Annotated in this window: 48 protein-coding genes and 4 tRNA genes (1 of these 52 cut by a window edge); 26 read left to right on the top strand and 26 right to left on the bottom strand. The window is 70.6% G+C overall.

Annotated features, from left to right (window positions below; all coding sequences use genetic code 11):
- From rpsJ to ACWDVG_RS07085, 3 genes are all read right to left on the bottom strand, one after another.
- Positions 1 to 21: the 5' end (the start) of a 30S ribosomal protein S10 gene (rpsJ, locus tag ACWDVG_RS07075; RefSeq protein ID WP_003948644.1), read on the bottom strand. 288 nt of this gene lie to the left of the window's left edge; the window shows 21 of its 309 coding nt (coding positions 1–21); its start codon is at positions 19 to 21; the stop codon falls past the left edge of the window.
- 440 nt (positions 22 to 461) lie between these two features.
- Positions 462 to 1,703 (bottom strand): RNA polymerase sigma factor, encoded by a 1,242-nt coding sequence (locus ACWDVG_RS07080; RefSeq protein WP_451696932.1) that lies wholly within the window; start codon positions 1,701 to 1,703, stop codon positions 462 to 464.
- The gene (locus ACWDVG_RS07085; RefSeq protein WP_451696934.1) at positions 1,700 to 2,062 is read right to left on the bottom strand and encodes a YciI family protein; all 363 of its coding nucleotides are present in this window, start codon (positions 2,060 to 2,062) and stop codon (positions 1,700 to 1,702) included. The genes ACWDVG_RS07080 and ACWDVG_RS07085 overlap by 4 nt, the downstream gene beginning before the upstream one ends.
- 187 nt (positions 2,063 to 2,249) lie before the next feature.
- Here ACWDVG_RS07085 and ACWDVG_RS07090 point away from each other — a divergent pair, with 187 nt between their 5' ends.
- Positions 2,250 to 4,241, top strand: a complete 1,992-nt coding sequence (locus ACWDVG_RS07090) for a PIG-L family deacetylase (protein WP_451696936.1) — start codon at positions 2,250 to 2,252, stop codon at positions 4,239 to 4,241.
- Positions 4,242 to 4,347: 106 nt separating this feature from the next.
- On the opposite strand, the gene tuf is transcribed toward ACWDVG_RS07090, so the two are convergent.
- From tuf to ACWDVG_RS07115, 5 genes are all read right to left on the bottom strand, one after another.
- Positions 4,348 to 5,541 (bottom strand): elongation factor Tu, encoded by a 1,194-nt coding sequence (tuf, locus tag ACWDVG_RS07095; protein WP_388687963.1) that lies wholly within the window; start codon positions 5,539 to 5,541, stop codon positions 4,348 to 4,350.
- A 149-nt stretch (positions 5,542 to 5,690) separates the two neighbouring features.
- Complete coding sequence (gene fusA / locus ACWDVG_RS07100; protein WP_451696938.1) at positions 5,691 to 7,817, bottom strand: elongation factor G; 2,127 nt, start codon at positions 7,815 to 7,817, stop codon at positions 5,691 to 5,693.
- A 39-nt stretch (positions 7,818 to 7,856) separates the two neighbouring features.
- Positions 7,857 to 8,327 carry a 30S ribosomal protein S7 gene (gene rpsG / locus ACWDVG_RS07105; protein WP_309056232.1) on the bottom strand — a complete coding sequence of 157 codons (471 nt, stop codon included), beginning with the start codon at positions 8,325 to 8,327 and terminating at the stop codon, positions 7,857 to 7,859.
- A gap of 2 nt (positions 8,328 to 8,329) precedes the next feature.
- On the bottom strand, positions 8,330 to 8,701 hold the full coding sequence (gene rpsL, locus ACWDVG_RS07110; protein WP_003948652.1) for a 30S ribosomal protein S12: 372 nt from the start codon (positions 8,699 to 8,701) through the stop codon (positions 8,330 to 8,332).
- A 395-nt stretch (positions 8,702 to 9,096) separates the two neighbouring features.
- Positions 9,097 to 9,546, bottom strand: coding sequence for a helix-turn-helix domain-containing protein (locus tag ACWDVG_RS07115; protein WP_451696940.1), 450 nt, complete (start codon positions 9,544 to 9,546; stop codon positions 9,097 to 9,099).
- 155 nt (positions 9,547 to 9,701) lie between these two features.
- Between ACWDVG_RS07115 and ACWDVG_RS07120 the strand changes: the two genes are divergently transcribed.
- Genes ACWDVG_RS07120 through ACWDVG_RS07130 form a run of 3 tightly spaced genes read left to right on the top strand, consistent with a single transcriptional unit; the run spans position 9,702 to position 11,120 of the window.
- Positions 9,702 to 10,172, top strand: a complete 471-nt coding sequence (locus ACWDVG_RS07120; RefSeq protein ID WP_451696942.1) for a WhiB family transcriptional regulator — start codon at positions 9,702 to 9,704, stop codon at positions 10,170 to 10,172.
- Complete coding sequence (locus ACWDVG_RS07125) at positions 10,165 to 10,911, top strand: hypothetical protein (protein WP_451696944.1); 747 nt, start codon at positions 10,165 to 10,167, stop codon at positions 10,909 to 10,911. The genes ACWDVG_RS07120 and ACWDVG_RS07125 overlap by 8 nt, the downstream gene beginning before the upstream one ends.
- A complete protein-coding gene (locus ACWDVG_RS07130) occupies positions 10,905 to 11,120 on the top strand; it encodes a hypothetical protein (RefSeq protein WP_451696946.1) in 216 nt (71 codons plus the stop codon). The genes ACWDVG_RS07125 and ACWDVG_RS07130 overlap by 7 nt, the downstream gene beginning before the upstream one ends.
- Positions 11,121 to 11,202: 82 nt before the next feature.
- On the opposite strand, the gene ACWDVG_RS07135 is transcribed toward ACWDVG_RS07130, so the two are convergent.
- Positions 11,203 to 12,063, bottom strand: coding sequence for a hypothetical protein (locus ACWDVG_RS07135; RefSeq protein WP_451696948.1), 861 nt, complete (start codon positions 12,061 to 12,063; stop codon positions 11,203 to 11,205).
- 325 nt (positions 12,064 to 12,388) lie between these two features.
- Between ACWDVG_RS07135 and ACWDVG_RS07140 the strand changes: the two genes are divergently transcribed.
- The 4 genes from ACWDVG_RS07140 to ACWDVG_RS07155 all read left to right on the top strand — a co-directional run bounded on the left by ACWDVG_RS07140 (position 12,389) and on the right by ACWDVG_RS07155 (position 14,468).
- The gene (locus ACWDVG_RS07140) at positions 12,389 to 12,796 is read left to right on the top strand and encodes a hypothetical protein (protein ID WP_451696949.1); all 408 of its coding nucleotides are present in this window, start codon (positions 12,389 to 12,391) and stop codon (positions 12,794 to 12,796) included.
- Positions 12,797 to 13,043: 247 nt separating this feature from the next.
- On the top strand, positions 13,044 to 13,649 hold the full coding sequence (locus ACWDVG_RS07145; protein ID WP_451696951.1) for a phage tail tube protein: 606 nt from the start codon (positions 13,044 to 13,046) through the stop codon (positions 13,647 to 13,649).
- Between the two features lie 112 nt (positions 13,650 to 13,761).
- Positions 13,762 to 14,052 carry a hypothetical protein gene (locus tag ACWDVG_RS07150; protein WP_451696953.1) on the top strand — a complete coding sequence of 97 codons (291 nt, stop codon included), beginning with the start codon at positions 13,762 to 13,764 and terminating at the stop codon, positions 14,050 to 14,052.
- A 113-nt stretch (positions 14,053 to 14,165) separates the two neighbouring features.
- Positions 14,166 to 14,468 (top strand): hypothetical protein, encoded by a 303-nt coding sequence (locus ACWDVG_RS07155; RefSeq protein ID WP_451696954.1) that lies wholly within the window; start codon positions 14,166 to 14,168, stop codon positions 14,466 to 14,468.
- Between the two features lie 60 nt (positions 14,469 to 14,528).
- On the opposite strand, the gene ACWDVG_RS07160 is transcribed toward ACWDVG_RS07155, so the two are convergent.
- Positions 14,529 to 15,368 carry a hypothetical protein gene (locus tag ACWDVG_RS07160; RefSeq protein ID WP_451696956.1) on the bottom strand — a complete coding sequence of 280 codons (840 nt, stop codon included), beginning with the start codon at positions 15,366 to 15,368 and terminating at the stop codon, positions 14,529 to 14,531.
- 305 nt (positions 15,369 to 15,673) lie between these two features.
- Here ACWDVG_RS07160 and ACWDVG_RS07165 point away from each other — a divergent pair, with 305 nt between their 5' ends.
- From ACWDVG_RS07165 to ACWDVG_RS07230, 14 genes are all read left to right on the top strand, one after another.
- A complete protein-coding gene (locus ACWDVG_RS07165) occupies positions 15,674 to 15,868 on the top strand; it encodes a hypothetical protein (RefSeq protein ID WP_451696958.1) in 195 nt (64 codons plus the stop codon).
- 110 nt (positions 15,869 to 15,978) lie between these two features.
- Complete coding sequence (locus ACWDVG_RS07170; RefSeq protein WP_451696959.1) at positions 15,979 to 16,650, top strand: hypothetical protein; 672 nt, start codon at positions 15,979 to 15,981, stop codon at positions 16,648 to 16,650.
- A gap of 57 nt (positions 16,651 to 16,707) precedes the next feature.
- The gene (locus tag ACWDVG_RS07175) at positions 16,708 to 17,910 is read left to right on the top strand and encodes a phage tail protein (protein ID WP_451696960.1); all 1,203 of its coding nucleotides are present in this window, start codon (positions 16,708 to 16,710) and stop codon (positions 17,908 to 17,910) included.
- Between the two features lie 11 nt (positions 17,911 to 17,921).
- The gene (locus tag ACWDVG_RS07180) at positions 17,922 to 19,154 is read left to right on the top strand and encodes a tape-measure protein (protein WP_451696962.1); all 1,233 of its coding nucleotides are present in this window, start codon (positions 17,922 to 17,924) and stop codon (positions 19,152 to 19,154) included.
- Positions 19,155 to 19,252: 98 nt separating this feature from the next.
- The gene (locus ACWDVG_RS07185) at positions 19,253 to 20,176 is read left to right on the top strand and encodes a phage distal tail protein (RefSeq protein WP_451696964.1); all 924 of its coding nucleotides are present in this window, start codon (positions 19,253 to 19,255) and stop codon (positions 20,174 to 20,176) included.
- A 66-nt stretch (positions 20,177 to 20,242) separates the two neighbouring features.
- Complete coding sequence (locus tag ACWDVG_RS07190) at positions 20,243 to 21,445, top strand: hypothetical protein (RefSeq protein WP_451696966.1); 1,203 nt, start codon at positions 20,243 to 20,245, stop codon at positions 21,443 to 21,445.
- A 97-nt stretch (positions 21,446 to 21,542) separates the two neighbouring features.
- Positions 21,543 to 22,730 carry a hypothetical protein gene (locus ACWDVG_RS07195; RefSeq protein WP_451696968.1) on the top strand — a complete coding sequence of 396 codons (1,188 nt, stop codon included), beginning with the start codon at positions 21,543 to 21,545 and terminating at the stop codon, positions 22,728 to 22,730.
- Between the two features lie 31 nt (positions 22,731 to 22,761).
- On the top strand, positions 22,762 to 23,895 hold the full coding sequence (locus ACWDVG_RS07200; protein WP_451696970.1) for a hypothetical protein: 1,134 nt from the start codon (positions 22,762 to 22,764) through the stop codon (positions 23,893 to 23,895).
- Positions 23,896 to 23,905: 10 nt separating this feature from the next.
- Positions 23,906 to 25,051 carry a hypothetical protein gene (locus tag ACWDVG_RS07205; protein ID WP_451696971.1) on the top strand — a complete coding sequence of 382 codons (1,146 nt, stop codon included), beginning with the start codon at positions 23,906 to 23,908 and terminating at the stop codon, positions 25,049 to 25,051.
- Positions 25,051 to 25,629, top strand: coding sequence for a hypothetical protein (locus tag ACWDVG_RS07210; protein ID WP_451696973.1), 579 nt, complete (start codon positions 25,051 to 25,053; stop codon positions 25,627 to 25,629). The genes ACWDVG_RS07205 and ACWDVG_RS07210 overlap by 1 nt, the downstream gene beginning before the upstream one ends.
- A gap of 31 nt (positions 25,630 to 25,660) precedes the next feature.
- Positions 25,661 to 26,077, top strand: coding sequence for an ATP-binding protein (locus tag ACWDVG_RS07215; RefSeq protein ID WP_451696975.1), 417 nt, complete (start codon positions 25,661 to 25,663; stop codon positions 26,075 to 26,077).
- 83 nt (positions 26,078 to 26,160) lie between these two features.
- Positions 26,161 to 27,075 (top strand): peptidoglycan-binding protein, encoded by a 915-nt coding sequence (locus ACWDVG_RS07220; RefSeq protein ID WP_451696977.1) that lies wholly within the window; start codon positions 26,161 to 26,163, stop codon positions 27,073 to 27,075.
- 68 nt (positions 27,076 to 27,143) lie between these two features.
- A complete protein-coding gene (locus ACWDVG_RS07225) occupies positions 27,144 to 27,380 on the top strand; it encodes a hypothetical protein (protein WP_451696978.1) in 237 nt (78 codons plus the stop codon).
- Positions 27,367 to 27,630: a hypothetical protein gene (locus tag ACWDVG_RS07230; RefSeq protein WP_451696979.1), complete on the top strand. Its 264-nt coding sequence runs from the start codon at positions 27,367 to 27,369 to the stop codon at positions 27,628 to 27,630. The genes ACWDVG_RS07225 and ACWDVG_RS07230 overlap by 14 nt, the downstream gene beginning before the upstream one ends.
- A gap of 89 nt (positions 27,631 to 27,719) precedes the next feature.
- Here ACWDVG_RS07230 and ACWDVG_RS07235 read toward each other — a convergent pair whose 3' ends face one another.
- The 9 genes from ACWDVG_RS07235 to ACWDVG_RS07275 all read right to left on the bottom strand — a co-directional run bounded on the left by ACWDVG_RS07235 (position 27,720) and on the right by ACWDVG_RS07275 (position 39,969).
- Positions 27,720 to 31,619: a DNA-directed RNA polymerase subunit beta' gene (locus ACWDVG_RS07235; protein ID WP_451696981.1), complete on the bottom strand. Its 3,900-nt coding sequence runs from the start codon at positions 31,617 to 31,619 to the stop codon at positions 27,720 to 27,722.
- Between the two features lie 99 nt (positions 31,620 to 31,718).
- Positions 31,719 to 35,201: a DNA-directed RNA polymerase subunit beta gene (rpoB, locus tag ACWDVG_RS07240; protein WP_451696982.1), complete on the bottom strand. Its 3,483-nt coding sequence runs from the start codon at positions 35,199 to 35,201 to the stop codon at positions 31,719 to 31,721.
- Positions 35,202 to 35,747: 546 nt separating this feature from the next.
- Positions 35,748 to 36,134 carry a 50S ribosomal protein L7/L12 gene (rplL, locus tag ACWDVG_RS07245; protein ID WP_150230718.1) on the bottom strand — a complete coding sequence of 129 codons (387 nt, stop codon included), beginning with the start codon at positions 36,132 to 36,134 and terminating at the stop codon, positions 35,748 to 35,750.
- A gap of 111 nt (positions 36,135 to 36,245) precedes the next feature.
- Positions 36,246 to 36,776, bottom strand: a complete 531-nt coding sequence (gene rplJ, locus ACWDVG_RS07250) for a 50S ribosomal protein L10 (RefSeq protein ID WP_030757401.1) — start codon at positions 36,774 to 36,776, stop codon at positions 36,246 to 36,248.
- A 367-nt stretch (positions 36,777 to 37,143) separates the two neighbouring features.
- A complete protein-coding gene (gene rplA, locus ACWDVG_RS07255; RefSeq protein WP_451696985.1) occupies positions 37,144 to 37,872 on the bottom strand; it encodes a 50S ribosomal protein L1 in 729 nt (242 codons plus the stop codon).
- Positions 37,873 to 37,951: 79 nt separating this feature from the next.
- Complete coding sequence (gene rplK, locus ACWDVG_RS07260) at positions 37,952 to 38,386, bottom strand: 50S ribosomal protein L11 (protein ID WP_030318720.1); 435 nt, start codon at positions 38,384 to 38,386, stop codon at positions 37,952 to 37,954.
- A 159-nt stretch (positions 38,387 to 38,545) separates the two neighbouring features.
- Positions 38,546 to 39,460, bottom strand: a complete 915-nt coding sequence (gene nusG, locus ACWDVG_RS07265) for a transcription termination/antitermination protein NusG (RefSeq protein ID WP_451696987.1) — start codon at positions 39,458 to 39,460, stop codon at positions 38,546 to 38,548.
- A gap of 44 nt (positions 39,461 to 39,504) precedes the next feature.
- On the bottom strand, positions 39,505 to 39,792 hold the full coding sequence (gene secE / locus ACWDVG_RS07270; protein ID WP_451696989.1) for a preprotein translocase subunit SecE: 288 nt from the start codon (positions 39,790 to 39,792) through the stop codon (positions 39,505 to 39,507).
- Between the two features lie 104 nt (positions 39,793 to 39,896).
- Positions 39,897 to 39,969 (bottom strand) — tRNA-Trp (locus ACWDVG_RS07275).
- Positions 39,970 to 40,174: 205 nt separating this feature from the next.
- Here ACWDVG_RS07275 and ACWDVG_RS07280 point away from each other — a divergent pair.
- Both ACWDVG_RS07280 and ACWDVG_RS07285 read left to right on the top strand, forming a co-directional pair.
- Positions 40,175 to 41,401, top strand: coding sequence for a pyridoxal phosphate-dependent aminotransferase (locus ACWDVG_RS07280; protein WP_451696991.1), 1,227 nt, complete (start codon positions 40,175 to 40,177; stop codon positions 41,399 to 41,401).
- Positions 41,402 to 41,519: 118 nt separating this feature from the next.
- A complete protein-coding gene (locus ACWDVG_RS07285; protein WP_451696992.1) occupies positions 41,520 to 42,551 on the top strand; it encodes an adenosine deaminase in 1,032 nt (343 codons plus the stop codon).
- A gap of 104 nt (positions 42,552 to 42,655) precedes the next feature.
- Here ACWDVG_RS07285 and ACWDVG_RS07290 read toward each other — a convergent pair whose 3' ends face one another.
- The 6 genes from ACWDVG_RS07290 to ACWDVG_RS07315 form a co-directional block, all read right to left on the bottom strand.
- A complete protein-coding gene (locus ACWDVG_RS07290; RefSeq protein ID WP_451696993.1) occupies positions 42,656 to 43,714 on the bottom strand; it encodes a UDP-N-acetylmuramate dehydrogenase in 1,059 nt (352 codons plus the stop codon).
- A 58-nt stretch (positions 43,715 to 43,772) separates the two neighbouring features.
- Positions 43,773 to 44,201, bottom strand: a complete 429-nt coding sequence (locus ACWDVG_RS07295) for a MaoC family dehydratase (RefSeq protein WP_451696995.1) — start codon at positions 44,199 to 44,201, stop codon at positions 43,773 to 43,775.
- 2 nt (positions 44,202 to 44,203) lie between these two features.
- On the bottom strand, positions 44,204 to 44,656 hold the full coding sequence (locus tag ACWDVG_RS07300; protein WP_451696997.1) for an FAS1-like dehydratase domain-containing protein: 453 nt from the start codon (positions 44,654 to 44,656) through the stop codon (positions 44,204 to 44,206).
- A gap of 84 nt (positions 44,657 to 44,740) precedes the next feature.
- Complete coding sequence (rpmG, locus tag ACWDVG_RS07305; protein ID WP_003956487.1) at positions 44,741 to 44,905, bottom strand: 50S ribosomal protein L33; 165 nt, start codon at positions 44,903 to 44,905, stop codon at positions 44,741 to 44,743.
- Between the two features lie 89 nt (positions 44,906 to 44,994).
- Positions 44,995 to 45,067, bottom strand: a tRNA-Met gene (locus ACWDVG_RS07310).
- 41 nt (positions 45,068 to 45,108) lie between these two features.
- Positions 45,109 to 45,181: transfer RNA gene (locus tag ACWDVG_RS07315), tRNA-Thr, on the bottom strand.
- A 206-nt stretch (positions 45,182 to 45,387) separates the two neighbouring features.
- Between ACWDVG_RS07315 and ACWDVG_RS07320 the strand changes: the two genes are divergently transcribed.
- Positions 45,388 to 46,659 (top strand): amidohydrolase family protein, encoded by a 1,272-nt coding sequence (locus tag ACWDVG_RS07320; RefSeq protein ID WP_451696998.1) that lies wholly within the window; start codon positions 45,388 to 45,390, stop codon positions 46,657 to 46,659.
- 2 nt (positions 46,660 to 46,661) lie between these two features.
- Positions 46,662 to 47,318 carry an SDR family oxidoreductase gene (locus ACWDVG_RS07325; protein ID WP_451697000.1) on the top strand — a complete coding sequence of 219 codons (657 nt, stop codon included), beginning with the start codon at positions 46,662 to 46,664 and terminating at the stop codon, positions 47,316 to 47,318.
- 70 nt (positions 47,319 to 47,388) lie between these two features.
- On the opposite strand, the gene ACWDVG_RS07330 is transcribed toward ACWDVG_RS07325, so the two are convergent.
- Positions 47,389 to 47,470 (bottom strand) — tRNA-Tyr (locus tag ACWDVG_RS07330).
- Positions 47,471 to 47,702 lie beyond the last annotated feature (232 nt).

Here is a 47,702-nt window from a genome sequence, read left to right on the forward strand (position 1 = left end):
GCGGATCTTCTGTCCCGCCATGGCTACTCAGTAGTCCTTTGTCTCGTCAACGCTCTGGAACCCGGGGGATCTGTAGACCCCTCCTCCGACCCACGCGGTCGGGCGTGTCGCACTCCCTCTACGAAGAAATCCCTAGGGATCTCCCAACCAAGGGGGTACGGGCCCTGAAAACCCGCGAAGCCGGGGGCGGAACACCCACCGGGTGCCTGGTCGGCACCCCGCTGACACTTCCCGGAAGATTCCCGTACGTCCGCTCCTGAGAAGGGGCGACGAGTACTGTGGGACTCGCTTCCGGTCCTCCCGGCGGGAGGCGCGCAGCATCGATACTCAACCGAGCAACCCCGACAGTCTGCCATACGGGGCCATGCCGCCGCCAATCGGGATCGAAGACTGTACCCCACGTCACGTACGCCTACACGCGAGGGCGCGCGGCGGCCGCTGCGCGCAGGCAGGCCCGGCCCTCAGGACAGCCGGCGGGCCCGGGACGTCAGGTGGCGGCGTTCCGGGGCGCTCGGGGTGCGGCGGGCCGCTTCGCGGTAGGCGGTGGCCGCCGCCGCGGTGTCGCCGAGGAGTTCCAGCAGGTGGGCGCGGGTCGCGAGCAGACGGTGGTGGTGGGCGAGGCGCCGGTCCTCCGCCAGGGCGTCGAGCAGCGCGAGACCGGCGGCCGGGCCGTGGACCATCGCGACGGCGACCGCGCGGTTGAGCGTGACCATCGGGCCCGGGGCCGCGTGCTCCAGGAGGTCGTACAGGGCGAGGATCTGCGGCCAGTCCGTGGTCTCCGTGGACGCGGCCTCGTCGTGGACGGCCGCGATCGCCGCCTGCAGCTGGTAGGGCCCGACCCGGCCCTTCGGCAGGGTGGCGCTGATCAGCGCGACGCCCTCGGCCACGAGCCGGTGGTCCCAGGCGCTCCGGTCCTGTTCCGCGAGCGGGACGAGGTCGCCGTGCGGGCCCGTCCGGGCGGGGCGGCGGGCGTCGGTGAGGAGCATCAGGGCGAGCAGGCCCGCGGTCTCCTCGTCGTCGGGCACGAGCCGGTGCAGCAGCCGGGCGAGCCGGATCGCCTCCGTGGACAGCGCAGGCGCCGTCAGCGCCTCGCCGCCGCTGGCGGTGTACCCCTCGTTGAAGATCAGGTACAGCACGTGCCGCACCTCGACGAGCCGGGCCGCCCGCTCCTCCCCCCGCGGCGGGGCGAGCTTCCAGCCGCCCTCGCGGATCGTCTGCTTGGCCCGGCTGATCCGCTGCGCCATCGTCGACTCGGGTACGAGGAACGCGGCGGCGATCTGCGCGGTGGTGAGGCCGCCGACGGCCCGCAGGGTGAGCGCGATCCGGCTCGGCGGGGTCAACTCGGGGCGGCAGCACAGGAAGAGCAGGGCGAGCGAGTCGTCCCGGTCGCTCCCGGGGACGTCGTCCGCGGCGCGCGCGAGCAGCTCCGCGTCGGGGGTGGCGAGCGCCACGGCCTCCTCGCGGCGGCGGCGCGCGGCCTCGCTGCGGACGAGGTCGACGTACCTGCGGGTGGCGACCGTGAGGAGCCAGGCGCGCGGGGAGTCGGGGATCCCGTCCTCGGGCCACTGCCGGGCGGCGGAGATCAGGGTCTCCTGGAGGGCGTCCTCGCAGAGGTCGAAGCTGCCGTGGCGGCGGACGAGCACCCCGAGGACCTGCGGCGCGTGCGCGCGCAGCAGGTCCTCGATCTCGCCGGTCCCGGTCACACGTCCGCCGCGGACTCGTGCAGGACCGGCCAGAGCTCGACCGGGTCGACGTCGGCGAAGGGCATGTCGGCGGCGATCTGCTGGGCGCGCTCCGGGCTGTCGCAGTCGAGCAGGTAGAAGCTGGCGAGGTACTCCTTGGTCTCCAGGTAGGGGCCGTCCGTGACGGCGGGCGCCCCGCCCTCGCGCCGTACCAGCTGGGCGGCGGCCGCGTCGGCGAGGCCGTAGGCGCCGATCAGCTCGCCGCTCTCCCGGTACTTCCGGTTGAAGGCCTCCTGCCGGGCTATCGCCTCGGGCCAGGCCTCGGCCGGGAAGGAGTCCCACTTGGCCTGGTTGCCGTAGATCATCGCGACGTACTTCATCTCGGGTGTCCTCCCCGTTCCGCCCGCCCCTGTGGCGCGCTTTCACCCTGGGGTCGGATCAAGGATCGCGTCCTCGACATCGCGGCGCCGGATTTCCAAGATTTTTTCACGGGGGTCGGCGACTCCCGCACAACCCCTGCGCCCCGCGATCCGTCTTGCTCAGGACCGATCAGTGAAGGGCAAACCCGTGCACATTCCTCCCCGTCGGCGGACGGTTCTGGCCACCGCCCTCGCGGCCACGGCCGCGGCCGCGGCGAGCGCCACCGGGTGCTCCGTGCCCGCGCCGCGCAGGACCGCGCCGACCGCCGACCCGGCGCCGGGGAAGCCGATCGCCGCCGACCGCCCGCGCCGCGCGCTCCTGATGCAGGTCGCGGCGCATCCGGACGACGACCTGTACTTCATGAACCCGGACTCGCAGCGGCTCCTGGACGCGGGCGTGCCGCTGGTCTCGGTGTACGTGACGGCCGGCGAGCACACGGGCCGGAACCGGGTCGCCGGGATGCCCGAGGCCCCGCCGGACCGGGCCGCCTACTCCTCGGCCCGCCACCAGGGGCTGCGCCAGTCGTACGCGGAGGCCCTCGGTCTCCCCCGGTTCACGCCGTGGCGGCGCGAGGTGCTCGACCTCGCGGGCGGCCGCCGGGCGGAGGTGGACACGCTGGCGCACGGCGCCCGCCGGGTCGAGCTGGTCTTCCTGAACCTGCCGATGCACACCACCCGCCGCTTCATGGCGCTGCCCGCGCTCTGGGAGGACCGCGCGCTGGAGCTGCGCACGCACCTGTCGGCCGGTTCGCCGGTGACCCGGGCCGGGACGTACGACTACGACGGTCTGGTCGGCGCGCTCGTGGAGCTGCTGCGGCGCCACCGGCCGACGGTGGTGCACACCCTGGACCCCGATCCGGACGTGCAGCTGAGCGACGAGGCGACCCGGAGGCGGGACAGCGAGCAGCCGGGGTACGCGGACCACGGGGACCACACGGCGGTGGCCTGCTTCACCTGGGCGGCGCTGTCCCGCTGGGTGGCGGACGCCGTACGCGACGGGGAGCCGATACCCGCGTTCGCGGCGACCGCCTTCCGCGGCTACTACAACCGGCACTGGCCGAAGAACCTGCCGCCGCGGGTCCTCGCGGAGAAGGCGGCCCGGCTCGTCGCGTACGGCGGGGACCCGTCGTGGCGGTGCGGGAACCCCTCGGGCTGCGGGGACTACGGGGTGGGCGGCGACCGGCCGCTGACGAACCGGAAGGGCTGGGTGCGCTCGACGCACCACCGCTGGCCGTCGGCCGGTCCCGCGCTCGCGGCGGAACCGGACGGCCGGCTCGCGGCGTACGGGGTGCTCGGGCTGCGGGCGGTCCGCTGGCGCGAGGGAGCGCCGGGCGTCTGGGGCGGGCCGGAGGACCTGGGTGGCGGCCCTCTTGCGCCCGCGCTCGGTTCGGCGGTCCTGGCGGACGGCCGGGTCCTGTTGTTCGGGGTGCGGTTCGCGGCCCTGGAGGGGCACGGCGGGCCGAACCGCCGGGAGCTGGTGGTCCTGGAGCAGCGCTCCCCCGGAGGAACGTTCCTGCCGTGGCGCGGGCTCGGGAACCCGGAGCGCGGGGACGACCGGGGCCAGCGGCTCGGCGCCCCGGTGGCGGTCGCGGCCCCGGACGGCCGGGTCCACCTCTTCGTGCGGAACGCCGACAAGGGCGTCTCGACCCGGGTGCGGGCGGCGGACGGGTCCTGGGGGCGGTGGCGGGCGCTGCCCGGCGACGCCGAGGTGCAGGACGGGGCGGCGGTGTCGCTGGACGCGGCGGGCCGGGTGCACCTGTACGCGGCGGGGCGGGAGTCCGTGTGCCACTGGGTCGACGGCGAGGCGCAGACGGGGGCGCTGCCGCTGTCCGGGGCGACGGTGGCGAGCGCGGCCGGCGAGCTGTACCACCGGGCCCCGGCGGCGGCCGCGCTCCTCGGGCCGTCGGGGGACGCGGGGCTCGACGGGTACGGGCCGGTGGCCGCGGCCCGGTCGGCGGCCCTCGGGACGGTGCTGCTCGGCACGGACGAGTCGGGGCGGGTGGCGCTCAGGGCCGGCGGCCGGCTCCGTACCCATCGGCGGGCGGCGGTGTCGACGGCGCTGCACCTGGCCCCGGACGGGCGCGGGGTGACGGTGGTGGGCCTCGGTCCGGACGGCCGGCCGTGGAGCTGGCGCCCGTAGGACCGGTCCGGGAACGCCCGGGAACGCGAGAAGGCCCCGCACCTTTCGGTGCGGGGCCTTCCCTCACTGCTCAGCGGCTCCTGCGAGCCACCAGGTCAGTTCAAGATCAGGCGTTGATCTTGACGACCTGGCCGGCACCGACGGTCCGGCCACCCTCACGGATGGCGAACTTGAGGCCCTCCTCCATGGCGACGGGCTGGATCAGCTCGACGGACATGGAGGTGTTGTCGCCCGGCATGACCATCTCGGTGCCCTCGGGGAGGGTCACGACGCCGGTCACGTCCGTGGTACGGAAGTAGAACTGCGGGCGGTAGTTGTTGAAGAACGGGGTGTGACGGCCACCCTCGTCCTTCGACAGGATGTAGGCCTGGGCCTCGAAGCTGGTGTGCGGCGTAACCGAACCCGGCTTGATGATGACCTGGCCGCGCTCGACGTCCTCGCGCTTGATGCCACGGAGGAGCAGACCGACGTTCTCACCGGCCTGGCCCTCGTCGAGCAGCTTGCGGAACATCTCGATGCCGGTGACCGTGGTGGTGGTCTTCTCGGTCTTGATGCCGATGATGTCGACGGTCTCGTTGACCTTGAGGACACCACGCTCGATACGACCGGTGACGACGGTGCCACGACCGGTGATCGTGAAGACGTCCTCGATCGGCATCAGGAACGGCTTGTCGACGTCACGCTCGGGCTGCGGGATGGACTCGTCGACGGCCTTCATCAGACCGAGGAGCTTGTCCGCCCACTCCTTGTCGCCCTCGAGGGCCTTGAGCGCCGAGACGCGGACGACCGGCAGGTCGTCGCCCGGGAACTCGTACTCGGAGAGGAGCTCACGGACCTCGAGCTCGACGAGCTCCAGGATCTCCTCGTCGTCCACCATGTCGGCCTTGTTCAGGGCGACGACGATGTACGGAACGCCGACCTGGCGGGCCAGGAGCACGTGCTCCTTGGTCTGCGGCATCGGGCCGTCGGTGGCGGCGACCACGAGGATGGCGCCGTCCATCTGCGCCGCACCCGTGATCATGTTCTTGATGTAGTCCGCGTGACCGGGGCAGTCAACGTGGGCGTAGTGACGGGACTCCGTCTGGTACTCGACGTGCGCGATGGAGATCGTGATACCGCGCTGGCGCTCCTCAGGAGCCTTGTCGATCTGGTCGAAGGCCGAGGCCTCGTTCAGGTCCGGGTACGCGTCGTGCAGCACCTTGGTAATGGCGGCCGTGAGGGTCGTCTTACCGTGGTCGATGTGACCGATGGTGCCGATGTTGACGTGCGGCTTAGTCCGCTCGAACTTCGCCTTCGCCACTGGGGTCCTCCTGTGGAGTGGTTCTGTACGCCTTACTCATCGGCGCCAGGTGATCTTTGCTGGGATACCGTCCGCCGGGGGCTCTCGCTTCGGGTTCGAAGATCGAGCCCCGGCGTACGGGTCAAGCCTAAAGCGTGAACTCGGGAGAGTTACTCGCCCTTGGCCTTCGCGATGATCTCCTCGGCGACGTTCCGGGGAACCTCGGCGTAGGAGTCGAACTGCATCGAGTAGCTTGCGCGACCCGAGGTCTTGCTGCGGAGGTCTCCGACGTAGCCGAACATCTCCGAGAGGGGCACGAGGCCCTTCACGACGCGAGCGCCGCTGCGCTCCTCCATGGCCTGGATCTGGCCACGGCGGGAGTTGATGTCACCGATGACCTCGCCCATGTAGTCCTCGGGCGTGACGACCTCGACGGCCATCATCGGCTCAAGGATGACGGGAGAAGCCTTGCGCGCGGCCTCCTTGAAGGCCTGCGAGCCGGCGATCTTGAAGGCGAGCTCGGAGGAGTCGACCTCGTGGTACGCACCGTCGTGCAGGATCACACGCACACCGGTCATCTCGTAACCGGCGAGGATGCCGAACTGCATGGCCTCCTGCGCACCCGCGTCCACCGAGGGGATGTACTCCTTGGGGATGCGGCCACCGGTGACCTTGTTCACGAACTCGTACGAGGCGTCGCCACCCTCGATCGGCTCGATGCCGATCTGGACCTTGGCGAACTGACCCGTACCACCGGTCTGCTTCTTGTGCGTGAAGTCGACGCGCTCGACGGCCTTGCGGATCGTCTCGCGGTACGCGACCTGCGGCTTGCCGACGTTCGCCTCGACCTTGAACTCGCGGCGCATGCGGTCGACGAGGACGTCGAGGTGAAGCTCGCCCATACCACCGATGATGGTCTGGCCGGTCTCCTCGTCCGAGTGAACCTGGAAGGAGGGGTCCTCCTCCGCGAGACGCTGGATGGCGACACCCAGCTTCTCCTGGTCACCCTTGGACTTGGGCTCGATCGCGACCTGGATGACCGGCGCCGGGAAGTCCATGGACTCCAGGATGACCGGGGCCTTCTCGTCGCACAGCGTCTCACCGGTGGTGGTCTGCTTCAGGCCCATGACGGCGACGATGTCGCCGGCGCCCACCGAGTCGATCTCCTCACGCTTGTTCGCGTGCATGCGGTAGATCTTGCCGATGCGCTCCTTCTTGCCCTTGACGGAGTTCAGCACCGCGGTGCCGGCGTCCAGGCGACCCGAGTAGACCCGGATGAAGGTGAGCTTGCCGAGGTGCGGGTCGCTCGCGATCTTGAACGCGAGGGCGGCCAGCGGCTCCTCGTCGGACGGCTTGCGGCGGACGACCTCCTCCGGGTCCTTCACGTCGTGGCCCTCGATGGCCTCGACGTCCAGGGGGGAGGGGAGGTAGCGCACGACCGCGTCGAGCAGGGGCTGGACGCCCTTGTTCTTGAACGCGGTGCCACAGAACACCGGGGTGACCGTGGTCTCGCCGCCCTTGCCGGAGGCGATGGTGATGCGACGGATCGCGGCGTAGAGCTGCTCCTCGGTGGGCTCCTGGCCCTCGAGGAAGAGCTCCATGACCTCTTCGTCGTTCTCGGCGACGGCCTCGACGAGCTTGCCGCGCCACTCCTCGGCGAGCTCGGTGTGCGTGGCCGGGATGTCGACGACGTCGTACATCTCGCCCTTGGTGGCCTCGGCGGACCAGACAAGAGCCTTCATGCGGACGAGGTCGACGACGCCCTGGAAGTCGGCCTCGGCACCGATCGGGAGCTGCATGACGATCGGGGTCGCGCCGAGGCGGTCCACGATCATGTCGACGCAGCGGAAGAACTCGGCACCGGTCCGGTCGAGCTTGTTGACGAAGCAGATGCGCGGAACGCCGTAACGGTCCGCCTGACGCCACACGGTCTCGGACTGGGGCTCGACACCGGCCACGCCGTCGAACACGGTCACGGCACCGTCGAGCACGCGCAGCGAACGCTCCACCTCGACGGTGAAGTCGACGTGACCCGGGGTGTCGATGATGTTGATCGTGTGGTCGACGTTCTCGAGCGGCCAGTGGCAGGTGGTGGCAGCGGACGTGATCGTGATGCCACGCTCCTGCTCCTGCTCCATCCAGTCCATCGTGGCGGCGCCGTCGTGGACCTCACCGATCTTGTACGAGACACCGGTGTAGAACAGGATCCGCTCGGTGGTGGTCGTCTTGCCCGCGTCGATGTGGGCCATGATGCCGATGTTGCGCACCTTGGCCAGGTCAAGCGAAGTGGTAGCCATAAGGCTTCAGTCTTCTCTCGGTCTCGATGTGGGTTGCGACTACCAGCGGTAGTGCGCGAAGGCCTTGTTGGACTCGGCCATCTTGTGCGTGTCCTCACGCTTCTTGACCGAGGCGCCGAGGCCGTTCGAGGCGTCCAGCAGCTCGTTCATGAGGCGCTCGGTCATGGTCTTCTCGCGGCGGGCGCGGGAGTATCCGACGAGCCAGCGCAGCGCGAGCGTGGAGGCGCGACCGGGCTTGACCTCGATCGGCACCTGGTAGGTGGCGCCACCGACACGGCGGGACTTGACCTCGAGAGCCGGCTTGACGTTCTCAAGAGCGCGCTTCAGCGTGATGACCGGGTCCTGGCCGGTCTTCTCGCGGAGGCCCTCCATGGCGCCGTAGACGATGCGCTCGGCGGTGGAACGCTTGCCGTCCAGCAGGATCTTGTTGATCAGCGAGGTGACAAGAGGAGAGCTGTAGACCGGGTCGATGATGACCGGGCGCTTCGGGGCGGGGCCCTTACGAGGCATTCTTACTTCTCCTTCTTGGCGCCGTAGCGGCTGCGGGCCTGCTTGCGGTTCTTGACGCCCTGGGTGTCAAGGGAGCCGCGGATGATCTTGTAGCGAACACCCGGCAGGTCCTTCACACGGCCACCACGCACGAGCACGATGGAGTGCTCCTGCAGGTTGTGTCCCTCACCCGGGATGTAGGCCGTGACCTCGATGCCCGAGGTCAGACGCACACGCGCGACCTTACGGAGGGCCGAGTTCGGCTTCTTCGGGGTGGTCGTGAACACACGCGTGCAGACGCCGCGGCGCTGAGGGGAACCCTCGAGTGCGGGCGTCTTGTTCTTCTCGACCTTGTCCTGCCGGCCCTTCCGGACCAGCTGCTGGATCGTAGGCACTACTTCTCCGGTTTCTGTGTGCCGTAAGTAAAACTAACCTGGAACATTCGCCGACCCACGCGGTCGGGTGTGTCGGATCGCGCGGACCTCCGCCCGGAGGCGGAAAAGGCGCGGATCACGGTGGCCGATCTCGGACTCGCCATGCGGTTGAGGACACGCACACGAGCCCAGGCACACCCCAGGCACAAGGCATGAGCGTACCTATCGCATGGACTCCGGTCAAAACAAATGCCCACGCACGGAACCGCCCGCGGCGCCACTCGGCGCCTCGGGCGGTTCCGGTCGGCGACGGGGGCGGATCCGGTGGCGACGGGGACCGGGCACCGGAGAGCCCCGAAGGTCCGGAGGAGGCGGCACCGGACGCCGGGAGCCCGGCAAGATCCGGAAGGGACGGCCTAGTCCTGGGCGGCGCGGCGGGGTTCGCCCGCGGGGCGGGGTTCGCCGCTGTCGGGTTCGGGTTCCAGGAACTGGTGGACGACCTTGACGAAGACGTCCATCCGCTCGTCGGGGACGCCGAGCCAGCGCGCGAAGTCCTCCATGGTCGGCTGCCAGTCGCCCGGCGGCAGCAGGTCCGCGGCGAGCGGCAGCTCCTCCGGGCTCACCCGGCCGGACCGGATGAGCATGTCGCGGACGGAGACCCCGAGGAGCGGGGCCATCCTGCGCATGGTCTCCAGGTCGGGCATGCTCTGGCGCTGGAGCAGCCGGGTCACGGCCGCGCGGTGGACGCCTGCCTCGTCCGCGATCCGGGACTTCCCGCCGCCGCGGGGGCTGTCGATGTCGTAGCCGCGGGCCCGCATCAGACCCTCGACCCAGCCCGCGAACTCGTCGAGCCCTTGAGTGCTCATGTGTACCGCTCTCCCTCGTGCTCCCCACCCTTCGGGCCCCTCACTTTAGCGTGCTTGCGCGCACGGAATTACGTGCTTTCGGGCACGCAATCGTGTCGAATCGGTGAAGAGGGCAATCCCAAGGTAGTTGCGAGCTCGCACGCAACTTGTCTATCTTGCTGAGCGCCGCACTCGTCGGCCTCACCAGCCCCAAGGGCCCCACGGACCCCGGGGCCGTCGGGGCCCGGATCGTGGAGACCCCCTTGCACCAGCCCGACACCACCCCATGGCAGGCCGCCGCCGCGTGCGCCGGCCTCTCCCCGTCCGTCGTCTTCTCCCGGCGCGGCAAGGAGGCGGCCCCGGCCCTGCGCGCCTGCGCCGTCTGCCCCGTCAGCCGTGAGTGCGAGGCCGCGGTCGCCCCCGCCGAGAGCTGGTTCGACGGCGTCTGCGCCGGCCGCCTGTGGCGCAACGGACGCCCCGTGAAGCCGCGCCGCTCCCGCCGGGACGCCACCGCGGGGACGACCACCCCCACCCCTGCCCCCGCCCCCGCCCTCACCCCTGCCCCCGCCCTCACCCCCGCGCCCGCGCCCGCGCCCGCGCTCGCGCTCGCGCTCGCCGGTTCCGTCAACGGGAGCACCCGTGGCTGAGCGGTCCCCCGGGGCGGCCGACGCCGACGAGCGGGTCCTCCGCGACGTCGTGCTCTGGGCCGCCTCCCTCGTACGCCAGTTCCCCGAGCTCGCCGAGGAGCTCGCGCCCGGGCGCAGGGCCCCCGGCGGCAGTGCGCCGCGCGCGCCGCACGCCGGGCGGGACGAACTGATCCGCGCCGAGCGGCGCGAGGCGCTGCTCCTCGAACAGCGGCACGGCCTGGCCGTCCCCGGCCACGGCGCCGCCCCGATCCGGCTGCACGTCTCCGACGCGATCCGCGACATCACCGACGGCGTGGTGGAGCTGGAGGAGGCGGTCTGCGCCCGGCTCGCCCTGCCGCGCCCGCGCCGGGCCGACGTCGTGGAGCGGCTGCGCCGGGTCGTGGGCCTGCTCGACGAGATCGCCCGCCACCCCGTGCTCGCCCGGCACGTCCGGGACGAGGTGCGCCGCATGGCCCGCCGCTGCGCCCGCACCCTGGGCGAGGCCGAGACGGTGGTCCGCGTGTCGGGCCGCTGCCCCTGGTGCGACTCGGTGTCGCTGCGTGCCTTCCCCGACCGGCGCGCGGTGCTCTGCGTGAACCCGGCCTGCGTGTGCACGGACCCGGCCTGCGGATGCCAGGACGACCCCGCCTACCGGCACCTGTGGCCGGAGGCGGCGTGGGCGGAGCTCGCGGACGCCTCCGGGGCGCGCCCGGAGGAGATCGAGACGGCGATGGACGACCCGAAGGAGACCTCATGCTGAGCGCGACCGCGCTGTCCCTGCCCCTGCCGGCCCTGATCCCGGGCCCGCTGGCCGCCATGGAGGCGGGGGTCGCCCCGGCGACCATCCGCAAGTGGGTCCAGCTCGGCCACCTGCGCGCGGCGGGCAAGGCGGGCCGGGCCCAGCTGTTCCGCCTGGAGGACGTCTTCGCGGCCGAGCGCGCGACGCGGCGGAAGCCCCGTACCTCCTGATCGACACGCCACGCCGCAGCGCCCCCGTCTCCCACCGAGGCGGGGGCGCTTCGTCGTACCCGGGTACGGGGGCGGGGGCGGGTCAGGCGGCCCGGGGCTCCGCGAGGAAGGCGTCGAGCGAGTCGGCCAGGGCCTCGACGAAACGGTCCCGCACGTCCTGCGGGACCCGGTCGAGCGAGAGGTACGGGTTGAGGTCCTCCAGCTCGACGAGGAGCAGCCCGCCGTCGGGGGCGCGGCAGGCGTCGACGCGCTGGATCCCGTGGTCGAGGGTGTTCCAGGCGATGAAGCGGCGCGCGAAGTCGAGGTCGGCGGCGGTGGGCTCGTACGGCTCCAGGACCCAGCGCCGCTCGGGGTCGGGGGCGTGGAGGGCGTACTGGAAGCGGTCGTCGACGAAGTAGAAGGAGACCTCGTAGCGGAAGTCGATCCGGGGCTGGACGAGGAGGCCGGTGCCGCCCTCGGTGTAGTCGAGTCCGGCGAGCTCCTCGTACGGGAGGAAGCGCAGACCTATGGAGTCGGCGCCGGCCTTGGGCTTGACGGCGTACCGGGCCGCTTCGGGGAGCCGGTCGAGGTCGGCGGGGCGGTCGACGGTGGGGATGACGGGGAGTCCGGCGGCGGTGAGGTCGAGCAGGTACTGCTTGCCGGCCATGTCGCCGCGGCCGTGCAGCGGGTTGTAGACGCGGGTGCCGAGCGCGGTGGCCCGGGCGCGGAAGGCGTCGTACGCCTCCTGGTAGTGGAGGACGGGGCCGCTGTTGCGGACGACGACGGCGTCGAACGGCTCCATGAGGGCGGCGGCGTCGCGCGGGTGGCAGAGGGCGATGTCGAAGCGCTCGCGCAGCCGGGCGGTGAGGGCGATGTCCTCGTCGCAGTAGCGGCGGCCCCGGGCCGGATAGGCGAGGTCGGTGACGTAGAGGAGACGGGGTCGGGCGGCGGGGGCGGCGGGCACGGGCGGCTCCTCCTCGGGTTCGGGACGCTCAACCTATCGGTCCCGGGCCCGGCCACGGAAGGGAGTTCCGGCGCCGTTCCCGCAGGTCAGGACGGGTTCTGACCGGTCGTCCCGGAGAGTTTCGGAAATCGATCACCGAACTAGTTGCGTGCGCGCACGCTCGTCTGTCACAGTTGGTGCAGCGGCGGAGCTGTGCCCGCGAGACGGGCCGCGGCTCCGCCGTTCGCCGTCCGGGCGCGCTCCGCGCCCCCGCCCCCTCCCCCGCGTCGAGCGCCCCGGGCGGCCCCCCGTTCCACCCGCCCCCGTCTCCCTGAGGAGCACCGTCATGACCACTCCCCCGAGTGCGTTCCCGGACGTCGAGAAGCTGGTCGTCGACGTCCTCAAGGCCGACCCGGCGCTGGCCGGCGTCACGATCGCCGTCCAGGCCCCCGCCGGCTTCGACGGCACGCAGCACGCCGTCCTGGTCAACCGCCGCGGCGGCGCCTGGATCGGCGATCTGCACCTGGACAAGCCGCTGATCGAGTTCGAGGTGTACGGGCCGACCAAGACCGCGGCCCACGTCACCGCCAACGCGGCCCGCCGCGCGCTGCTGGCCACGATCGGCACGCAGCTGGGCGCGAACTTCGTCAGCGACGTCGTGGAGCAGGACGGGCCCCGCTGGATGCCCGACTATCTCTACCGCGGCGCCCACCGCTACCTCGCCGTCGTCCAGCTCTCGCTGAACGTCTTCTAGAACGGCGTCGCTCGGAACGACGTTCGGAACGTCGTTCGGAGCGTCGTTCGGAGCGTCGTTCGGAGCGTCGTTCGGAACAGCGCGCGGAACGTCGCTCGGAACGTCTTCCAGAACGTCTCCAGACGCGCAGCGCCCCACAGACCAGGCCTCGCCGGACCGTCCGGCGGGGCCTTTGCCGTACCCGGGACCGGAACCCCTCCGGGCCGGGGGCGGCGCCCCCACCCCTCTCATCAAGGAGAACCCCACCATGGCAGGAAACAACTCGGCCGAGATCCGCGTCGCAGGCGTCGGCAAGCTCTACGTGGCCAACGCCGGCACGGCCCTCCCGGCCTTCGGCTCCGGCGAGTCCGCCGCCGACTGGTCGGGGTGGACCGACCTCGGCTTCACCACCGGCGACGGCGTCACCTTCTCCAAGAAGGACAAGCTGGAGGCCATCGACTCGTGGCAGTCGGTCTCCCCGATCCACTACATCTACTCGGCCCGTGACCTCTCGCTGAAGTTCTCCATGCTCCAGTTCAACGAGAGCACGCTCCCGTTCTTCATGGGCGGCGGCAAGGTCGAGTCGGAGGCCGCCCCGGCGGTCGACACCTACAAGTACGACATCGCCGAGCGTCCGTACGCGGACGTGCGCGCCCTCGGCCTGGAGTTCACCGACGTCAAGGCCGGTGGCACCACCGCGGTCACCTACCGCTTCATCATCCCGCGCGGCCAGGTCACGGCCTCCGACGACATCAAGCTGGCCCGCAAGGCGGCGTCCACCCTGGGCATCACCTTCACGGCCATGTCGAACGGCAACGGCAAGCCCCTGGCGACCTTCCTCATGAAGGACAGCCAGTACGGCACCGCGGTCTGATCCGACCCGCACGGGATCCCCACCGGGGCGGGACGGCGCACCGCCGTCCCGCCCCACCCCCTCTCCTCATCACCCACGCGCACGCACCACGCGAACAAGGAGTACGCACACCATGGCCCGTTTCGACGTCAACGCCGCTCGCGCCCAGCGACTGGAGGCCCACGGCCGCACCTGGTCCTTCGAGCTGGACGGCGAGTCCTACACGCTCCCGACCGAGCTGTCCCGCACGACCGCCAAGGCCCTGCGGCGGCTCGACGACAACGACGTGGACGGCCTGCTCGAACTCCTGATGGGCGAGGAGCAGTACGCCCGCTTCGAGGAGCACGACATCACGATGCAGGACGTCGCCGCGATCCTCGAGGCCTACGGCAAGGAGACCGGGCTCGGCCTGGGGGAAGACTGAGCCTCGTCGAGTTCGTCGACGAACACGCCGAGGCCCTTGAGGCGGACCTGCTCCGCTACTACAGCGTCGACCTCCTGGACTGGCACCGCGGGGAGCTGTCCAGTCGGCGGCTGATGGTGCTGGTCAAGAACCTTCCGCACGACGGTGCCGTGCAGCGCGCGCTGCACGGGGAGGCGGCGGAGTGGTCGGTCTCCGACCATCTGCTCGCCGCCGCGGTCGACCACCTGGCCGTCGCCAACTGGATGTTCCAGTGCGTCAACACCGGCGAGGACGACGACCAGCCGGAGTTTCCGAAGCCGGTGCCGCGTCCCGGCACCAAGGGCGAGGACGCCGAGGAGCCGGCCGAGGGCGCCGCGGCGGAGGAAGGCGCCGGCGGGGCGGTCTCGCCCGCCGCGCTCGCCCGCTTCTTCGGCTGACGTCCGAGGTCGACGCGGCTTCGGCCGGTGCCCCCGTGGCCCCCGGAGCCCGTTCCCGTATCAGGGAGCGGGCTCCGGGGGCGCTTCCCGTGCTCGCTCGGCGGCCAGATCCTCCTCCAGGGCCCTGGCCCGCTCGGAGAGGCGGCGCCCCCGTGCGCCCGCGCGCGCGTCCTGCGCGGGGAGGTGGTCGAGCGGCGGCACGATGGGCCGCCCGCCCTTGCCGCGGACGACCTTGCGGACGGGCCGGGCGGTGCGCCGGGTACGGCTCTGCTCCGCCTCGGCCTCGGCGTCGGTGGTGGGTTCGGCGGCGGTGTCCGGCCGCCGCTCCGGTCCCGGTTCCGGTTCCGCTTTCGCCTTCAGCTTCGCCTTCGCTTCCGGCGGTCGTACGGGCTCGGGCGCGGGCTCCGGCAGGGGCTTCGACTCGGGCTCCGCCTCCGCATCCGGCGCGTACCTGTGCTCGGAGCGCTGCTCGAACAGCTCGCGCTCCCGGCGCACCCGCTCCTCGGCCCGCACGACCGCGGCCGGCGGTTCGAGCAGCCGGGCGAAGGGCAGCGGGATCACCCGGGCCCCGGCCCCGTCCTGGGCGTCGGTACGCCGCTGCGGGCGGCGGATGCCCCGCGCGTCGCCCTGCCCCTGGGCGTACGCGTCGGCCACGCGCTTCTCGTACTCCCGCCGTATGCGCGGGAGTTCGTCGGAGACGGCCTCGGCCCACCCGGCGGTGAACGCGGCGGTCTCGCGGCGGTCGACCTCGGCGCGGGGGATCACGACGATGTCCTCGGGGGCGTGGCCGGCGACGTGGACCAGCTCGGCGAGCCGTGCGAAGAGATGGGGCAGGTCCGGATGGGACTCGAGCCAGTCGACGACCCGCTCCTGCCGGTTACCGCCCGGCTCCGTGTCCATGCGTCTGCACTGCCTTCCAAGCCCCCCAGGGTTCCCCCGCGCGCCCCTCGCGCCCCGCCGCTCCCCGACTGTGTCAGGCCTGGGGAGCGCATCCTCCAGAGTACCCGGTCGAACACCAGCGCCCCTCAGGGGCCAACCCCCACGGGGAGTTGACGACAAGACACGCCGTCAGAGGTATCCGGCTCGACAAACCTCGAACAGGTGTTCCACAATCTGTTCGCACACAAGTTCGAAACGTGGTGCCCCCGCCTCACCCTGCGGCGCCGCCACGCACGCACGGGCAAGCAACCGGAAGGCAGGCGTCCATGACCCAGCAGGCCGAGGCATCGCGACCGCATGTCCCACTTCACGACCGCCTCGCCCAGCTCCTGAACGGACCCGCCGCGCTCGACAAGAGAGCGTTGCTCGGCACGCTGTACGCCGAGGTCAACCAGCGCGAGGCGGCCGCGTACGCAGCCGGCTGGAACGACGCCCTCGCCTCGGTGCGCCGCGGGTCGTAACCGCCCGCCCCCACGCGCCTCGCACGACCAGGCCCCTGCCGCTCCGGCAGGGGCCTGACTCGTCCACGGCGCCCAACGGAAGGCGAAGCCCTTTCGAGAAGGGAGAAACCGTGAGCGACCAGACTCCCGAGCAGATGATCGCCACCCTCCGCACGGACATGACCAAGGCGGACAACGAGCTCCTCGGCAAGATCAAGGAGAGGCTGGACCCCAAGTCCTTCAGCTTCCTCCTTGAGGAGAAGGACCAGCAGGGGAAGATCCCGAAGACCTTCAAGAACTACGACGAGGGCCTCAAGGCGTACGTCAAGAAGGAAATCGAAGCAGCCGGGGAGATGACCTGGAAGCCGCAGATCGAGTGGTACAAGACCCCGGAGTTCATGGGACTCGTCACCGGTCTGACCTTCCTCAAGCTGGACCTCGCCATTTTCGACGTCACCGAACGCGTCAAGCGGCTGGCCCTGAGGGCCGCCTCAGGAGTGCGGAACTGGGTCGCCAACCGCTGGCGCCCCAGCTGGCGCGGCGAGTGGCGCACTGCGGCACACAAGGGCGAACTCCAGTTCCAGCAGCTCGAAACCACCGTCGGACGGCTGCGTCCGCTCGTCATGGACTCGCGCAAGAAGTTGCGTCTCCTCGACAAGCGCGTCGAGAAGCTCGAGCTCCGGGACCGGAACGTCCGTCAGGCCGTGCAGAACGTACCGAACGACTCCTCCGTCACCGGCACCACCAACCGGATCACCAGGCTCCGCGCCGAGGTGGACCTGCTGAGAGCCGCGCTGGGGTGACCGCCCCCTCCTTCCTCCCCCCCTCACCCGAATCCCCGTTAGCAGAGGTGGACGTGCATGTCACTCGTCCGTTCCCTGAACAATTCCTCCGGCTCCCTCCGCCAGTTCAAATCCGCTTCGGACACCGCCGAGCGCGCCGCGCAGACCCTCGGTCAGCGCGCCTCGTCGGCCGGTAAGAACCTCGGCGGCATCAAGGGCGCGGCCCAGGGGTCCGCCAAAGAACTCAAGAACCTCAAGACGGCTTCGGACCAGGCAGAGCGGTCCATGGCGAAGGCCGGCCAGACCGGGCAGTCCGCCGGTGGCAAGCTCGGCAGGTACGAATCCGGCGCCGGCAAGGCCGCCAAGGGCCAGGACAAGCTCAACAAGTCCATGAAGGGCAACTTCCTGGCCCGCCTGATCGAGCTCTTCATGCCGCTCATCGAGAAGGTCGTCGAGATGGCGACGCGCTCGAAGACCATGCAGACGATCCTGAAGAAGGCCTTCAGCGCCATCAAGACGGTGATCAGCTCGGTCATGAAGGCCGTCGGCCCGATCATGAAGAAGGCCGGCCAGCTGATCAAGACGGTGTGGAACGGCATCAAGAAGGCCATCTCCACCGTCGTCAAGGCGGTCGCCACCGTCATCAAGACCTACGTGAAGATCTGGAAGACGGTCATCACCACGGTCATGAACGCGATCAAGACGGTGATCCGTACCGTCTGGAACGGCATCAAGGCCGTCATCACCCCGGTGGTGAACTGGATCAAGACCGCGATCCCGAACGCCTTCCGGGCCGTCAAGGACAAGATGTCCTCCATCTGGAACGGCCTCAAGGACATCGCGTCCCGGGCCTTCGAGGGCATCAAGAGCGGTGTGTCGGGCCCGATCAACGCCGTCATCGGCCTGATCAACCGGATGATCCGTGCCGTCAACGGCGTCAAGGTCAGCGTCCCCGGCTGGGTGCCGCTCGTCGGCGGCAAGACCTTCGGCGTGAACATCCCGACCATTCCGATGCTCGCCACCGGTGGTGTCGTCATGCCGCGCTCCGGCGGTGTCCCGGCGATCCTCGCCGAGGCCGGCGAGGCCGAGGCCGTCCTGCCGCTGTCCAAGCTGGACCGGCTGCTCGCCCTCACCGCCCGCCGCGCCCGCATGTCGGCGCAGGTGCCGGGCCGCAAGGGCGCCGGCGCCGGGCTGCACATCGAGCACTACCACGCGGCCCGGGGCAGTGACCCGCAGTCCACGGCGGACGCGCTGATGTACCTGGCGAAGGCACGCGGATGAGCGCGGCGGCGATGCCCCTGCATCCGCTCGCGGGCAGCGCCGGCGCGTTCTCCGCCTTCGGGCGGAACGCCGGGCAGGCATCCGACACCCTGCGGCGACTCCGGCAGAAGGTGCAGCGCGCCGCCTCCGGCGCCGACCGCCTGCGGGACGGAGCCCGGACGACCGTGGGCCCCGTGCGCACCTTCGGCCGGAACGCCGGCTCCGCGGGCGCCGCCGCCGCGAAGATCGGCCGGGCGCCCGCGCCCAAGGGCATCCGGTCGTTCGGCGATCGGGCCCGCAAGGCCAGGACCGGTTTCGGCAAGCTCGCCGCCGGCGTCGGCGGCCTCGTGGCCGTCCTCCTGCCGCTGCTCCCCGTCACCGACGTCATCACCGGTCTGATGGGCACCTTCGGCACCGCCACGACCGTCGCCTCCGTCGCCATGACCGGCATCAACGTCGCCATGCGCGCCAACCCGATCGGCTTCCTCGTCGGCATCCTCGTGCCCGTCGCCGCCTGGCTCATCGAGTACGCGATGCAGTCCGAGACCGGCCAGAAGATCATGAAGCAGGTCTTCCAGGCCGTACTGAAGGGCTTCCAGTCCGTCTGGGCGTTCCTCCGGCCGATCGTCACGCTCATCGGGACCGCCGTCGGGACGTACGTCAAGGCGTACCTCGCCCTGTTCAAGGCCGCGCTCAAGGGCATCGGCTCCGCGATCGACGGCATCCGGAGGATCGGGAGCGCCGTCTCCTCCGCCGCCGGGGCCATGCGCGGGATCGCCTCGCGCACGATGGGCGCCGTCAAGAACGCGGTCAAGCCGGTCCTGACGTTCATCACCGACAAGATCCCCGGTTTCTTCCGGCACGCGAAGGACGCCGTCGCCAGGGCCCTGCGCGGCATGGGCGATCTGATCAAGGGCGCTCTGAGCGCGGTCATCGGCGTCGTCAAGGGCCCGATCAACGGTCTCATCGCCTTCGCCAACTGGATCATCGACGGCCTCAACAAGCTGAGCGTCAACATCCTCGGCAAGAAGTTCGGCGTCGACATCGACAAGATCCCGATGCTCGCCGAGGGCGGTGTCGTCTTCCCCGGCGCCGACTCCGCGCCGCGCATCGACCCGCTCACCGTCCTGGAGTCCCGCCGGGTTCCGGCGATCACCGAGCCGCCGCGCCGGCCGCACCGGATCCGGGAGTTCCACGAGGAGCCGGGAGCCGGCCCCCGGGCGGTCGCCGAGGACCTGCTGTTCCTCGCCGGCGCCCACTGCTGACGCCCGCGCCCCGCTCCCCCTCCCCGGCGCCCACCGCTGACGCCCGCGCACCCGCCCCGCTCCTCCTCCCACCCCCTCAGAAGTGAGGTGACGGCCCCATGGCCGAGACCACAACCGCATACGCCGGAAGCACCCTCACCGCCGACCTCGCGCCCGGCTCACTGATCACCCAGGACGGGCAGATCCAGTGGGCCGGGCTCCTCATCGGGCCCGGTACGCCGTTCGCCGTCGACCGCAGCGGCCTCCAGGGCTGGGAGGACCTGCCCGAGTACGACTCCTCCGACGCCGAACGGCCCACCTCCCACGGCGCCTGGCCCGGCTCCCGCTACGCCAAGCCGCGCAAGGTCGGCGGCACCGTCGTCCTGACGCCGGAGTACAACGGCGTGCCCGAGGCGCTGCGCGCGCTGCGCCAGTCCCTCGCGCTGCTCGACGAGGAGCGCTGGCTCACCGTGCGGCTGCACGGCGAACTCCTCGCCGTACGCGCCCGGATCGCCCAGCGGGTCGTCCCGGCCGACCAGGGCTTCGCCACCCAGGGCAGCTCGAAGATGTCCATCCAGTGGCTGGCCGCCGACCCGCGGCGCTACTCCGTCAACGAGCAGTCCGTCTCCACCGGCGCCCCGCAGCCCGAGAGCGGCCTGACCTGGCCGCTCACCTGGCCGCTCGACTGGGGCCAGGCCACGTCCACCGGCGACGCGGTCGCCGAGAACTCCGGCTCCGCGGCCACCCACCCGGTGATCGTCTTCCGCGGCCCGTGCTCGATGCCGAGCGTCACCGACCGGACCAGCCGGCGCCGCCTGCGGTACGCGATCGACCTGGCCGCCGGCGACCAGCTCACCGTCGACACCGCCAACGGCACGGTGATGCTCAACAACACCGCCTCCCGCCGCCACACCGCGATGGCGGACTCCAGCCCGGAGGAGCTGTTCACGCTCGACCCGGGCCGCACCGAGCTGTCCTTCCGCCCCGACTCGGCGGCTCCGGAAGCCGTGATGACCGTCCACTGGCGCAGCGCCGAGTGGTGACCCGGTAGCCCCCGCCCGACCCGGCAACCCCCGCCCCCCGCTCCCTCCCACCGAGAGGCCAGAACCATGACCGTACGGGCCGCCTGGCTCCAGTCCACGGGCCAGACCCGCGAGGACACCCGCCTCACGCTCGCCGCCCTGCTCACCCCCAGCGGCCAGAGCGAACTCGAGACCCCGCTGCGCTCCCGCCCGGGCATCCTGCCGGGCGGCTTCCAGCTCACCGGGTCGGCGCCGATGCAGTGCACGATCGGCACCGGCCGGGCGATCATCCAGGGCAAGGACACCAACCAGGGCGCCTATCTGGTCGCCGCCGTCACGCCCGAGACGCTGACCATCGAGGACGGCAACGCGCAGTACGACCGCATCGACCTGATCGAACTGGTCGTCCTCGACGACCCGTACGACAAGACCGGCACCACCGAGGCCGCGATCCGCCTGGTCAAGGGCGTTCCCGCGGCCGTTCCCGTCGCGCCGACGAGCCCGAACGGCAGCACCCTGCCGCTCTACAGCGTCACGGTGAAGAAGGGCACCTCCGCCGGTACGGGCGGCATCACCTGGACCGGGACCGGCACCCAGGTGACCACCCAGCACTGGCCGGTCGTCGCGCTCGGCGGCATCATGCCCACCAGCGGTTTCAAGGGCGCGTACGTCGGCCAGTACCGCGACGCCGGAGGCGTGCTGCAGCGCTGGGACGGCACGACCTGGGTCTCGTACCCGAAGGCGCTCGGCGGCATCACCCCGAGCGGGACGGCCACCGGCGGCTACACCGGCCAGTACCGGGACGGCACCGCGGGCCTCCAGCGCTGGGACGGCGCGGCCTGGCAGTACGCCGAGGGCACGGCGAAGATCCTGTTCGGAGCCACGCAGTACCTGTCCACCCAGCAGCAGACCGTGGCGTCCAACACCTGGACCGCGATCACCCTGCCGACCGTCGAGGTCGACGACGCGACCGGCTGGAACGGCACGCACACGTACACCGTCCCGCGCACCGGCTGGTGGCGCATCGGCGGCCACGTCACCTGGCAGAACGACGCCCAGACCGGCATGCGCGGCGCCCGCGTCCTGATCGGCGGCACGGGCCAGCCCCGGCTGACCTGGCTGATCCCGGCCGGCAACGGTGCCGTCACCGTCGGCGGTCAGGGCCTGATCAGGCTCAACGCCGGCGTCACCCTCCAGCTGCAGGGCTACCAGTCGCACACCGCCGCCGTGAAGACGCTCGGCGGCTCGGGCTACGGCTGCACGCTGCACGCCGAGTGGATCAAGGCCTGACCCGCCGGGGCACCCACCTGATCCCCCGGGCCCCGCACCTGATCCACGCCTGCCCCGCCCGCCCACGTCCCGACCGCACTCCCGAACGGAGAACCCCATGAACCTGCGCCACAGCTGGGTCGCCGAGACCGGCCAGACCCGCGAGGACACCCGCCTCAACCAGATCGGCGCGACCACGCCCGTCAACCCCGTCCAGGTCCGCTCCGGCATCCTGCCCGGCTCCTACGGCGGTCTCCACCGCCTGGCCGGCTTCTGGACGGAAGGCACCGCCGCCATGTCGGTGACCGTCCACGAGGGCCGCGCGGTCGTCCAGGGCGACATCTCCCAGGGCGTCTACCCGGTGGCCCTCACCACCCCCCAGGTGCTCACCTTCGCCCCGGGCACCGGCCAGGTGCGCAAGGACCTGATCGTCATCCGGATCTACGACAACCTCTACGACGGCCAGCAGCGCCAGGAGGCCAAGGTCGAGATCGTGCAGGGCACCCCCGGCAGCCCCAACCCGCCGGCCGTCCCGCCGCGTTCGCTCGCCCTGTACGAGGTCACCGTCCCGGCCACCGCCAGCGCGGGCACCGGCGGCATCAACTGGGCGAGCGCCCTGAAGGACATGCGCACCCCGGTCGTCTCCATCGGCGGCATCCTGCCCGTGGAGGGCCCGGTCCTGCCGGGCGGCTACCCGGGCCAGTACCAGGACACCGCCAACAACCAGCTCCAGCGCTGGGACGGCGGCGCGTGGGTGGCGTACCCGGAGGCCGTCGGCGGCATCGTCCCGGCCAGCGCCGGGAACGTGACGGGCAGCTACGTCGGCCAGTACCGGGACAACCCGGGGGGCTGGCTCCAGCGCTGGGACGGCGCCACGTGGAAGCCGGCCGTCCTGCCGGGGCCGTACTTCAACGACTCCAGCGACTTCGGCGACACCACGTCGAGCACGTACACCTCGACGCTCGCCGGGCGGACGTACAACCCGTTCTCCCTCACCTTCACCGCCCCTCCGTCGAAGAACGTCATCGTCACCTTCGGCGCCCGGATGAGGTCGCGCAACGACCTCTACGCGTTCATGGCGCTCCGGCTCACCCAGGGCACCACCCTGGTCCAGGACCTCGACGACGAGTGGGCGGCGCAGTGCGCCAGCGACAACATGATCTCCACCTCCACCACGCGGCGCCTGACCGGCCTGACCCCCGGCCTCAGCTACACGCTCACCGCCTACTTCCGCGTCGTCGCCAACACGGCGGGCGTCAAGGCCGGGTTCGACAACACCTTCATCCGCGTCGACCCGCAGTTCTGACCGGCCGCCCACCCCTCTGAGAGGAGACACCATGGCCCTGCGCAGCGGCTGGCTCCAGCCCACCGGCCAGACCCGGGCGACCACCCGTCTCACCGCCCTCGGCGCCACCACCCCGGTCAACCCGATCGCCTCCCGCTCCGGCATCCTGCCGGGCTCGCCGACCGGCGTGCACCGGGTGAGCGGCTACTCCCTGACCTCCGTCGGCCCGATGGCCGCGAACCTGTCCCACGGCCGCGCCGTCGTGCAGGGAGCGGGCGCCCAGGGCGCGTACCCGGTGACGCTCGACGCGGACACGCCCCTCACCTTCGGCGACGGCGACCCGCTGAACCCGCGCATCGACCTGGTCCTGCTGCGCGTGTACGACGCGGAGTCCGACGGCCAGACCCGCAGCGAGGCGACCGTCGAGATCATCCAGGGGCAGCCGAAGGCCGTGCCGGAGCCGCCGCAGGCGCCGGGCACGTCCCTGCCCCTGTTCCACGTCCGGGTGCCCGCCGGTGCCTCCGCCGGCACCGGCGGCATCCCGTGGACGAGCTCCGTCACCGACCTGCGCACCACGCTGGTCGGCGTCGGCGGCATCCTGCCGGTCTACAACAACGCCACCGTGCCGGGCTCGTACCCCGGCCAGTACCAGGACAACAACAACGCGCGCCAGCTCCAGCGCTGGGACGGCACGGCCTGGGTCGGCTACCCGAAGGACATCGGCGGCATCGCCCCGAGCGGCTCCCTCTCCACCGGCGGCTACACCGGCCAGTACCGGGACAACGCCGGGGTCCTCCAGCGCTGGAACGGTTCCGCCTGGGCCGACTACCAGCCGCCGGTGAAGGTGGAGACCACCACCACCGGCGTCGAGGCGCTCGCCAACTGGTCGGTGGGGTACTTCTCCGCCCGCCGGACCCACGGGGTCGTCACCTTCAACATCAACGTCAGCCGGACCGGCCCCGACATCACCGCCAGCACCGCGGGTGGCATCGTCGACGAGCCCCTGTGCGTCCTGCCCGCCGGCTGGCGCCCCGCCATCAACTTCGAGGCCACGGCCAGCGACGGCTACGGCCACGGCAGCGCCGCGGTCGTCATCGGCGGCGAGGTCACGCTGCGCACCTGGTCCGCGAACGGCGTGCTGACGGCGGGCCGCAGCATCCGCATCTCCGCCACCTACGTCCAGTGAGGGCCGCCGCATGAGTATCGACACGCCCTACCGGGCCATCTTCTGCGATCTGCTCACCGACCAGACGCTCGACATCCTGCCCCTGCGGGACGTCGCCATCGACGACTACATCGGCAAGGCCGGCTCGCTCTCCGGCACCATCCCGATCCCCAACAAGGAGATCGCCGACCGGGTGAAGAAGGTCCGGGAGGGCCGCACCGCGGTCTACCTGGAGCGCGGCGGCGACCTGTGGTGGGGCGGCATCGTGTGGACCGCCACCCTGCAGTCCAGCGGCCGCGGGGTGCTGACCCTCGGCATCCAGGCCGCGACCTTCGACTCGTACGCGAGCCGGCGCCGGATCCGCACCGACATCACGTTCACGACGCCGACCGACCAGCTGGACATCGCGCGCCGGCTGTGGCGGGAGCTCGACCTCCAGGACGACCCCACCGTCCCGCCGGAGGAGGGCAAGGAGCCGCGCCGCCTCGGGATCACCTTCGGCGACGAGAAGTCCCCGGACGAGAAGGGCCTGCGGACCGCCGCCTGGCGCAAGGGCGACGAGACCGTCTACCTGGAGGCGCTGGACCAGCTCGCCGCGCTGGAGAACGGCTTCGAGCAGCAGATCCTGGTCTACCGCGACCCGGGCGACGGCCGGCGGGTCCGGCAGCTCAGGCTCGGCTCACCCAAGATCGTCAACGGCGCGGCCGACCTGGTCTTCGACCGGCCCGGCTCGATCCTGTCCTACTCCTTCCCGTACGACGCGACCCGCGGCGGCACCACCTCGCTGGCCCGCGGCGCCTCGACCAACTCCAACGCCGCCGCCGAGTCCCGGCCGATCTCCTCCACCCAGCAGTACGCGAGCGAACTGCTCGCGGAGGGCTGGCCGTTGATCGACCTGTCCTCGGACCACAACGAGGTCACCGACACCCTCACCCTCGACTCGCTCGCCAAGCGCGAGCTCGAAGACGCCCGCGGCACGGTCGTGATCCCCGCGATCAGCATCCACCTCGGCGGGATCGTGCCGCCCGCGCTCCTCGGGCGCATGGCCCGCATCCGCATCACCGACGAGTGGTTCCCCGAGGGCCTCGACACCCGCTACCGCATCATCGGCGTCAAGGTCACTCCCCCGGAGCGGGGCCGACCCGACACCGCCGAGCTCTACCTTGAGGAGGCCTGATGCCCCAGCTGCCCGAGGACATCATCGACCGGCTCAACCAGATGGAGCGCCGGCTGAAGGCTCTGTCCACCGCGGTGAACACCCGCCCCGCCGTCAACGAGTTCCGTCCCCCGCCCACGACCGGCAGCGTCACGATCACCCGCCCGCTGTTCCGGGTGTACGACGGCTACGGCCACGAGGTCTTCTCGGACGACATCCTCACCGGCGGTCTCGCCCGGCCGTGGCTCCCGCTGATGCCGCCGCTGGCGAGCGACCCGGCCAAGTGGCCGTCCACCACCAGCGCCGCCTTCACCACCATCGCCCGGTGCTCCAACCCGATCTGGCAGCCGAAGCTGCGGCTCGCCGTGAACACGGCGGCCTCCTCGGGCGCCTCCGGCCAGGTGAGGGTCCTGGTCGACGGCGTCCCCTTCGGCCCCACGGTCACCGCCGGCACCACCTACGACCACACGGGTCTGCTCCCCGGTGACATGAAGACCCGCTTCGGCCAGACGATGACGATCGAGATCCAGGCCGTCGTCACCACCACCAGCGGCACGGTCTACGCCCAGCCCGCCCTCATCCACGGCATGCAGACCTGATGCCCTCCCGGAACCGTACGAGGAGTACGCCATGAACATCGATCCCACCCAGCCGTGGGGCGTGGCCATCGACTACGCGGGCCGCGCCACCGTCGAGGAGGCCGGCCACGCCCTGCACGTCCGCGTGCACGACAACAGCCTCGGCCCCACCCTCCAGCGCGACCCGGTCACCGGGCAGTACCCGCCGGTGTACGTCTCCGTCGAGGTGACCGAGAGGGGCGCGGACGACACCGCGCTGCGCGGCTCCGGCCTGGTCACGGTCCTCGGCCAGGGCGGCCTGCCGGTCGTGCCCGACCCGACCGCCGTGCAGCGCGCGGTGGCCGCCGCGCTCGCCGACTTCGAGTCCCGCCGGGCGGCGTACGCCGCGCTGGCCGCCCACTGGGCACCGGCGGACCCGGAGCCCGAGCCGGTGCCGACGCCCGAGCCGGTGCCGACGCCCGCGCCGTAACCGGGCACCCGCCGCCCCCACCCACCCCGTGCCGACGAGCGGCCGGGGTTTTTCCATGCCCACCCCCCGCCCGGAGGTCCCAGATGGCAGCCCCCCTCTCCGCGGACCGGCTCGTCGCCGCGCTCCGCGCCGAAGGCGTCACCGTCGTCGAGCACGACGGCTGGCGCCACCACCACCGCAACCAGGCCGGCGCCTGGGGCCCGGTCGTCGGCGTGATGATCCACCACACCGTCTCCAGCGGCACCGCCAACAGCGTCTCCCTCTGCTACGACGGCTACGCCGGCCTCCCCGGCCCGCTCTGCCACGGCGTGATCGCCAAGGACGGCAGCGTGCACCTGGTCGGCTCCGGCCGCGCCAACCACGCCGGCGGCGGCGACCCGTCCGTGCTCCAGGCCGTGATCAGCGAGACGTACGGCGTACGGCCGCCGCTGCCGCGCGAGCACCAGGGCAGCCCCGGCGCCGTCGACGGCAACTCCCGCTTCTACGGCTTCGAGTGCGTCAACCTCGGCAACGGCACCGACCCGTGGCCCGCCGAGCAGCTCGACGCCATCGAGCGGGTGTCGGCCGCGCTCTGCCGCGCCCACGGCTGGGGCGCCAAGTCCGTCATCGGCCACTCCGAGTGGTCCGACTGGAAGAGCGACCCGCGCGGCTTCGGCATGCCGGGCATGCGCGACCGGGTGCAGCGCCGCCTCGGCCGCGCTCCCGCCCCGGCCCCGAAGCCGGCCCCCGCGCGGCCGGCCACCCCGCGCCACCAGCCCTTCCCCGGGGCCGCCTTCTTCCGGACCAACCCGAGCTCCCCCGTCGTCACCGCGATGGGCCGCCGGCTGGTCGCCGAGGGCTGCGGCCGCTACCGGGTCGGGCCGGGCCCCCGCTGGTCGGAGGCGGACCGCCAGTCGTACGCCGCCTGGCAGCGCAAGCTCGGCTTCTCCGGCGCGGAGGCCGACGGCTGGCCGGGCGCCGTCTCCTGGAACGCGCTCAAGGTCCCGTACGTGAAGTAGCCCCGCCTCCTCCAGCGGCCACCGCCCCTGGTTTCGCCCTCCCCACCCCCACGCAAGGAGAACCACCCATGTCCGAAGCCGCCAAGCGCACGGCCCGCACCGTGCTCCAGACCGCGGTCGGCATCGCCGTCGTCCTGCCGGCGATCGTCGACGCCGCCGGTCTGCCCGAGACCCTCCCCTGGGTCGCCGGAGCCCTCGGCGTCGCCGGCGCGCTCAGCCGGGTCATGGCCGTACCCGCCGTACAGACCCTGCTGCCCTCCTGGCTGCGCACCACCCAGGAGGCGGCGGCCGATGACCGAGCCTGACCCGAACGACCCCGTCGCCGTCGCCCTCGAACTCGAACGCCTCCGCGGCACCCTGGAGGCCGGGTTCGCCCGGGTCGACGGCTCCCTCGCGCTGCTCGTGCAGCGCAGCGACCAGACCGACAAACAGCTCGCCGACCACGAGGCCCGGCTCGACGCGCTGGAACGGTCCCGCTGGCCGATCGCCAGCGTCGGCGCGCTGGCCGCCGTGGCGACGACCCTGGTCGCCGCCTGGCAGATGACGGCGCGCTGAGCCCCTCCCCGGCCCGCGCCACCGGGCCGGAAAACGCCGGAGGGCGGCCACCCCGCACGGGGTGACCGCCCTCCGTTCAAGCGACTCGCTTACTGGTTGTACGGACCGTAGTCGTAGTCCTCCAGCGGCACGGCCTGGCCGGAGCCCGAACCGAACGGCGAGTAGTCGATGTCGTCGTAGCCGACGGCCGAGTACATCGCGGCCTTGGCCTCCTCGGTCGGCTCGACCCGGATGTTGCGGTAGCGGGACAGACCCGTACCGGCCGGGATGAGCTTACCGATGATGACGTTCTCCTTGAGGCCGATGAGGCTGTCGGACTTGGCGTTGATCGCCGCATCCGTCAGGACTCGGGTCGTCTCCTGGAAGGAGGCGGCCGACAGCCAGGACTCCGTCGCCAGCGAGGCCTTGGTGATACCCATCAGCTGCGGACGGCCGGAGGCGGGGTGACCGCCCTCGGTGACCACACGACGGTTCTCCTGCTCGAACTTCGAGCGCTCGACCAGCTCGCCCGGAAGCAGCTCCGCGTCGCCGGACTCGATGATCGTCACGCGGCGCAGCATCTGCCGGATGATGATCTCGATGTGCTTGTCGTGGATCGACACGCCCTGCGAGTTGTAGACCTTCTGGACTTCGCCGACCAGGTGGACCTGGACCGCACGCTGGCCGAGGATGCGCAGCACGTCGTGCGGGTTGGTGGCACCCACGGTCAGCTTCTGGCCGACCTCGACGTGGTCGCCCTCGCCCACGAGCAGACGGGCACGCTTCGAGATCGGGTACGCCGTCTCGTCGGTGCCGTCGTCCGGGGTGACGACGATCTTCTTGGTCTTCTCGGTCTCCTCGATGCGGACGCGGCCGGCCGCCTCCGAGATCGGGGCGACACCCTTCGGCTGCCGGGCCTCGAAGAGCTCGACGACACGGGGCAGACCCTGGGTGATGTCGTCACCGGCCACACCACCGGTGTGGAAGGTACGCATCGTCAGCTGGGTACCGGGCTCACCGATGGACTGGGCGGCGATGATGCCGACCGCCTCACCGATGTCGACCAGCTTGCCGGTGGCGAGCGAACGGCCGTAGCAGAACGCACAGGTACCGACGGCGGACTCACAGGTCAGGACCGAGCGGGTCTTGACCTCCTCGACGCCCGCGTTGACGAGGGCGTCGATGAGCACGTCACCCAGGTCGACGTTGGCCGGGGCGATGACCTTGCCGTCGACGACGACGTCTTCGGCGAGCATCCGCGCGTACACGGAGGTCTCGACGTCGTCCGTCTTCCGCAGGACACCGGCCTCGTCCTTGGCCGCGATCCGCAGCTTCAGACCGCGCTCGGTGCCACAGTCCTCCTCGCGGATGATGACGTCCTGCGAGACGTCCACGAGACGACGGGTCAGGTAACCCGAGTCGGCGGTACGCAGGGCGGTGTCGGCGAGACCCTTACGGGCACCGTGCGTCGAGATGAAGTACTCGAGGACGGAGAGGCCCTCACGGAAGGACGCCTTGATGGGACGCGGGATGGTCTCGTTCTTGGCGTTCGACACCAGACCACGCATACCGGCGATCTGCCGCATCTGCATCATGTTTCCTCGGGCACCCGAGTCAACCATCATGAAGATGGGGTTCGTCTTGGGGAAGTTCGCGTTCATCGCCTCGGCGACCTCGTTGGTCGCCTTGGTCCAGATCGCGATGAGCTCCTGCGTGCGCTCTTCCTTGGTGATCAGACCGCGCTCGTACTGCTTCTGGACCTTCTCGTCCTGCGCCTCGTAGCCCTTGACGATCTCCTTCTTCGCCTCGGGAACGACGACGTCGGAGATGGCCACGGTCACGCCGGAACGGGTCGCCCAGTAGAAGCCCGCCGCCTTCAGGTTGTCGAGCGTCGCCGCCACGATGACCTTGGGGTAGCGCTCGGCGAGGTCGTTGACGATCTCGGAGAGCTGCTTCTTGCCGACGGAGTAGTCGACGAACGGGTAGTCCTCGGGCAGCAGCTCGTTGAAGAGCGCGCGGCCCAGCGAGGTGCGCAGGCGGAACGAGTCACCCTGCTGCCACTCCGGCTCGCCCTCCTCGGCGACCGGGGGAACCCAGCCGCGCGGCGGAACGGTGCCGATCGGGAAGCGGATGTCGATCTGCGACTGCAGCGCCAGCTCGCCGGCGTCGAACGCCATGATCGCCTCGGCCGTGGAGCCGAACGCGCGGCCCTCGCCCTTGGTGTCACGCAGCTCGCCGTCGGTGGTCAGGAAGAACAGACCGAGGACCATGTCCTGGGTCGGCATCGTGACCGGGCGGCCGTCGGCCGGCTTGAGGATGTTGTTCGAGGACAGCATCAGGATGCGGGCCTCGGCCTGCGCCTCCGCGGAGAGCGGCAGGTGGACGGCCATCTGGTCACCGTCGAAGTCCGCGTTGAAGGCGGTGCAGACGAGCGGGTGGATCTGGATGGCCTTGCCCTCGACCAGCTGGGGCTCGAAGGCCTGGATGCCGAGGCGGTGCAGCGTGGGCGCACGGTTCAGCAGGACCGGGTGCTCGGCGATGACCTCTTCGAGGACGTCGTACACGACCGTGCGGCCGCGCTCGACCATCCGCTTGGCGCTCTTGATGTTCTGCGCGTGGTTCAGGTCGACCAGGCGCTTCATCACGAACGGCTTGAAGAGCTCCAGCGCCATGGCCTTCGGCAGACCGCACTGGTGCAGCTTGAGCTGCGGGCCGACGACGATGACGGAACGCGCGGAGTAGTCCACGCGCTTGCCGAGCAGGTTCTGACGGAATCGACCCTGCTTGCCCTTCAGCATGTCGCTGAGGGACTTCAGCGGACGGTTGCCGGGGCCCGTGACCGGGCGACCGCGACGGCCGTTGTCGAAGAGGGCGTCGACCGCCTCCTGGAGCATCCGCTTCTCGTTGTTCACGATGATCTCGGGGGCACCGAGGTCGAGCAGACGCTTCAGACGGTTGTTGCGGTTGATCACACGGCGGTACAGGTCGTTCAGGTCGGAGGTCGCGAAGCGGCCACCGTCCAGCTGCACCATCGGACGCAGGTCCGGCGGGATCACCGGCACGCAGTCGAGAACCATGCCCTTGGGGCTGTTCGCGGTCTGCAGGAACGCGGAGACGACCTTGAGGCGCTTGAGCGCACGGGTCTTCTTCTGGCCCTTGCCGGTACGGATGATCTCGCGGAGCTTCTCCGCCTCCTCCTCCAGGTCGAAGGACTCCAGGCGCTTCTGCAGCGCCGCGGCACCCATCGAGCCGTCGAAGTACGTGCCGAAGCGGTCACGCAGCTCGCGGTAGAGGAGCTCGTCGCCCTCCAGGTCCTGGACCTTGAGGTTCTTGAAGCGGTTCCAGACCTCGTCGAGACGGTCGATCTCGCGCTGCGCGCGGTCGCGCAGCTGCTTCATCTCGCGCTCGGCACCCTCGCGCACCTTGCGGCGCACGTCGGCCTTGGCGCCCTCGGCCTCCAGCTCGGCCAGGTCGGTCTCGAGCTTCTTGGCGCGGGCCTCCAGGTCGGAGTCGCGACGGTTCTCGATCTGCTGGCGCTCGACGGAGACGTGCGCCTCCAGGGAGGGCAGGTCACGCGTGCGGCGCTCGTCGTCGACGTACGTGATCATGTACGCCGCGAAGTAGATGACCTTCTCGAGGTCCTTCGGGGCGAGGTCGAGCAGGTAGCCCAGACGCGACGGAACGCCCTTGAAGTACCAGATGTGGGTGACGGGAGCGGCAAGCTCGATGTGGCCCATCCGCTCACGGCGCACCTTGGCGCGGGTCACCTCGACGCCACAGCGCTCACAGATGATGCCCTTGAAGCGGACGCGCTTGTACTTGCCGCAGTAGCACTCCCAGTCCCGGGTCGGACCGAAGATCTTCTCGCAGAAGAGTCCGTCCTTCTCGGGCTTGAGCGTGCGGTAGTTGATGGTCTCCGGCTTCTTGACCTCGCCGTGGCTCCACTGACGGATGTCGTCAGCGGTGGCCAGACCGATCCGGAGCTCGTCGAAGAAGTTGACGTCGAGCACTATGCGTCAATCCCTCTCAGGGTTGTAAGTCTTGGGGTCTGAAACGGGGGTCCTGGGGCCGGCCGGGGGACCATCACTGGTCCCCCCGCCGGACTCCCGTCAGACCTCTTCGACGCTGCTCGGCTCGCGCCGGGACAGGTCGATACCGAGCTCCTCCGCAGCGCGGAAGACGTCCTCGTCGGTGTCGCGCATCTCGATGGACATGCCGTCCGAGGACAGCACCTCCACGTTGAGGCACAGGGACTGCATCTCCTTGATGAGCACCTTGAAGGACTCGGGGATGCCGGGCTCAGGGATGTTCTCGCCCTTGACGATGGCCTCGTAGACCTTCACGCGGCCGGTGACGTCGTCGGACTTGATCGTCAGCAGCTCCTGGAGGGCGTACGCGGCGCCGTAAGCCTCCAGCGCCCACACCTCCATCTCACCGAAGCGCTGGCCACCGAACTGGGCCTTACCACCCAGCGGCTGCTGGGTGATCATCGAGTACGGACCGGTCGACCGGGCGTGCAGCTTGTCGTCGACCAGGTGGTGGAGCTTGAGGATGTACATGTACCCGACCGAGATCGGGTCCGGGAACGGCTCGCCGGAGCGGCCGTCGAACAGACGCGCCTTGCCGGTGGGGAGCACCATGCGCTCGCCGTCGCGGTTCGGGATGGTGTGCTGGAGCAGACCCGCGAGCTCGTCCTCACGCGCACCGTCGAAGACCGGGGTGGCGACGTTGGTGCCGGGGGCGACCTGGTCGGCACCGATGGCCTGGAGGCGCTGCGCCCACTCGTCCGCGAGGCCGGAGACGTCCCAGCCGCGGCTGGCGAGCCAGCCGAGGTGGATCTCCAGGACCTGTCCCGGGTTCATTCGGGACGGGACGCCGAGCGGGTTGAGGATGATGTCGACCGGGGTGCCGTCCTCGAGGAAGGGCATGTCCTCGATCGGGAGGATCTTGGAGATGACGCCCTTGTTGCCGTGGCGGCCGGCGAGCTTGTCACCGTCGGTGATCTTGCGCTTCTGGGCGACGTAGACGCGGACCAGCTGGTTCACGCCCGGGGGAAGCTCGTCGCCCTCCTCGCGGTCGAAGACGCGGACGCCGATGACCTTGCCGGTCTCGCCGTGCGGGACCTTCAGCGAGGTGTCACGGACCTCACGGGCCTTCTCGCCGAAGATCGCGCGGAGCAGGCGCTCCTCCGGGGTCAGCTCGGTCTCGCCCTTGGGCGTGACCTTGCCGACCAGGATGTCGCCGGCGACGACCTCGGCACCGATGCGGATGATGCCGCGCTCGTCGAGGTCGGCGAGGACCTCCTCGGAGACGTTCGGGATGTCCCGGGTGATCTCCTCGGGCCCGAGCTTGGTGTCACGGGCGTCGACCTCGTGCTCCTCGATGTGGATCGAGGAGAGGACGTCGTCCTGCACGAGGCGCTGCGACAGGATGATCGCGTCCTCGTAGTTGTGGCCCTCCCACGGCATGAACGCGACGAGCAGGTTCTTGCCGAGCGCCATCTCGCCGTCTTCGGTGGCGGGACCGTCGGCGAGGACCTGGCCCTCGATGACGCGGTCGCCCTCGTCCACGACGACCTTCTGGTTCACAGAGGTGCCCTGGTTGGAGCGGGAGAACTTGTGCAGGCGGTACGTGATGTACGTGCCGTCGTCGTTGGCGACCGTGATGTAGTCGGCCGACAGCTCCTGGACGACACCGTCCTTCTCCGCCTTGAGCACGTCGCCGGCGTCGGTGGCGCAGCGGTACTCCATGCCGGTGCCGACGAGCGGGGCCTCCGACTTAATCAGCGGGACGGCCTGACGCATCATGTTCGCGCCCATGAGGGCACGGTTGGCGTCGTCGTGCTCGAGGAAGGGGATCATGGCGGTCGCGACCGACACCATCTGGCGCGGCGAGACGTCCATGTAGTCCACGTCCGACGGCTCGACGTAGTCGACCTCGCCGCCACGCTTGCGGACGAGGACGCGGTTCTCGGTGAACCGGAGGTTGTCGTCGAGCGCGGCGTTGGCCTGCGCGATGACGAACCGGTCCTCCTCGTCGGCGGTGACGTAGTCGACCTCGTCGGTGACCTGGCCGTCGACGACCTTGCGGTACGGCGTCTCGATGAAGCCGAACGCGTTGACGCGGCCGTACGAGGCGAGCGAACCGATCAGACCGATGTTCGGGCCTTCGGGGGTCTCGATCGGGCACATGCGTCCGTAGTGGGACGGGTGCACGTCTCGGACCTCGAAGCCGGCCCGCTCACGGGAGAGACCACCGGGACCCAGCGCCGAGAGACGACGCTTGTGCGTCAGACCCGACAGCGGGTTGTTCTGGTCCATGAACTGGGACAGCTGGCTGGTGCCGAAGAACTCCTTGATGGAGGCGACGACCGGCCGGATGTTGATCAGGGTCTGCGGCGTGATCGCCTCGACGTCCTGGGTGGTCATGCGCTCGCGGACGACGCGCTCCATACGAGCCAGACCCGTGCGGACCTGGTTCTGGATGAGCTCGCCGACGTTGCGCAGACGACGGTTGCCGAAGTGGTCGATGTCGTCGGTCTCGACGACGATCTCGTTGCCGTTCTCGCCGATCGTCTCGGTCTCGCCCGCGTGGAGCTTCACCAGGTACTTGATCGTGGCGATGATGTCGTCGGTGGTGAGGACACCGGCGTCCAGCGGCTCGTCGGCGCCGAGCTTCTTGTTCACCTTGTAGCGGCCGACCTTGGCGAGGTCGTATCGCTTCGGGTTGAAGTAGAGGTTCTCGAGCAGCGTCTGGGCGGCCTCGCGGGTCGGCGGCTCGCCCGGACGCAGCTTGCGGTAGATGTCGAGCAGCGCGTCGTCCTGGCCCTGGGTGTGGTCCTTCTCCAGGGTGGCGCGCATGGACTCGTACTCGCCGAACTCCTGCAGGATCTGCTCGGTGGTCCAGCCCAGAGCCTTCAGCAGGACGGTGACGGACTGCTTGCGCTTGCGGTCGATGCGGACGCCGACCAGGTCGCGCTTGTCGATCTCCATCTCCAGCCAGGCACCCCGGGACGGGATGATCTTGGCGGAGAAGATGTCCTTGTCGGACGTCTTGTCGATGGAGGAGTCGAAGTAGACACCCGGCGAACGGACCAGCTGCGACACGACGACACGCTCGGTGCCGTTGATGACGAAGGTGCCCTTGTTGGTCATGAGCGGGAAGTCGCCCATGAAGACCGTCTGGGACTTGATCTCGCCGGTCTCGTTGTTGGTGAACTCGGCGGTGACGAAGAGCGGGGCGCCGTACGTGAAGTCACGGTCCTTGCACTCGTCGATGGAGTTCTTCGGCGGCTCGAAGCGGTGGTCGCGGAAGGTCAGCGACATCGACCCGGAGAAGTCCTCGATCGGCGAGATCTCCTCGAAGATCTCCTCCAGGCCGGACTTCGTGGGGACGTCCTGTCCCGACTCAAGGGCGGCCTCGACGCGAGCCTTCCAGGCGGCGTTGCCGAGCAGCCAGTCAAAGCTCTCGGTCTGCAGCGCGAGGAGGTTCGGAACCTCGAGGGGCTCCTTGATCTTTGCAAAGGAGATGCGCAGCGGGGCGGTGCTGGCGCCGTTGTTCGTATTGGTCGAGGCGTTGCGCGAGGCGGCCAAGAGGGGGTCCTTCCGAGGGCTCGGACTCACTACGCGCGTACCGGTCCCCAGCGTGCTCGGCGGACGACTCTCCCGCATGACCGAAAGGCCAGGTCAGGACGGGTCTGCCGACGAAGCGGTTGCGAGGGTATGCCCCTGGTGACGGGCAGGGGGCAGCTAACAGGCAGCGCAAAGGGTCAGTGTAGCCACTTGGCTCACTGATGTCCAGGGCGACTTCTTCGCGACCCTCGTTGCTCTCAACTCCGCGGTACTCGCGCCTTGCGGCGCACCTCGATCCTGCCCGTTCGGTCGTCGATCCATGCCTCGGAAACGGATCGTTGTGACGACGCGTCCTGAGAATTGCGCGCCGCGTGCGGTTCGTCAAGACCCGCCGGTCTGCGGGGCGCACGGCGAAGATCACCATACTCCGCTTCCGGCCCTGCTCAGGAACCCCGCCACGCCCGTTCGCGGGAACGCCGAAGGGCGACCACCCAGATGGATGATCGCCCTTCGGTGCCTCCGCGTTACACGGGGGCGGGAGTCAGACTCGGCGAGCCCGAAACGGTCTTACTTGACCGTGACGGAGGCGCCGGCGGCCTTGAGGGACTCGGCAGCCTTCTCGGCGGCCTCCTTCGCGACCTTCTCGAGGACCGGCTTCGGGGTGCCGTCGACGAGGTCCTTGGCCTCCTTGAGGCCCAGGGAGGTGAGCTCGCGCACGACCTTGATGACCTGGATCTTCTTGTCGCCGGCACCCTCGAGGATGACGTCGAACTCGTCCTGCTCCTCGGCCGCACCGGCAGCGTCGCCGCCACCAGCCGCGGGGGCGGCAACAGCGACGGCCGCGGCGGCGGTGACGTCGAACTTCTCCTCGAAGGCCTTCACGAACTCGGAGAGCTCGATGAGGGTCATCTCCTCGAACTGGGCGAGGAGGTCGTCCTGAGAGAGCTTCGCCATGATGGGCGATCCTTCCACTAATTCGGCAGGTGCCGATGTGTCTATAGAGGCGGGCGTATCGGCCCGCTACGACCCGCGCACTAGGCGGCGCGGATCAATGCGCGAGCCGAGTTACTCGGCACCGCCCTGCTCGGCCTGCTTGGCGCGAAGAGCGTCCACGGTGCGGACGAGCTTCGACGGCAGCGCCTGGAAGAGCTGAGCAGCCTGGGACTGCTTGCCCTTGAAGGCACCGGCCAGCTTGCTGAGCAGAACCTCGCGGGACTCGAGGTCCGCAAGCTTCTTGATGTCGTCGGCGGAGAGAGCCTTACCGTCAAGGACACCGGCCTTGATGATGAGGTTCGGGTTCTCCTTGGCGAAGTCACGCAGGGCCTTCGCCGACTCCACCGGGTCACCGGTGACGAAGGCGACCGCGGTCGGACCAGCGAAGTGCTCGTCCAGTGCGGTGATCCCGGCCTCGTTGGCCGCGATCTTGGTCAGCGTGTTCTTCACCACGGCGTACTGGGCGTTCTCACCGAGAGAGCGACGCAGCGTCTTGAGCTGCGCGACGGTGAGACCCCGGTACTCGGTCAGCACGGCGGCGTTGGAGCTCTGGAACGCGTCCTTGAGCTCGGCCACCGATGCAGCCTTGTTGGGCGTCGGCATAGTGCGTCGGCCTCCTTCCGGGTGATGAGGACCGCTCAGAAGGGGCTGGACAAACGAAAACGCCCCGGGCGCAGGCGCACGGGGCTCAGCTCGACCGCATCACGAGGATCCGGGAACTCATCCACAGTCACCTGCGCGGGTCGCTCGCATCTTCCAGCGAATCCTTCGGCCTCCGCACCCCAACGGGCACAGCGACGACCAGCGGTCTTTGGCTTCTTCAAGAGAGTACGTGACGGTGACGCCCTCGGGCAAATCGGCCCCTGAGGGCCTCCAGGAGCCCTGCGGGGGCCGTGGACGAGAGAAGCCGGCCCCCGCTCCTCCGGAGAGGTGCGGGGGCCGGCTTGACCACTCAGTGAGCCGTGTGGGCTCAGACCGCGGCCGGGTCCTCCTCGACGAGGAGGTTACGGGTGCGGTTGGCGTCCAGCGGGATGCCGGGGCCCATCGTCGTCGTCAGGGTCGCCTTCTTGATGTAGCGGCCCTTGGCGGCGGACGGCTTCAGACGGAGGATCTCCTCCAGAGCCGCGGCGTAGTTCTCGACCAGCTTCGTCTCGTCGAAGGAGACCTTGCCGATGATGAAGTGCAGGTTCGAGTGCTTGTCGACGCGGAACTCGATCTTGCCGCCCTTGATGTCGTTGACGGCCTTCACGACGTCGGGGGTGACGGTGCCGGTCTTCGGGTTCGGCATGAGACCACGCGGGCCGAGGACACGGCCGAGGCGGCCGACCTTGCCCATGAGGTCCGGGGTGGCCACCACGGCGTCGAACTCGTTCAGGCGGTTGCCCTTGGAGATCTCGTCGATGAGCTCGTCGGAGCCGACGATGTCGGCGCCCGCGGCGATCGCGGCCTCGGCACGGTCACCGGTCGCGAAGACCAGGACCCGGGCGGTCTTACCGGTGCCGTGCGGAAGGTTCACGGTGCCACGGACCATCTGGTCGGCCTTGCGCGGGTCGACGCCCAGGCGGAAGGCGACCTCGACGGTGCCGTCGAACTTGGTGGTGGCGGTGTCCTTGGCGAGACGGACGGCCTCGAGGGGAGCGTAGTTCCGCTCGCGGTCGACCTTGGCGTCCGCGCCGCGGAGAGCCTTGCTGCGCTTCACTTCTTCTCCTGTTGGTTCAGGTGTGGAGTCGTGGTGCGGGCCAGCGCCGGCCCTACCACTGAGGTGACGAAGGGGGTGATCAGCCCTCGACCGTGATGCCCATGGAGCGGGCGGTGCCGGCGATGATCTTCGACGCGGCGTCCAGGTCGTTGGCGTTCAGGTCGGGCAGCTTGACCGTGGCGATCTCGCGGACCTGAGCGGCCGTGAGCTTCGCGACCTTGGTCTTGTGCGGCTCGCCGGAGCCCTTGTCCACACCAGCGGCCTTGAGGATCAGCTTCGCGGCCGGCGGGGTCTTGGTGATGAAGGTGAAGGAGCGGTCCTCGTAGACCGTGATCTCCACCGGCACGACCATGCCACGCTGCGACTCGGTCGCGGCGTTGTAGGCCTTGCAGAACTCCATGATGTTGACGCCGTGCTGACCCAGCGCGGGGCCGACCGGCGGGGCCGGGTTTGCGGCACCGGCGTTGATCTGGAGCTTGATGAGCCCCGTGACCTTCTTCTTCTTGGGAGGCATTGCTCTCTCCGGGTCCTAGTGAGAGTTTTCAGCCGATCCATCCGGTCATCCGGATGGAGGCATACCGCACAACGATAACGGGTATAGCCGTGCGTCCAAAAACCGAGCAGGTCAGAGCGGCTTTCACAGCCACTCTGACCTGGTCGGAAACCTGTGGGGTCAGTTCTTCTGGATCTGGTCGAAGCTGAGCTCGACCGGGGTCTCGCGACCGAAGATCTCCACCAGACCCTTGACCTTCTTCGAGTCGGCGTTGATCTCGTTGATCGTGGCCTGGAGGGTGGCGAAGGGGCCGTCGGTGACGGTGACCGAGTCGCCGACCTCGAAGTCCAGGACCTGGACCTCCAGCTTGCGGGCCGGAGCCGGCTTGCCCTCGGCCTCGGCGGCCTCGCGGGCGGCCTTCTCCTCGGCCTCCGGGGCGAGCATCTTGACGATCTCGTCCAGGGTCAGCGGGTACGGGTCGTAGGCGTTGCCGACGAAGCCGGTGACACCGGGCGTGTTGCGGACGACGCCCCAGGACTCGTTCGTCAGGTCCATGCGGACGAGAACGTAGCCGGGAAGCTTGTTCTGCTTGACGTTCTTCCGCTCGCCGCCCTTGATCTGGACGATCTCTTCCTCGGGGACCTCGGCCTGGTAGATGAAGTCCTCGACGTTGAGGGAGACGGCGCGCTGCTCCAGGTTGGCCTTCACGCGCTTCTCGTAGCCCGCGTAGGTGTGGATGACGTACCACTCGCCGGGCAGGGTGCGCAGTTCCTCGCGGAGCGCGGCGACCGGGTCGACCGGGGCGGCCGGTTCGGCCTCCTCCTCGGTCTCCTCCGCGGCGGCCTCGACCTCGGCGTCCTCCTCGACGGAGTCGTCGGCGTCCGAAGCGGCGTCCTCGTCGGACTCCTCGACCTCGTCGGCGTCGTCCGCGTCCTCGTCGTCCTCCGCCTCGACGTGGAGGGCCTCGTCCTCGGCGGCCTCGCCGGCGAAGTCGTCTGCAGCGTCGGCCCGGTCCTCGTCGGCGGCCTCGACGATGTCCAGCTCGTCCTCGACGGACTCGGACTCGAAGGCGTCGTTCAGGTTCGCGTCAGACACGGTGGCTGCTTCTTCCTGCGATACAGATGGGGTGGAACAAAAAGTCAGCCGAAGACGTACTTGACTGCTTCCTGGAAGCCATAGTCAATCACGGTGACAAGGCCGATCATGATGACGACGAAGACAATCACCACGGTGGTGTACGTCGTGAGCTGGCTGCGCGTAGGCCAGACGACCTTGCGGAGCTCTGCGACGATCTGGCGGTAGAAGAGCGCGAGACGGCCGAGAGGGCCCTTCTTTCCGCGCTTGCCGCCCTTGCGGCCCTTCTTCTTCGACTCCGCGGCCTCGTCTTCGGCATCAGGCATGTCGATGGAGCCTACGGCGTCCGTCACGATCTCTCACCTGATTCCGGGTCGTGGCCGTGCCGCGCCCGGGTGGAGCCGCACGGCGGTGCAATGAAGACGTACATGCGCACACAACCTGGCGGTGTGTGTAGCAGGGCCGGAGGGACTTGAACCCCCAACCGCCGGTTTTGGAGACCGGTGCTCTACCAATTGAGCTACGACCCTTTGCTGCGTCCCCCAACCTACCGCATCGTGAGATGTGGTCGGTGCGGGCCAACGAGGAGTGAGTGTACGTGGTCCGGGGGCTCCGCGTCGAACAGAAACCAGCCGGGCCCGCCGCCGGACGCGCGTACGACCAGGAATGACCGTTCCTGTCCGCTCCGTGAAACCTGTGTGCCGGGCCCGGAGACGGTCTGGGACGATGGGCCGCATGAGCGCTGCTACCCCTCCCACCGAGCGTCGGGTCTCCGCCCGTGTCGGTGCGATCTCCGAGTCCGCCACCCTCGCCGTCGACGCCAAGGCCAAGGCCCTCAAGGCCGCCGGTCGCCCGGTGATCGGTTTCGGCGCCGGTGAGCCCGACTTCCCGACTCCGGACTACATCGTCGAGGCGGCCGTCGAGGCCTGCAGGAACCCCAAGTACCACCGCTACACGCCGGCCGGCGGTCTGCCCGAGCTGAAGGCCGCGATCGCCGCCAAGACGCTGCGCGACTCCGGTTACGAGATCGACGCCTCCCAGGTGCTGGTGACCAACGGCGGCAAGCAGGCGATCTACGAGGCCTTCGCCGCGATCCTCGACCCGGGTGACGAGGTCATCGTCCCGGCGCCGTACTGGACGACGTACCCGGAGTCGATCCGGCTGGCCGGCGGCGTCCCGGTGGAGGTCGTGGCCGACGAGACGACCGGCTACCGCGTGTCGGTGGAGCAGCTGGAGGCGGCCCGCACGGAGAAGACCAAGGTCGTCCTCTTCGTCTCCCCCTCGAACCCGACCGGCGCCGTCTACAGCGAGGCCGAGACCGAGGCGATCGGCCGCTGGGCCGTCGAGCACGGCCTGTGGGTCCTCACGGACGAGATCTACGAGCACCTGGTCTACGGCGACGCGTCCGCCGTCTCGCTGCCCTCGGTCCTCCCCGAGCTGCGCGACAAGTGCATCGTCGTGAACGGCGTGGCGAAGACGTACGCGATGACGGGCTGGCGCGTGGGCTGGATCATCGGCCCGAAGGACGTCGTGAAGGCCGCGACCAACCTGCAGTCGCACGCCACCTCCAACGTCTCCAACGTGGCCCAGATCGCCGCGCTCGCCGCCGTCTCCGGCAACCTCGACGCGGTCGAGGAGATGGGCCGCGCCTTCGACCGGCGCCGCCAGACGATCGTGCGGATGCTGAACGAGATCGAGGGCGTCTACTGCCCGACGCCGGAGGGCGCCTTCTACGCGTACCCGTCGGTGAAGGGGCTGCTCGGCAAGGAGATCCGCGGCAAGCGCCCGCAGGACTCGGTCGAGCTGGCCGCCCTGATCCTCGACGAGGCCGAGGTCGCGGTCGTCCCGGGCGAGGCCTTCGGCACGCCGGGTTACCTGCGCCTGTCGTACGCGCTCGGTGACGAGGACCTGGTGGAGGGCGTGTCCCGGATCCAGAAGCTCCTGGCCGAGGCCCGCGCCTGATCGGCCCTGCGGACGGGCCCCCGGTTCCTCGGAACCGGGGGCCCGTTTGTGCGTTCGGGGAGGTCCCGATGGGGGAATCACCGTGCATACCGCCATTCGGGTAAGGCAGGATCGGCCGATGGAGCACCTTCACCGCGACCTCAGCACTCTTCCCAAGGCCCATCTGCACCTGCACTTCACGGGTTCGATGCGGCCCTCGACCCTGCTCGAACTGGCCGACAAGTACGGGGTGCACCTTCCCGAGGCCCTCAAGAGCGGTACGCCCCCGAAGCTCCGGGCCACCGACGAGCGCGGCTGGTTCCGCTTCCAGCGGCTGTACGACATCGCCCGCTCGTGCCTGCGCGAGCCGGAGGACATCCGGCGGCTGGTGCGGGAGGCCGCGGAGGAGGACGTGCGGGACGGCTCGGGGTGGCTGGAGATCCAGGTCGACCCGACCTCGTACGCGCCGCACCTCGGCGGCCTCATCCCGGCCCTCGACGTCATCCTGGACGCGGTCGAGGCTGCCTCCCGGGAGACCGGGCTCGGGATGCGGGTCCTGGTGGCGGCGAACCGGATGAAGCACCCCCTGGAGGCGCGTACGCTCGCCCGGCTCGCCGTGCGGTACGCGGACCGGGGCGTCGTCGGCTTCGGGCTCTCCAACGACGAGCGGCGCGGGATGGCCCGCGACTTCGACCGGGCCTTCGCCATCGCCCGCGAGGGCGGCCTGCTCGCGGCCCCGCACGGCGGCGAGCTGACCGGCCCCGCGTCCGTACGGGACTGCCTGGACGACCTGCGGGCCTCGCGGATCGGCCACGGGGTGCGGGCGGCGGAGGACCCGCGGCTGCTGCGGAAGCTCGCCGAGAAGGGCGTGACCTGCGAGGTGTGCCCGGCGTCGAACGTGGCCCTCGGCGTGTACGAGAAGCCGGAGGACGTGCCGCTGCGGACGCTGTTCGAGGCCGGGGTGCCGATGGCGCTCGGCGCCGACGACCCGCTGCTCTTCGGCTCCCGGCTCGCGGCCCAGTACGAGATCGCCCGCCGCCACCACGGTTTCACGGACGCCGAGCTCGCGGAGCTGGCCCGCCAGTCGGTGCGCGGCTCGGCGGCCCCGGAGGACGTCCGGGCGAAGCTGCTCGCGGGGATCGACGACTGGCTGGCGCTGCCGGCCGGCTGAGCGCACGCACCTCCACGCGCGGAGGACCGCCGCCTGGGTCGTTTCTTTCGGATCAGGCCGGAGGAGCGGGCGTCGGGAGCCCGGCAAGATCCGGAAGAGACGGCCTAGAGCTCGACGCCCACGGTCACGGGCTCGTTGACCAGGGTGATCCCGAAGGCGTCCCGGACCCCGGCGACGACCTCGCGGGCCAGGGCCAGCAGGTCCTCGGTGGTCGCCTCGCCGCGGTTGGTGAGGGCGAGGGTGTGCTTGGTGGAGATGCGGGCGGGCCCGGAGCCGTACCCCTTGGTGAATCCGGCCCGGTCGATCAGCCAGGCAGCCGACGTCTTCACGGCGCCGTCCTCGCCCGCGGGGAAGGCCGGCGGGGTGACGTCCGGGCCGAGCCGCTCGGCCACGCGCCCGAGGAACGTCTCGTACTCCCCGGCGGTGAGGATCGGGTTGGTGAAGAACGATCCGGCGGACCAGGTGTCGTGGTCCTCGGGGTCGAGCACCATGCCCTTCCCGGCGCGCAGCGCGAGGACGGTCTCGCGGGCGGCCGCGAGCGGCACCCGGTCGCCCGCCTCGACGCCGAGGGCGCGGGCGGTCTCCGCGTACTTGACGGGGGCGGACATCCCGTCCGCGTCCTCCAGCTCGAAGCGGACCCGCAGCACGACGTACCGCTCGGGGTGCTCCTTGAAGAGACTGTGCCGGTACGAGAAGGCGCACTCGGCGTTCGTGAGGGTGACGGTCTCCCCGGTCCTGCGGTCGTACGCGACGACCTCGGTGACGGTGGCGGAGACGTCCTGCCCGTACGCGCCGACGTTCTGGATCGGCGTGGCGCCGGCCGAGCCGGGGATGCCGGCCAGGCACTCGATCCCGGCGAGCCCGGCCTCCACGGTCCGTGCCACGGCGTCCGTCCAGACCTCGCCCGCGGCGAGCTCCAGCCGGGTCCCGTCGAGCGAGAACCCGGTGGTGGCGATGCGCAGGGCGGTCCCGTCGAAGCCCTTGTCGCCGATGACCAGGTTGGACCCGCCGCCGATGACCAGGAGCGGCGTCCCGTCGGCGTCGGCCTCGCGGACCGCGGCGACGACCTCGTCGTCGGTGGTGGCGGTCACGAGCCGGGTGGCGGGGCCGCCGAGCCGGAAGGTGGTGAGGGGCGCGAGGGGGGCGTCGTTGAGGAGCTGCACGGCACCAAGGGTACGGCCGCCCTTCCTCCGTGGAGGAAAGGCGGCCGTGGGGCGCGGGTCAGGCCAGGCGGACGACGGCCCGGCTCATGCCCAGGACCTTCTGGCCGGCGCTCATGGCGGTGAGGTCCACGCGGACCTGCTTGTCGTCGAGCTTCGCCGCGACCTTGGCGCTGACCTCGACGAGGGCGCCGGTGTCGTCGTTCGGGACGACGACGGGCCGGGTGAAGCGGACGCCGTATTCGACGACGGCGGCGGGGTCGCCGGTCCAGTCGGTGACGACGCGGATCGCCTCGGCCATGGTGAACATGCCGTGGGCGATGACGTCGGGGAGGCCGACCTCGACCGCGAACTTCTCGTTCCAGTGGATGGGGTTGAAGTCCCCGGAGGCGCCGGCGTACCGGACGAGCGTGGCGCGCGTCACGGGGAAGCTCTGCGCGGGGAGCTCGGTGCCGACCTCGACCTCGTCGTAGGCGATCTGGGCGGTCATGGTCAGGCCTCCTCGGGGGCGCGGGAGACGAGCTTGGTCCAGGCGGTGACGACGTGCTCGCCGGAGGCGTCGTGGACCTCGCCGCGGATGTCGAGGACGTCGTTGCCCGCGAGGGACTTGATGGCCTCGATGGTGGAGGTGACCGAGAGGCGGTCGCCGGCGCGGACGGGCCGGGTGTACGCGAACTTCTGGTCGCCGTGGACGACGCGGTCGTAGTCGAGACCGAGCTGCGGGTCCTCGACCACCTGTCCCGCGGCCTTGAACGTGATGGCGAACACGAACGTCGGCGGGGCGATCACGTCGGGGTGCCCGAACGCCTTCGCGGCTTCGGTGTCGGTGTACGCGGGATTCGCGTCCCCGATCGCCTCGGCGAATTCGCGGATCTTCTCGCGGCCCACCTCGTAGGGCGCGGTGGGCGGATAGGTCCGGCCCACGAAGGACTGGTCGAGCGCCATGGACTCGATACCTCCTGCTGGATCTGTTGCGACAAACGCCACGAGGCCGCTCCCGAGTGGGAGCGGCCTCGTGAACGAGCCTGGTTAGCGCGTCTCGCGGTGCGCGGTGTGCGAGTTGCAGCGAGGGCAGTGCTTCTTCATCTCAAGACGGTCCGGGTTGTTGCGCCGGTTCTTCTTGGTGATGTAGTTCCGCTCCTTGCACTCCACGCAGGCCAGCGTGATCTTCGGGCGGACGTCGGTGGCAGCCACGTGAGTGCTCCTTGGACGGACGGTTGGACGGATGAACGCATAAAAGGGTAGCCGATCGAAGGACCGACCCCGCAATCGGCTACCGTGTGTAGCGGTGACCGGACTTGAACCGGTGACACAGCGATTATGAGCCGCTTGCTCTACCGACTGAGCTACACCGCTTTGATGATCGGAACCGCCCGAAGGCGGATCCTTCTCACCAGAGCCCCAATACGGAATCGAACCGTAGACCTTCTCCTTACCATGGAGACGCTCTGCCGACTGAGCTATTGGGGCGAGCGAGGAAGACATTACACGCTCCCGCGCCCATCACCCAAATCCGTTTCCCCGGGACGCGCGGGACCGCCGCCTAGGCCACTCGTGGCCTCATCGGTACGACTATTGCGCTCCTCCTCGAAGGCGGCTGCGGCCGCCCCTAGGCTCTCCCCCACGCTGCGTGATCTTGATCTTGGCGAGTCAGCCGCGAGCCCCCGAGGAGCCCGATGTCAGCCGACAGCAAGCAGCCCCAGCCGCCGCCGGAGGACGGGGCCGCGACGACCGCCGAGTCGAACTCGCTGCTGCTGTCCCACGCCCGGCTCACGGACGGCAGGACCGTGGACGTACGGCTCGTGCGCGGCCGGATCGAGGCCGTCGGCACGGCGGGCAGCCTCGCCACCTCGGGCGCCCGCGTCGACCTGGCCGGCTATCTGCTGCTCCCCGCTCCCGCCGAGCCCCACGCCCACTCCGACACGGCGCTCACCGCCGACGGCCCCGGCCCCGTCCCGTACGCCCCCGACGAGGTGCAGCGCCGGGCCACCGAGGCGGCGCTGCTCCAGCTGGGGCACGGGGCCACCGGGCTCCGCGCGCACGTGCGGATCGGCGACGTGCAGGGCCTCGGGGCGCTGGAGGCCGTGCTCCAGGCGCGCCGCTCGCTGCGCGGGCTCGCGGACCTGACGGCGGTGGCGGTGCCGCGGCTCCTGACCGGAGCGGCGGGCGCGGACGGCCTGGCGATGCTGCGGGACGCGGTGAAGATGGGCGCCGGGGTCGTCGGGGGCTGTCCGGACCTGGACCCCGATCCGGCGGGGTACGTGGAGGCGGTCCTGGACCTTGCCGCCGAGCACGGCTGCCCGGTGGACCTGCACACCGACGGGGACGACCCGGCGCGGCTCGCCCGGCTCGCGGCGATGGCCGGCGGGCTGCGGCCGGGGGTCACGATCGGGCCGTGCGCGGGGCTCGGGCGGCTGCCCGCGGACGTGGCCGGCCGGGCCGCCGACCAGCTGGCCGCGGCCGGGGTGACCGTGGTCTGCCTGCCGCAGGGCGGCTGCGCCGGGACGGAGCGGCGCGGGGTGGCGCCCGTACGGCTGCTGCGGTCGGCCGGCGTGCGGGTCGCGGCGGGCGGCGGGGCGCTGCGGGACCTGGCCAATCCGGTGGGGCGCGGGGACCCGCTGGAGTCGGCGTACCTGCTGGCGTCGCTCGGCGGGCTCGCTCCCCAGGAGGCGTACGCGGCGGTGAGCGCCGAGGCGCGGGCGGCGATGGGCCTGCCGGAGGTGCGGGTGGAGGCCGGCTTCCCGGCCGAGCTGCTCGCGGTGCGGGGCGAGCGGCTCGCGGGCGTGCTGTCCCTGGCGTACAGCCGGATCGTGGTGCACCGGGGGCGGGTGGTGGCGCGGACGAGCGCCGTGCGGGAGTACTGCGACTCGGCGGCGGCCCTGGACCTGCCCCGGCAGGCGCGCCCGGACTCCGGAGGCCCCGGCGGGCCCGGAGCCGTACGGTCGTGAGTATGCGCATCGTCATCGCTGGAGGACACGGACGGATCGCCCTGCGCCTGGAGCGGCTGCTCTCGGAGGCGGGGCACGAGGTGGCGGGGATCGTCCGCCGCGAGGAGCAGTCGGCGGACCTGAGGGCGGCGGGCGCGGAGCCCGTGGTCCTGGACCTGGAGTCGGCGTCGGTCGCGGAGGTGGCGGCGGCCCTGGAGGGCGCGGGTGCGGTCGTCTTCGCGGCGGGCGCGGGCCCGGGCAGCGGCACGGCCCGCAAGGAGACGGTGGACCGCGGGGCGGCGGTGCTGTTCGCGGACGCGGCGGAGCGGGCGGGGGTGCGGCGCTACGTGATGGTCTCGTCGATGGGCGCGGACGCGGGGCACGCGGGCGACGAGGTCTTCGACGTGTACCTGCGGGCGAAGGGCGAGGCGGACGACGCGATCCGGGCCCGGCCGGCCCTGGAGTGGACGATCCTGCGCCCGGGCACGCTGACGGACGACGAGGGCACGGGCCTGGTCCGTCTGGAGGCGTACACGGGCGGCGGCCGGATCTCCCGCGACGACGTGGCGGCGGTCCTGGCCGAACTCCTCGACACCCCGGCGACGGCGGGCCTCACCCTGGAACTGGTCGCGGGCTCGACGCCGGTCCCGGTCGCGGTCCGCGACGTGGCGGGCAACTGACGCGCGTCCCCGGCCCCGTACATGCGAGAAGGTCCCCGGTGTCGGAACACCGGGGACCTTCTGCATCGCGTGGCGGCGCCAGGATTCGAACCTGGGTAGGCTAAGCCGACGGATTTACAGTCCGCTCCCATTGGCCACTCGGGCACACCGCCATGGGATCGCTGCCCCGAACTCCGCTTTTCGGCGGCGCTCCGTGGCAACGACGTAAACGATACCCGATCCCCGGGGGTGCTTCGCCACCGGATTGATCAGCGGATGGGGCGGCGGGACACCCCCCAGGGGGTGTCCCGTCGATCAGGCCGGATCAGGGAGCGGCGGCTGGTGCGTGCGATCGCAAGGCGGAGGAGGGAGGCGATGCGGAGCATCGGGCGACCGACGACAACG

Source organism: Streptomyces sp. NPDC003327, from assembly GCF_053589515.1.

What these genes read in the sequence shown, in the direction of transcription:
- ACWDVG_RS07200 (WP_451696970.1), top strand. Translation starts at nt 22,762, where the DNA reads ATGGCCCTGCGCAGCGGCTGGCTCCAGCCCACCGGCCAGACCCGGGCG.
- ACWDVG_RS07300 (WP_451696997.1), bottom strand. Translation starts at nt 44,656, where the DNA reads ATGGCGCTCGACCAGTCCTTCGTGGGCCGGACCTATCCGCCCACCGCG.
- rplK (WP_030318720.1), bottom strand. Translation starts at nt 38,386, where the DNA reads ATGCCTCCCAAGAAGAAGAAGGTCACGGGGCTCATCAAGCTCCAGATC.
- ACWDVG_RS07280 (WP_451696991.1), top strand. Translation starts at nt 40,175, where the DNA reads ATGAGCGCTGCTACCCCTCCCACCGAGCGTCGGGTCTCCGCCCGTGTC.
- ACWDVG_RS07145 (WP_451696951.1), top strand. Translation starts at nt 13,044, where the DNA reads ATGGCAGGAAACAACTCGGCCGAGATCCGCGTCGCAGGCGTCGGCAAG.
- ACWDVG_RS07215 (WP_451696975.1), top strand. Translation starts at nt 25,661, where the DNA reads ATGAACATCGATCCCACCCAGCCGTGGGGCGTGGCCATCGACTACGCG.
- ACWDVG_RS07185 (WP_451696964.1), top strand. Translation starts at nt 19,253, where the DNA reads ATGGCCGAGACCACAACCGCATACGCCGGAAGCACCCTCACCGCCGAC.
- ACWDVG_RS07130 (WP_451696946.1), top strand. Translation starts at nt 10,905, where the DNA reads ATGCTGAGCGCGACCGCGCTGTCCCTGCCCCTGCCGGCCCTGATCCCG.
- ACWDVG_RS07295 (WP_451696995.1), bottom strand. Translation starts at nt 44,201, where the DNA reads ATGACCGCCCAGATCGCCTACGACGAGGTCGAGGTCGGCACCGAGCTC.
- ACWDVG_RS07150 (WP_451696953.1), top strand. Translation starts at nt 13,762, where the DNA reads ATGGCCCGTTTCGACGTCAACGCCGCTCGCGCCCAGCGACTGGAGGCC.
- ACWDVG_RS07155 (WP_451696954.1), top strand. Translation starts at nt 14,166, where the DNA reads ATGGTGCTGGTCAAGAACCTTCCGCACGACGGTGCCGTGCAGCGCGCG.
- ACWDVG_RS07115 (WP_451696940.1), bottom strand. Translation starts at nt 9,546, where the DNA reads ATGAGCACTCAAGGGCTCGACGAGTTCGCGGGCTGGGTCGAGGGTCTG.
- ACWDVG_RS07210 (WP_451696973.1), top strand. Translation starts at nt 25,051, where the DNA reads ATGCCCCAGCTGCCCGAGGACATCATCGACCGGCTCAACCAGATGGAG.
- ACWDVG_RS07165 (WP_451696958.1), top strand. Translation starts at nt 15,674, where the DNA reads ATGACCCAGCAGGCCGAGGCATCGCGACCGCATGTCCCACTTCACGAC.
- ACWDVG_RS07190 (WP_451696966.1), top strand. Translation starts at nt 20,243, where the DNA reads ATGACCGTACGGGCCGCCTGGCTCCAGTCCACGGGCCAGACCCGCGAG.
- fusA (WP_451696938.1), bottom strand. Translation starts at nt 7,817, where the DNA reads ATGGCTACCACTTCGCTTGACCTGGCCAAGGTGCGCAACATCGGCATC.
- rpsG (WP_309056232.1), bottom strand. Translation starts at nt 8,327, where the DNA reads ATGCCTCGTAAGGGCCCCGCCCCGAAGCGCCCGGTCATCATCGACCCG.
- ACWDVG_RS07220 (WP_451696977.1), top strand. Translation starts at nt 26,161, where the DNA reads ATGGCAGCCCCCCTCTCCGCGGACCGGCTCGTCGCCGCGCTCCGCGCC.
- ACWDVG_RS07205 (WP_451696971.1), top strand. Translation starts at nt 23,906, where the DNA reads ATGAGTATCGACACGCCCTACCGGGCCATCTTCTGCGATCTGCTCACC.
- ACWDVG_RS07180 (WP_451696962.1), top strand. Translation starts at nt 17,922, where the DNA reads ATGCCCCTGCATCCGCTCGCGGGCAGCGCCGGCGCGTTCTCCGCCTTC.
- ACWDVG_RS07225 (WP_451696978.1), top strand. Translation starts at nt 27,144, where the DNA reads ATGTCCGAAGCCGCCAAGCGCACGGCCCGCACCGTGCTCCAGACCGCG.
- ACWDVG_RS07195 (WP_451696968.1), top strand. Translation starts at nt 21,543, where the DNA reads ATGAACCTGCGCCACAGCTGGGTCGCCGAGACCGGCCAGACCCGCGAG.
- ACWDVG_RS07085 (WP_451696934.1), bottom strand. Translation starts at nt 2,062, where the DNA reads ATGAAGTACGTCGCGATGATCTACGGCAACCAGGCCAAGTGGGACTCC.
- ACWDVG_RS07160 (WP_451696956.1), bottom strand. Translation starts at nt 15,368, where the DNA reads ATGGACACGGAGCCGGGCGGTAACCGGCAGGAGCGGGTCGTCGACTGG.
- ACWDVG_RS07140 (WP_451696949.1), top strand. Translation starts at nt 12,389, where the DNA reads ATGACCACTCCCCCGAGTGCGTTCCCGGACGTCGAGAAGCTGGTCGTC.
- ACWDVG_RS07175 (WP_451696960.1), top strand. Translation starts at nt 16,708, where the DNA reads ATGTCACTCGTCCGTTCCCTGAACAATTCCTCCGGCTCCCTCCGCCAG.
- ACWDVG_RS07230 (WP_451696979.1), top strand. Translation starts at nt 27,367, where the DNA reads ATGACCGAGCCTGACCCGAACGACCCCGTCGCCGTCGCCCTCGAACTC.
- rplL (WP_150230718.1), bottom strand. Translation starts at nt 36,134, where the DNA reads ATGGCGAAGCTCTCTCAGGACGACCTCCTCGCCCAGTTCGAGGAGATG.
- ACWDVG_RS07285 (WP_451696992.1), top strand. Translation starts at nt 41,520, where the DNA reads ATGGAGCACCTTCACCGCGACCTCAGCACTCTTCCCAAGGCCCATCTG.
- rplJ (WP_030757401.1), bottom strand. Translation starts at nt 36,776, where the DNA reads ATGCCGACGCCCAACAAGGCTGCATCGGTGGCCGAGCTCAAGGACGCG.
- ACWDVG_RS07320 (WP_451696998.1), top strand. Translation starts at nt 45,388, where the DNA reads ATGTCAGCCGACAGCAAGCAGCCCCAGCCGCCGCCGGAGGACGGGGCC.
- ACWDVG_RS07325 (WP_451697000.1), top strand. Translation starts at nt 46,662, where the DNA reads ATGCGCATCGTCATCGCTGGAGGACACGGACGGATCGCCCTGCGCCTG.